Consider the following 56,693-nt stretch of genomic DNA (forward strand, 5'->3'; position numbering starts at 1 on the left):
CCCGGCCCCCCCCCCCCCCCGCGGGGCGGGGGGGGGGCCCCTCGCCCGTTGTACTTACGCGCCGATCAATTGGCTGCGTTGAACGCGGCGATCACGTCCTGGCTGATGCGGCCGCGATCGTTCACCTTGTGGCCGGTCTTGCGCGCCCATTCCCGAATCGCCGCGCTCTGCGAGCGATCCATCGCGGCACGACCACGCCCGCCGCCCGGTGCGGTACGCGCGCGCTTGCGACCGCCGCTACGCCGCGCGGCACCGGTCCAGGACTGCAGCGAATCACGCAGCTTCTGTGCATTCTTGGCCGACAGATCGATCTCGTAGGTCACGCCGTCCAGGGCGAATTCCACAGTCTCGTCGGCTGTCTGGGTGTCATCGATGTCATCGACGAGCGTGACGGTCACCTTGCGTGCCATTGGTTTGGATCCCTTCGATTCTGTCAAGTCCGCGAGCGGCGATATCTCTCGCATCACAGGATAACCACGTATCACCGGGATGATCCAATAAGCGCGCAATTATTTCATGCAAGCGGCTTCACCAGAGGGAACAGAATCGTCTCACGGATCCCGAGACCTGTGAATGCCATGAGCAGTCGATCGATGCCCATACCAGTTCCTGTGGTCGGCGGCATACCCTGCTCCATCGCGGCAAGGAAGTCCTCATCAAGCACCATGGCCTCGTCGTCACCGGCGGCCGCCAGGCGCGCCTGGTCCATGAACCGATCGCGCTGCACGACCGGATCCACCAGCTCGGAATATCCCGTTGCGAGCTCGAATCCGCGGACATATAGATCCCACTTCTCGGTTACGCCGGCGCGGGTTCGGTGCTGACGCGTCAACGGCGTGGTCTCGACCGGGAAGTCCCGCACGAAGAACGGCCGATCGCCCATCTTCGGCGCCGCAGTGTGCTCCCACAACTCCTCGACCAGCTTCCCGTGGCCGTATCCCTTGCCCTCGGGCACTTCGAGGCCGACACGGGACGCCAGGGCCCGCAGAGCGTCCACCGTCGTATCCGGGGTGACCTCCTCGCCCACTGCCTCGGACAAGGAACCGTACATATCGATCTGCGGCCACTCCCCGCCCAGGTCGAACTCCTCCCCGTCGGCGAGCGTCACCGTGGTAGACCCGAACACGGCCTCCGCGATCTCCTGCACACACTCGCGCGTGGTACGGGCCGAATCGTCGTAGGTGCCGTAGGCCTGGTAGGTCTCCAGCATCGCGAACTCGGGCGAATGTGTGGAGTCGACGCCCTCATTGCGGAAATTCCGGTTGATCTCGAATACTCGCTCCAGGCCGCCCACCACGCACCGCTTGAGATACAACTCCGGCGCGATACGCAAGTACAGGTCGATATCGAGGGCATTCGAGTGCGTGACGAACGGACGCGCGGCAGCGCCACCGTGCAACGTCTGGAGCATCGGCGTCTCGACCTCGAGGAAATCGCGCCGCTCCAGCGCCGCACGCAGTTCCCGCACCACTGCAACCCGCTTGCGCGCGTTGTCCCGCGCCGCGGGACGAACGATCAGATCCGCGGAACGATTCCGCACGCGCGACTCCTCCGACAGCTCGGAGTGCAGCACCGGAAGCGGACGCAGAGCCTTAGCCGCGATCTGCCACGAATCGGCCATCACAGACAACTCGCCGCGCCGCGAGGAGATCACCTGTCCGTGTACGAAAAGGAAGTCACCCAGATCGGAATCCGCCTTGTACTGCGCGAGCGATTCCACGCCCACCTCGGCCGCCGACAGCATCACCTGGAGCGTTACACCGTTGCCCTCCTGCAGTGTCGCGAAACACAGCTTTCCCGTGTTGCGCTGGAAGATCACCCGGCCGACGACACCGACGAACTCACCGGTCTCGTTATCCGGCTCCAGGTCCGGGTACTTCGCGCGGATCTCAGCGAGGGAATGTGTGCGCGGCACGGACACCGGATATGCCTCGCCGCCCTCAGCGAGGATGCGTGCGCGCTTGTCCAGGCGCTGCTGCTGCTGTTCGGACACGTCAGAGCGGGCGGCGGACGGGTCCGCGGAATTCACCTGGTCGGTCACAACTGACAAGGGTAACGGTGTGGTGGCCGCCTCAGCGCCCGTGGGCTCGGTCTCGATCAGCCCTCATGCGCAACGATGCTCGCGGCGGCGCGGCGATACGCGGGCGCGGCGGAACCGGCACCGTCGGCGCCGGACGCGGTGAGGGCGCGAAACCCGCCCTCCACGGAACTCGCCGCGACACCGCGGTCACGCAGGCGGCTGGCGATTGCGGCGGCGGTGGCGCCGTTGGTGGACACGAGTAGCCACTCGGCACCGTCGACGGCGCCCGAGAGGCTGGTGGACAGGCCCGGTACGAGCCGCGCGACCACTGCGGCGGCGTCGAGCGCGACGGCACCGGGCAGGATGCCGTCTCGGCTGCGGTCGGCCTGGTCGCGGACGTCGACAAGGACGGCGCCGGGTGCGGCGGAAGAGGTGAGGGGGTACACGTGAGGACTCCGATGTGCTGTGAGGGAGGTGACAGGCTCGATCGCGGCCGAAGCGGACAGAGCCGACGGCTCTGCGGGTCCGCTAGCGGATCCGGCAACACTCCTGACAACACAGCGTCATACGCACGGGCAGCAGTCTAACCGGGGCGGAAGCACCCCGACAAGAATTCGACGCCGCCTCGAGCGCAAACCACCGCGGCGCTCGGTCACCGCCTGCGTCGCGCGCTCTCCCTGCCGTACACCACGCGCAGCCCCTGCAGGGTGAGGTCGGGTCGGTGCAGTTCGACGGTGCGCGTGTGCGCGAGGGCCGCGGTGTCCCCTCCCGTGGCGACGACGGTGGCGTCCGCCAGCTCCGGCACCTCGTCCCGCGCACGCTCGACGAGACCGTCGATCAGCGCGGCGAAGCCCAGCAGCACGCCCGCCTGCAGGGCCTCGACGGTGTTCTTTCCCACCACCGAACGCGGCGGGGACATCTCCACGCGCCGCAGCGCGACGGTGCGATCGGCTAGCGCGTCGAGGGCGATGTCCATGCCCGGCGCGATCGCCCCGCCCAGGAATTCACCCTTGGCCGACACAGCGTCGACGCGGAACGACGTACCGAGATCGACGATGATGCAGGGACCGCCGTAGATCTCGTGTGCTGCAGCAGCATTCGCGACGCGATCGGTCCCGACCTCACGCGGATTGTCTACATGCAGCGGCACACCGGTCTTGACCCCCGGCGCCAACAGCACGGGAGCGGCGTCGGGCAGATACCGGGGCAACATCGCACGGATCGAGCGCAGCAGCTCCGGCACCGTCGACAGCGCGCACACACCGGTGACGGCGGCGGTCGGCACGGACAGCATGCCTCGCACCTGAAGGGCCAGCTCGTCGGCGGTCATCCGGGCATCGCTACGGATCCGCCACTGCCCCAAAGGCTCCGACCCCATCGGCTCGGACTCCGGGAACAGTCCCAGGCTCACGGACGTGTTGCCCGCATCGATGGCCAGTAGCACCGCGGTACTACACCCTGCCGGTCACGAGATCGTGACCCTCGGGCACGAATGCCGGGTCACCGCCCAGGTCGACGACCCGGTTGTCGGCGTCGACGAATACGACCCGCGGATCGTACGCCGCGAGCTCGGCGGGATCCATGATCCCGTAGGCGATGATGATGACGATATCGCCGGGCTCGACGAGATGCGCTGCGGCTCCGTTGATCCCGATCACGCCCGTACCCCGTGCCCCGGCGATGACATAGGTCTCCAGGCGAGCACCGTTGGTCACGTCGACGATGGCGACCTGCTCACCCTCGAGCAGGTCGCTCGCGTCGAGGAGATCCTGGTCGATGGTGACCGACCCGACGTAGTGCAGATCCGCCTGGGTCACCCTGGCGCGGTGGATCTTGGATTTCATCATGGTGCGCAACATGGTTCAGCTCTCCTTGCGGGCGAGGAAGCCGGTGCCGATGGCGACGCCGACGTTGTCGATGAGGCGGGTGCGGCCGAGGCGGGCCGCGACCAGTAGGCGGCCGTCGCCGTGCTCCGGCGCCGGTCCCAGGTCGGGAGCGCGTAGCTCCAGGTACTCGATATGCAGACCGTCGGCGGCAGCGAGCACCTCGCGCGCGGCGGCGAGTATCGCATCGGCCCCGCCTTGTGCGGCGTAGGCACCGGCGAGGAGTGCCGCAGACAGGGCCACCGCGACCTCACGCTCCTCCGCCCCGAGGTATGTGTTGCGCGAACTCATCGCCAGCCCGTCGGGCTCGCGCACCGTCGGGACACCGACGATGTCGACGTCCATATTCAGGTCCGTGACCATCTGACGCACCAGCACCAGCTGCTGGTAGTCCTTCTCGCCGAAATACGCGGCATCGGGACGGACGATTCCAAGCAGCTTGCCCACCACGGTGAGCATGCCCGCGAAGTGCGTCGGGCGCGACTCGCCCTCGAGCTGGGCCCCGGCGGGGCCCGGGTGCACCGTGGTGCGCGGCCCGTTGGGGTACATGGCGGCGGCGGTGGGCGCGAACACCAGCTCGACACCCGCAGCCGTGAGCTTCTCGATATCCGCCTCGAGCGTGCGCGGGTAGGCGTCGAGGTCCTCGCCGGGGCCGAACTGCAAGGGATTCACGAAGATCGACACCACGACCACCGCGCCGGTGAGGCGCGCGGCATGCACCAGCTCGAGGTGGCCGGCGTGCAGCGCCCCCATAGTCGGGACGAGCGCGACGCGGCGGCCCGTCTTACGCAGGGCCGCGGTGATCCGGGACATCTGTGCCGGATCGTTCTGGACGGTCAGTCGACCGGGGGTGTACGGGCGTGCGGGCGCACTCATGTCAGTCTTCTTTCAGGACGGTGTCCAGGGCGGACAGGTTTCCGGATGTGCTTGCGGCGCGGCGGGATTGGGCTCGGTATGCCGCGGCGATATCGGTGTCGACCGCGGCGAGCGCAGCCAGGTGGCGGGCAACGGTGTCGGCGTCGCCGCGCGCGGCCGGCCCGGTGAGCGCGGCGGGGCCGGAACGCAGGGCGTTCTCCAGAGCCGCACGTGCCAGCGGACCGAGCACTCGCTCGGACAGTCCCTCCGCGGGCCCGCCGACCGAATCCTGATGCGCACCGTCGTCGAGAGCCACCGTGAGGGCGGCGAGTGCGTCTGCGACCACCGTCTGCAGATGATTCGCGCCGTGTGCGAGCGCGGCGTGGTACAGCGGGCGGCGCGTCTCGGCCACTCGGACCGGCTCGGCCCCGAGCTCGATCGCGAGCGCCTGCCCGACCGCGAAACCCACCTCGTCGGCGGCGGTCACACCGACGCAAGCGGCCGCGATCCGGTCGGTGTCCTCGGGCGAGTCCGCGAAGGTCATGGCGGGGTGGAAAGCGACGGTGGTGCAGCCACGCTCGGCGAACGGCGCGAGGACGCCCGCGCCGCCCGCGCCCGACGTGTGCAGGACGATCGCCGACGGATTGGTGCGCGGGGCGAGCTGGACCACCAGGCGGTCGAGTTCTGTGTCGGGCACGGCCAACACCAGCAGTTCGGCGCGTGCGGCGATGTCCGAGGGGGCGGCGATCCGAGCCTCGGGCAGCCGGCCGGCAGCGCGTTCTGCGGAGCGGGACGACGGCGCCGAGACGGCCGACACGACGTGCCCGACACGCTCGAGGGCCTCGCCGAGAGCGGTACCCACACGGCCGGCGGAGACCACGCCGACGCTGAGCCGGGCGGGCGCGGGGTTGGGGATGCCGCCGAATTCAGCCTCGGCAGACACGGCTATCCGACATCACTGTCAGCCTCCAGTCAGGTCCGTTCCAGTCCCGCCGCGCGGGTACCAGACGTTCACCGAAAGGCTAGGCGCCGCACGGTGCCGACGGCAATCGGTTGTGACACATGGAACAGGCCGAGCCCTTCGGCTCGGCCTGTTCACGCTGGGCCGGTCTCAATCCTCTTTGCGGCGTCGCCCGCCTGCCGGACGCTGGCTTCCCGCGTTCATGCGTGCGATCAGCTCTGCGACCGTGCTCCCGGAAGAGTGCTGCCCCTCGCCGCCGTCGCCTTCGGAGCCCGAGTCCGCGGTGTCCGCGTCGACGATCGGCTGCTCCTCCTCGGCCCATGGGCCGCCCTGCTGGTGCGAGTGTCCGGACCGGGCCTGCGCGCCGCCCGGCCCCGAACGGCTCTCATCGCCGTAGGACCGTTCCGGGTACGACGGTGTTTGATGCCCCTGCCCGTAACCCGAACCGTACGACGCCTGCCCTGGCCACTGCTGCTCGTGGCCGTACTGCTGCTCGTGGCCGTACTGTCCCGGCGCATACGGCTGGTCGGGCGGGTACTGCTGGTACTGCGGGTACCCGGTGGACTGCGGCGACTGCTGGTGCGGCGGGTACGCCCCCTGCGGGTAGTCCTGCGCATAGTCGCGGTTCTGGGAGTAGGCCGGGGGGTACCCGCCCTGTTCGTATCCGGTCTGGCCGCCGTACGCGGCCGGGTCGTAGCCGCCCTGCTGTCCGGGTTGTTCCGGCTGCTCGGCCGCGGCGCTGTCGTCCTCCCGGTCGGACTGGCGGCGACCGAAGCCGAACCACGTGCGCTTCTGCTCCGGCTCATCCCCCGAATCGTCTACCTGGTCCATCACTCGGGTCGAGTCGGCTCCCGGCGTCGGCACGGACGCCCCGGTGGGTCCACCGGGGGTCGGCACGGAGCTCGGTGTCGGCGCGGAGTCGGACACGGAAGAGAACACGGTGGTCGGGGCATCGGTGTCGGCCGGCGATCCGGTGTCGGCGCCCGTGACATCGGCGGGCTGTGAGCCGGAGCCGTAGTAGCTGTCCAGGTCGACGTCGTTCGCAGCCGATGCCGCGAGGTCGTCGCCGTGCATCGAGTTGAAGTCCTGCTGGGCACGCACGCGGTCGTCGTCGTCGAACACGGCGGTGCGCGGTGCCGCGGACTCGGCCGCCTCCGCAAGGGCGCGACGCTGCGCGGCGGCGTACAACTCGGAGTAGCTCGGGCCGAGATCGTGACCCAGCAGTTCCTCGAGGTTGGCGCGCAGCGCGAGGACCTCGGCCTTGAGTTCGGACAGCTCGGAGTTGGACTCCGCGCGCAGCTCGGCGCGCATGTCCTTCTCGAGCTTGAGCTCGTATTCGCGACGGGCGGCGATCTCCCGCTCGAGCTGCAGCTCGTAGACCAGCTTGAGGTCGCGCTCCTTCGACTCGGCAGCGCGCAGGTCGCGCAGGTAGCGCGCGACCAGGAACGCGGCGATCACCAGACCCCAGATGAGCAGGACGAGCGATACCGCGCCCCACTTCCGGCTGTCACTGAACACCGAGAGAACGGTGCCGAGCACCGCCAGGACGATGATCGCGGCCAGCATCCACTGTGCGGTGCCGCCGGAGCTCCGACGGTTCGGGCGCCTCCTGCCGGGAGAAGTCATGCCGTGACCATACCGTCATCTACACACGCTGGGCGGCACCCGGCCGCATGTCGCACTCGTCGACTTCCGTCTCACCTGCATCACGCGACCTGGCATCGGGCCCGAGAACCCGCCGAGTACCCGTTCGAAACCTAGGCGGGTGAGGTGTCGGAGAGCTGATCCTCGGGGTCGTCCGGGGTGCGGCAGCAACGTTCGAGCCAGAGCGCGGCGGCCACCAATGCACCGGCACCGACCAGCCCGATCGCCGCGCCGGGCAGGTCGCGCTGGGCCGCGATGAGCGCGTCGTGTTCCGGGATCAGGTACGCGAGCACGCCCGCCCACACGCCCACGGCGAACGCCCCGAGCAGCGCCGACGCCTTCGCGAGCACCAGCGAGCGGGCCACCACGATGGGGTGCAGCCGGCCGCCTCCGATGCCCACGCGGCCGTCCGCGACGCGGGCCCGCACCAGGAATGCGAGCCATATCTCGACCCCGGCGACCACATACAGCGATACACCCGCGAGCAGCGGAATCGACGGCAGACTGCCGTAGTTGATGCGCACCAGGCCCCATACGATGACGCCGACGACGACCGCCGTCACCACGAGCGGACGCCACCCCGTGGGGCGCAGCGAACGCTCGTCGTCGTCGGGCTGCGGGCTGCGAGGCCCTCCGGGCGCGGTCACGATGCGCCCTCCGGAAGGCACCTGACTCCGTCGACGTCGCCGCGCGGTAGCCCAGCGAGCAGGCCGTCCACTCGCCCATGGCCCGGGAGCTCGGCGTCGGGATCGGCGTCGAGCCACGGAACGAGCACGAAAGCCCGCACATGCGCGCGCGGATGCGGCAGAGTCAGCTCGGGGTCCTGGGAAAGCACGGATTCGCCGTCCGACCAGACCGCGACCACGTCGACGTCCAGGGTGCGCGGGCCCCAGCGCACGTCCCGCACGCGGTCGGCGGCCGCCTCGCGCTCGCGTGCGAACTCGAGCCAGCCCGCGGCATCGCGCGCCGGGTCGTCGGCGATAGCGGTCACGTTCACGAAGTCCGCCTGTTCGACCCCGCCCCACGGCGGCGTCACGTACGCGCGGGAGGCTGCGACCAGGGCAGGTCCCAACGCGCCGACAGCCGCGCGCACCGTCGCCGCGGCGTCGCCGATGTTCCCGCCGAAGGACAGCACGGCTCTGGTCATCGGTCGCCCCTCCGCGAGCGGCGGGCCACCACCGCGACGTCGGCGAAGGTCAGTGGGATGGGCGCCGCCGGCTTGTGCACCGTTACCTCGACGGCGTGGACGCGCGGATCGCCCGCCAGGTCGTCGGCGATCTCGCCGGCGACCGTCTCGATCAGATTGCGCGGAGTCCCCGCCACGACGTCGTGCGCGCGCTGCGCGATGGCCCCGTAGTCGACGGTGTCCGCGAGGTCGTCCGTCCGCGCTGCGCGGCGCGAGTCCGTCCACACCACGACGTCGACGAGGAAGTCCTGGCCATCGCGTCGCTCGTGCTCGAAGACGCCGTGGTGGCCACGAATCCGCAGGCCACGCAGTTCGATCCGGTCAGCCATGCAGGCCCCCCGCCCGCCACGCCGCGACGACCGTCAGCGCGTCCACCGACGAGCGGACGTCGTGCACGCGCACGCCCCACACTCCCGCGGCGCCGCAGAGTGTCGAGACGGCCGCGGTCGCCGCCTCGCGCCCGGCCGGCTCGCGCCCGCCCAGTAGCTCACCGAGGAAGCGCTTGCGCGACGCGCCGACCAGCACGCGGAAACCCGTATCCGTGAACATGTCCAGCGAGTGCAGCAGCCGCCAGTTGTGGTCGGCGTTCTTCGCGAAGCCGAGGCCCGGATCGAGGATCAGCCGGTCGGCCGACACCCCGGCGGCGACGGCGGCGTCCACCTGTGCGAGCAGCTCGGCCCGGACGCGCGCTACCACGTCGTCGTAGCTGTCGAACTCGTGGTCGAGGTGCTCCGGCGATCGCCAGTGCATCAGGATCCAGGGCGCCTGCTGATGGTCAGCCAGCACCCTGGCCATGTCGCGATCCGCGCGGCCGCCCGACACGTCGTTGACTATCGCCGCACCCGCTTCGAGCGCCGCGGCGGCGACGGACGCCCTCATCGTGTCCACCGACACCGTCACGCCCTCGGCCGCGAGCCGGGCGATCACGGGCACCACTCGATCGCGCTCGACGTCCGCGGCGACGCGGTGAGCACCCGGCCGCGTCGACTCCCCGCCGACATCGACGATCGCAGCACCGTCGGCCACCAGCGACAGACCGTGCGCGACGGCCGTGTCGACGTCCAGGTAGCGCCCCCCGTCCGAGAACGAGTCCGCGGTCACGTTGACGACGCCCATCACGCGGGTGCGCGACGGCGCGGTCACCGGCGCAGGATGAGGTCGAGCGCCTCCGCCCGGGACGACGCGCTCTCCTTGAAGAGGCCGCGCACCGCCGACGTGGTGGTGGTCGCGCCGGGCTTGCGGATGCCGCGCATCGCCATGCACAGATGCTCGGCCTCGATCACGACGATGACGCCGCGAGGCTCGAGCTTGCGCAGCACCGCGTCCGCTATCTGGGAGGTGAGACGCTCCTGCACCTGCGGGCGTTTCGCGTACAGGTCGACGAGGCGTGCCAGCTTGCTCAGCCCCGTCACCCGGCCCTCGCGGCCGGGGATGTAGCCGACGTGCGCAACGCCGTGGAACGCGACGAGATGGTGTTCGCATGTCGAGTACATCGGGATGTCCTTGACCATCACCAGCTCGTCGTGGTTCTCCTCGAACGTGGTGTTCAGCACCGAGTCCGGGTTCGTGTGCAGACCCGCGAAGGTCTCCGCGAACGCGCGCGCCACGCGCTGGGGCGTGTCCGCGAGCCCGGACCGGTTGGGGTCCTCCCCCACTGCGATGAGGAGCTCACGGACCGCGGCGACTGCACGGTCGTGATCGAACGGCGCCACGGCGCCGCCCGTCTGGAGCTCGGTCATGCGCGGCCCTCGCCGTCGGCACGGTCCTCGCCGGGCCGGCCGTCCTCGGGCTCGTCTGCCGGCGGCCACCCCGGGGCGGACCAGCCCGCGGGCGCGCCGTAGTCCGGCCGGCTACCCGACGGCGCCGCGCCGCCCGAGTACGACGGGCCGCTGCCGTGCGGTTGGCCGTACGCCGGCCCGTTCCCGTGCGACGGATCGCCGTAGGTCGGCCCGGCCGGGTACTGCCCACTGGGGTACTGACCAGTGGGATGCTGGCCGCTCGGGTACTGGGGCCCCGGGTATTGGTAGCCCTGCCGACCATGCTCACCGGACTCCTGGCCCGACTGCTGCTGCCCGCCCCCGTACCGCTCTCCGGTGTACTGACCACCCGAGTACTGGCCACCCGAGTACTGGCCGGACGGGACCTGCCCCGTCGGGTACTGGCCCTGGTAGTCGCCACCCTGATACGGACCCGTGCCGCCCGACGTCGGCTGCGGGTACGCGGGCTGCCCGTTCTGGCCGCTCACGTGGCTGCCGTTCGGCTGACCGTAGGTGAGCTGGCCGTTCGCGGCGGCCAGGGCGCGGTCGTCGTCGGCGCCCTCGGGCGGCCAAGGCTCGCCCTTCTCGAGTGCGAGTTCCTTCGGCGTCTTGATCGGCGGCTTGTCCGACGGGATCCGGTCACCGAAGACGTCGAACTGCGTGAGCCGCGGACGCTTCTCGACCGGGGCGAATATCCGCTCGAGATCCTTGCGGACCAGCGTCTCCTTCTCCAGCAGCTCGCCCGCCAGCGCGTCGAGTACGTCCCGGTACTCGTTGAGGATGGCCCACGCCTCGGTGTGCGCGGCCTCGATCAGGCTGCGCACCTCCTCGTCGATGTCCTTCGCGACGTCCTGCGAGTACTGGACGCCCCCGCCGACGCCGCGGCCGAGGAACGGATCACCCTCGTCCTGGCCGTATTTCACGGCACCGAGGCGGGCACTCATGCCGTATTCGGTGACCATCGCGCGTGCGATCTTGGTGGCCTGGTCGATGTCGCTGGACGCGCCCGTGGTGGGCTCGGCGAACACGAGTTCCTCGGCGGCGCGGCCGCCCATCGCGAACACGAGCCGCGCGATCATCTCGTTACGCGTGTACATGCCCTTGTCGTTCTCCGGCACGGCGAGCGCGTGCCCGCCTGTTCGGCCGCGGGCCAGGATCGTCACCTTGTAGACCGGGTCGAGGTCGCGCGATGCCCACGCGGCGAGCGTGTGGCCGCCCTCGTGATATGCCGTGACCTTCTTCTCGTGCTCACTGATGATGCGACTCTTGCGGCGGGGGCCGCCCACAACGCGGTCTACCGCTTCCTCCAGTGTGGCGGCGGTGATCACATGCCCGTTCTCGCGGGCGGTGAGCAGTGCGGCCTCGTTGACGACGTTGGCGAGGTCGGCGCCCGACATGCCGGGCGTGCGCTTGGCGAGGCCGTCGAGGTCGGCGTCCTCCGCGAGCGGCTTGCCCTTGGAGTGCACCGCGAGGATCTGGCGGCGGCCGGCCATGTCCGGGTTGGAGACCGGAATCTGCCGGTCGAAACGGCCCGGACGCAACAGCGCCGGATCGAGGATGTCGGGACGGTTGGTCGCGGCGATCAGGATGATGCCCTGCCGGTCGCCGAAGCCGTCCATCTCGACGAGCAGCTGGTTGAGGGTCTGCTCGCGCTCGTCGTGACCGCCGCCCAGGCCGGCGCCGCGCTGGCGGCCGACCGCGTCGATCTCGTCGACGAAGATGATGCAGGGACTGTTCTCCTTGGCCTGCTCGAACAGGTCGCGGACACGGGACGCGCCCACACCGACGAACATCTCGACGAAGTCCGATCCGGAGATGGTGAAGAACGGCACGCCGGCCTCGCCCGCGACGGCGCGCGCCAGCAGCGTCTTACCGGTGCCGGGCGGGCCGTACAGGAGTACGCCCTTGGGGATCTTGGCTCCAAGGGCCTGGTACCGGGCCGGATTCTGCAGGAAGTCCTTGATCTCGTACAGCTCCTCGACCGCCTCGTCGGCGCCCGCCACGTCGGCGAACGTGGTCTTCGGCATGTCCTTGGTGAGCTGCTTGGCCTTGCTCTTCCCGAAGCCCATGACGCCGCCGCGCCCCCCGCCTTGCAGGCGGTTCATCAGGAAGAAGAAGACGACCACGATGAGCACGACCGGCAGGAGCATGATCAGGATGCTCTGCCAGATGCCGTCCGATGTGACGTTGGTCGTGTAGGAGGCCTTGGAATCCTGCACGTCGGCGAGTACGTCGCGCACCGTGCCGGCGGGGTACTTGGTATAGATCTTGGTGGCACCGTCCGTGCCGTCGACCGACTTCTTGAGGGTGATCCGGAGCGTCTGCTCCTTGTCGTCGATCTGCACATCCGAGACGTTGTCCGCCTTCAGCTGCGCGACGGCCAGCGATGTGGCGACGGGCTTGTACTCGCGGTTCCCACCACTGCCCAGCATCGTGAAGGCCCACACCAGTAGCAGAACACCCGCGATCACCACGAGGTTCCGGATCAGAGTCTTGCGTTTCATAGCGTTACGGCCTAGCGGCTCGTCGGTCCTTCCACGGGGAGGCTCGCGCGCGGGTCCGCGCGGGGTCGATGTCCCAGGCTACCGCGCCCGCCCGACAGGCTCCGATGCGCGAGGCTCAGGCGACCGAGAGGGACGCGATCGTGCCACCCGCGGCGGCCGGCGCGATGACCTCGTCGAGCAGCGCGCGCAACGCCGTGTAGTACTCCCGGACACTCGCGCGCGCGGTGTCGTTCGCCGGGTGCATCGCGTAGAACTCCATACCCTCCGCGTTGCGGTTGATCCACATGAACACCTCGGCCGAAGGACTGGGGTTCGCGAAGACGCTGAAGTCGTGCCTGTCGGCGACGCTCGCACCCGGCAGGCGCGTGAGGTCGATGTAGGAGAGCATCGGCGCCGTGAAGCCGTGATCCACCCGGAAGTCGGGGTCGTCTGCGAGCAGATCGATGACGGGGAAGATCGGCACGCCGTCGAGGAGCCGGACCTCGTTGGTGGCGGCCTTGGCGCCCTGGATGATCTCGCCGAAAGTCGCGTCCTCGGGGCACTCGAACTGCACCGGGACGAGCGTCACATACCAGCCCACGGCCAGGGCGTCGCCCGGATCGGGGCGGTCGTTGCGGGGCACCATCATGGTGAACACGCTGTCGCCCGTGAAGCGGCGGTGCAGGACGCCCATCATCGCGAGCAGGGTCGCGTTCATCGTGCCGCCGTGCGCTCGCGTGACCGCCTGCAGCCGCTGGACGGCGGCATCGTCGGCGAAGTCCGGTACGACGTACATCTCGCCGTTCGACGCGTGCCCCTCATCGTCGACGGAATCCCCGAGCGGCAGCGGGAACGCGGGCGTCGTTCCGCCGCAGCGCGAGATGGTCTTGCGCCACAGCGCGACCTCGGGCGAATCGGGGCGCAGGCCCGCGATGCGCTCGCGCTGCGCTCGGGCGTAGTCGCCGTAGGGCCGCGCGGGTGGGGCCCCGAACGGCAGACCGCCCATCGCCGCGCTGTATCGCGACAGCACTTCGAAGAACGAGATCGCCTGGGATACACCATCACTGAACATGTGGTCGGTAGCCAGAACCACGGTGAACCGGGGCTCATCGCCTGCCACTATTCCGGTCACGCCGTAGCCGAATGCGCACCAGTCGTCGAGGGACGGCAGGCTACCCATGATGTAGTCCTTGATCGTGCCGGCACCGGGTGTCGAGCGCGCGACGATCTCGAGTTCGAGCCGCTCGGGCGAGAGGGTCCGCGAGACCCAGCCCCCGTCACCGTCGAGGGTGGTCCACGTGTGAAAAGCCGTGTGCGCACGCAGGTAGTCGGCGAACACCCGCCCCATCACATCGGCGTCGAACTCCTCGAACACGGTGAACGTCTCGCACGTCATACGGTTGACCGGGCCCGACGTCGCGGCCGCGCTGCGCAGGTGGTCCACCTGGATGTACGACGGTGAGACGTCACACGGCGCGGCGGCCGCCATCTCTGCACGGCATTTCGCAGTGGGTGCCCAGACGATCCAGTCGTCGTGGTCGCACTCCCACAGTTCCGCGAACCCAGCAATCACAAGAAGAGATCCTCACCGCAGTACAGCCTTCAAGGAAGGGAGGTTACCTCACAGTGCGGCGTATCTCATGCACCCGCGACGGCCGCTCCAGGCAAATTCGACTAATCCGCCGGGGACATACTCGCTGGTAACAACGCCGCGGCTTCGAGGACCGCGGCCACGGCCAGCAGATCCGCCTCGCCGCCCGGGCGGGAGACCAACTGCACGCCTGTTCCGCGGAACGGAACAGTCGCCGCCGGCCATCCGAGCAGGTTCCATAGACCCGGATACGGCGCGCACGCGACGTTGGGAAGCACATTCGCCAGCCACGGCCGGGCCGAATAGCGATGGTCGGGCAGCGGCCCGCGCGCCAGCGTGGGGGTCACCAGCACGTCGATGCGGGCGTCGGCGAAGAAGCGCTCGGCCCGCGACCTCAGGTCCGCCACGGGCCCCGGGCGCACCCAGCCGCGCCGCGCCGCGACCCGGCCGAGCGCGATGTGCCGGCGCGAACGCGGCTGCAGCAGTGCGGGATCGGCACCGCGGGCGATCAGGTCGTCGGCGTCGCCCGCCGCCGCCGCAACCCAGCGCGCCAGCAGCGGCACCGGGTTCGCCGGATACGGAACGCGGACGTCGGCGACCGGGAGGCCGTGCGCGGACAGCTGGGCCGCCGCCGCACGCACTGCGCCGACCACTGATGCGGCAGCCACCGTCGTAGGGATCGGACGGTTCAGGCCGAGCCCGATGCGCAGGCCCGCCGGATCGCCGAGCTCCGCCAACTCGGGGCGGTCGGCCATGACCGAAAGGCCGAGGGCCGCGTCTGCGACGGTCGTGGCGAGGGGGCCGTTCTCGGCCATGCCCAGCCAATTGGTGGGTCCGAGCTGCGCAGGGACCACACCCGTCCCCGGCTTGATCGCGACGAGCGAGCACGCGGCCGCCGGGATGCGCAGCGAGCCGAGCCCGTCGTTGCCGTGCGCGAGGGGGACGTGCCCCGCGGCCACCGCGGCCCCGGATCCGCCCGAGCTACCGCCTGGGGTACGACCCGGGCGCGCGGGATTGCGCGTGATCGCGTCGGGGCCGTCGGTCGCACCCCACAGGCACAGTTCGGGCACCCGGGTCAGGCCGACGACGATCGCGCCCGCCGCACGCAGCCGCCGCACCACGGGATGATCCTGCTCGGACAGGCCGATGCCCGCCCCGGCCGCGTCGGACAGCCCGTCTGAGATCCTCTCGCCCGCGACGTCGACGTTGTCCTTCACGGCGATCGGGACGCCGGCCAGCGGCAGCGCGTACCGGTCCGGACGCGCGTCGACAGCTGCGGCCTCGTCGAGCGCGGCGGCGCGGCGCACCACCCGGAACGCGCCGACATCAGGGTCGGTCGAAGCGATCCTCTCGAGCGCGTCGAGTGTCGTCGAGGTGGCCGTGCGGTCACCCGCACGGACTGCCGCGGCGATCGACGTGGCGGTCATCAGTCGCTGTAGACGCGGGGTTCGAGCACCCCGATGTACGGGAGGTCGCGGTAGCGCTCGGCGTAGTCGAGACCGTAGCCGACCACGAACTCGTTCTCGATATCGAAACCGACCCACTGGACGTCCACGTCCACGCGAACGGCGTCCGGCTTGCGCAGCAGCGTCACCACGTTGAGCGAGCGCGGATTGCGGCTCGCGAGGTTGCGCATCAGCCAGCTCAGGGTGAGGCCCGAGTCGATGATGTCCTCGACGATCAGCACGTCGCGCCCCGCGATATCGCGATCCAGGTCCTTGAGGATGCGTACGACGCCCGAGCTCGACGTCGACGAGCCGTAGCTGGAGACCGCCATGAACTCGAGCTGGGTGGGGACAGGGAGAGCGCGCGCCAGGTCGGTCACGAACATGACCGCACCCTTGAGGACGGTGATGAGGAGCAGGTCGGACTCGTCGGCACGCTGCGGATAGACCCGTGCGATCTCAGCGGCGAGTTCCCTCGTCCGGTCCCGGATCTGCTCCTCGCTCAGAACGACGGACGAGATGTCCCCCGCATAGACCTCCGCCTCGGCCACTGCCGCACCTTTCGTCGCCCTAGAACCGCACGTGCAGGGCACCATTGTGGCGCACGACCTCCATCGGCCGTCCGGCGGCACCTCCCGGGACGGCGACGGGGCCCTGCCCGTGCCAGTCCACCAGCAGGCGCTCGACGGCGGTCAGGTGCGCATACGTGCATGCGCGCGCGCCGTGCACGGCCAGCCAGTCCCGCAGCACGCGGCGGCGGACCGCCTCGTCGAGCGTGGCCGCCGATACCGGCAGGGGGCCACCCCCCGGAGCGAGGTCCGCCAGCGCGGCACGGGCGGCGGCGTCGAGGGTGTCGCCGTCCGCGCGCAGGACGTCCGCGGTGCGCGCGAGGGCCTCTGCGACACCACCGCCGAGGACGTCCTCGAGCAGGGGCAGGGCCTCCGTACGCAGGCGCACGCGAGTGAATCGCGGGTCGGCGTTGTGCGGGTCCGAGTACGGCTCCTCCCCAAGCTCCGCGCAGGCGGCGACGGTGACCGCCCTGCGTACACCGAGGAGCGGCCTGCCGTAGGGCGCGGTCCAGGCGCGCATCCCCGCGAGCGAACGCGCGCCGGAGCCACGGCCGAGCCCCAGCAGGACGGTCTCCGCCTGGTCGTCGAGGGTGTGCGCGAGCAGCACGGGCGCGCCGCCGCGCTGAGCGTCGAGCGCCGCATATCGGGCGTCGCGCGCCGCAGCCTCGGGGCCGCCCCGCGTCCCGACGTCGACGGTGACGACTCGCGCGTCCGGGCAGCCCACGCGCGCCGCCGCGGCCGCCGCGGCGGCGGCGACCTCGTTCGACCCGGGCTGCAGGCCGTGGTCGATCACGAGCGCCGTAGTCGGGATCCGGGCCTGCGCGAGCGCGGCTACCAGCGTGAGCGAGTCGGCGCCGCCGGACAGGCCGGCGCACACGCGCTCCGGCTCGCCGTGCGCGCGGTGCCACGCGAGGACCGCACGGCGCGCCTCACCCAGCGCGGGTCCCGGCTCGGGGAGGGAACCGGTCACGCCGTGCGGGCGATCCAGGCCGAGGGGTCGTCGAGATCGGCGGGCCGCGGCAGGGTCTCGGGCGAGGTCCACACCCTGTTGAACCGCTCCATGCCCACCTCGGATACGACGGCGTCGACGAACGCCTTGCCGCGCACGTACTGCGCGATCTTGGCGTCCATGCCGAGTAGTGCACGCAGCACGCGGCGGACCGGATTCTGCGGGCGCTCGCGGCGGCGGTCGAACGCAGTCCGGATCTCGGCGACCGTCGGGACGACAGACGGGCCGACCGCGTCCATCACGTGGTCGGCGTGGCCCTCCAGCAGGGTGCCCAGCATGAGCAGGTTCGAGGTGGCGGCGAACTGCTCCGGGCCCTGCAGCAGTTGCAGCGCGCCGAGCATGCCGGGCTGGCGACGGGCGGCATCGTCGTCGGGGTCGTGGCGCAGGCCCGCGACTATCCGCTCGAGCACCTCGGCGGTGGACTCCGGGGCGGACGCGGTGAGCGCGTCCACGTTCTCCTTCATATAGCCGGCCAGCCATCCGGTCGCGGCGAACTGGACGCGGTGCGTGACCTCGTGCAGGCACACCCACATACGGAAATCGGACGGCACCAGGTCGAGCGCGCGTTCCACCCCGATCACGTTGGGCGCCACCAGCAGCAGCTCGCCCTCCTGCTCGTCGGCGGCGCGAGCGAACGGGTCGAACTGGCCCAGGATCGCGCCCGACAGAAACGCGAGCAGGAGCCCGGCCTGGACGCCCGCGGCGCCCTCACCGACCTTGGTGCCGAGCGCGGACACCCGGTCCAGGACGCCCGACGGGCGCTTGGCCGGAGCCGGATCGGCGCTGCCCAGCATCGTCTCCATCGACGCCGCGGCTGCGCTGATCCATTCCGGCCGGTCGACGACACGGGCGGGCCTGGTCGGCGCGCCGAAAGCGAGTCCCGTGACGTCCCGGACGTGGGTCTCGGCCGCCGCCGCGAACTCGAGCAGTTGCTCGGCGGCCCGGTCCCGGGTGTAGGCGGTGGTCGGCGGTCCGGGGCGGCTGAGCCGGCGCCCGGTCGCGGCCGCGAGCCCCCAGTCGACGCGGTCGCCCACGCGTGTGGCTTCCATGCGGGCCTCCATTCCTCGTCTGTGTGCGACACGACCCGGTGGTCAGCGGCAGCCGCAACCCTTGAGCGCGGTCGTGATCGCGTCCATCGCGGGCCGCGCGACATCGACGGGGGTTCCCGACGACATCAGCGTGAAGGTGAGGATCCGGCCGTCGTCGTCGCTGACGTATCCGGCTAGCGTGCTCACCCCGGACAGGCTGCCCGTCTTCGCCCGAACATACCCCGCACCCGCGCGGTTGGCCGTCGTGTAGCGGTCGGACAGGGTCCCGGTGGCGCCCGCGATGGGCAGGTAGTCGAGCAGGGGGCGCAGCTGTGGGTGGTCGGGACCGGCGGCCGCTGTGATCACCTCGTCCAGGACGGCAGCCGGGATGCGGTCGTCCACCGACAGGCCGTTGGTGTCGTGCAGCGTCACGCCCGTCACGTCGAAGCCCTTGCCCTGCAATACCTTGAGAACTGCCCGCGCTGCACCGGTGATCGACCGCTCCTCGCCGGTGGCCGCCGCGACCTCCATGCCGACCTGCTGCGCCGCGACGTTGTCGGACAGGACCATCAGCTGGCGCAGCCGGTCCGTCAGCGGCGCCGACGTCACCTTGGCGAGCACCTGCGCCCCGGCCGGCGCGGTGCCGTCGGTGACGGACGAGGCCGGTAGCCCCAGCCCGGCCGCGAGTGCCTTCCCGACGGCGAGCGCGGGTTGCGGCGACCGCGGGCTCTCGTCCTTCGCGGGGTCGACGCGGCCGCTGTCGGCGGTGAGCGCCTGGATGGGCGCGATATCGCCGCCCGCGATGTCGGCGCGATCCCAGCCCTGCGCCATCTGGTCGCCGGTGAAGAGGGAGGTGTCCACCTGGATGCGCTCGATGCCCTTGCCCCGGAGCTGCTGAGCGAGGTCGCTGATCCGTGCGGCGCCGGGGAACAGGCCGTCCTTGCCCGCAGGAAGGGTCGTCAGGGTCGGGTCGCCTGCCCCGACGATCACAGCCGTGCCCGGATCCGCCCCGGCGACGACGGTGGTCGTGATGCGCTGGTCGGGCGGCAGGGTGAGGAGCGCTGCCGTGCTGGTGAGCAGCTTGGTCGTCGAGGCCGGTGTACGCGGCTGCGCCTGACCGCGCTGCCACAGCACGGAACCCGTCGCGGCGTCGGTAATGATGCCGGTGAACTGCCCCAGGTCCCGGTTGCGCAGGGGTGCGGCGATCTCCGCGGCTACGCCACGCGCGGTCGGGGCGCCTTGCGGGCCCGTCGGGTCGATGGCTGCGAGCTGCGGAGCGTAGGTGACCGCAGCCGGCTGCGGCGGTACGAGGGCCTCGAGATCGTCGGCGTGCTTCTTGGCGCGGTAGACGACACCACCGCCCACGACTCCGGCGGCGACGACTGCGACGACCAGGAGCCCGATCAGGGCCCGGCGCACCGTCTTGCGGGCGCGGGAGCGCTCGAGGTTGCCGCGCCCCGTGCCGCTGCCGTGTCTTCCCACGCGTCTCCTCCGCCGTGATCCTCTACCGATGTGGTGCCGCCGTGCTGCTGGTGCCGATGCGCCGACCACAGTAGCCCGCCCCGCACAGTATTGTCGTTGTGCGTATCGCCTTTTCTCACCGCCATACGAAGGGAACAGCAGCGTGGAGTTCGAGGTCACCGTCGAGATCGCCAAGGGCTCGAGGAACAAGTACGAGGTCGATCACAAGACGGGGCGGCTCAAGCTCGACCGCTATCTGTACACGGCGTTCGGCTACCCCACGGACTACGGGTACATCGAGGACACGCTCGGTGAGGACGGCGACCCGCTGGACGCGATGGTCCTGCTGCCCGAGTCCGTGATCCCCGGGTCCATCGTGGAATGCCGCGCCATCGGCATGTTCAAGATGGAGGACGAGAAGGGCGGGGACGACAAGGTCCTCGTCGTCCCGGCCGGAGACCCCCGCTGGGACCGCTTCCAGGACATCGGGGATGTCGACAAGTTCGAGCTCGACGCCATCGAGCACTTCTTCGTCCACTACAAGGACTTGGAGCCGGGCAAGTTCGTGAAGGGCTCCGAGTGGGTCGGCAAGGACGCTGCGGAGAAGGAGATCGCCACCTCGTTCGCCCGAGCGGAGTCGACACACCACTGAGTCCGCCACGCTGACAGCGCTCCCGACCGAACAACCCCACCCGTAAGAGCAAGCGGGACGGGCGCAGCCGCTCGGGACCGGCGCGAAATCAGTGCGCGGCGGCCTTCTCCGCAGTGGCCCGGACGAGAGCGTCGAAGGCGGCGCGGTCGGGCTGCGCCCCTGCGGGGGCGGCGGCGGTGACGATCGCGGTCGTGGCGTTCACCGTGAAGTAGGCGGCGACGGTGCTGGCCTCCGTTCCCGGCGAGCCGCCCACGAGCGGGGTCCCCGTCGTCGTGAGCACCGTGCCCTGCGCTCCGGCGCCCGCGGGCAGGGGCTCCTCCCGTGACTGCTTGCGCAGCCCGTTCTGCCCCTGGGTGACGGTGACCGCAGAGCACTTCCCCGTGGCCGCGGCGGTGAACGACGCGACCTTCACATCGCCGGGTAGCAGGGTCACCGTGTACACGGCGCCGCCCTCGCCGGACGCCGCGAAGCCCTGACCCGCCAACCTGGTCTGCTGCAACTCGGACTGGGCGTGCACCGCGGGATCCTTGCACTCGGCGGGATCGTACGTCGCCTGACCTGCGGCTTCCACGTACTGGATCGCCTGCTGTTCGGCCGCCGTCGGGTCCACAGGGTGATACTGCAGGCCTGCGGGGATCTCGGACGCTGCCAGCAGCCGGGCAGCGGGCACCGGCGGAGCCTCCGACGACGAAGCCCCCGACGACGAAGCCTCCGCCCCCGCCCCCGACGGCGACGGCGACGACCCGCACGCCGCGGCAGCGAACGCGATCGCGCCTATGGAGGCGACACTGACGAAGGCATTGCGGCGCACAGACTCTCCCTCACTCGAGCACAAAACGCGCCCAGAATAGCGGAACCCCCGTCCGGCGGCAGTGCCGCGAGACGGGGGTCACGCCGGATGTCGACCGGGCTACAGCGCCGCCGGCTCGCGCGTCGGGCCACCGCTGAACCGCCGCAGGAAGTCCTCCTTGAAGCGGAGGTAGTCGCCGTCGACGATCGCCTGCCGGATCCGCGCCATGAGGGACACCAGGAACTGCTCGTTGTGGATGGTGACCAGCGTGATCGCCAGCCCCTCCTGTGCCTCGAAGAGGTGGTGTACGTAGGCCCTCGTGTACTGCGACGTGTAGTTGATCGTCTCCGGATCCAGCGACCGGAAGTCCGAGCGGTACGCCGGATCGGTGACCGAGTACGTGCCGTCGACGGTGTACACGGTGCCGACCTTCGCCGCCCGCGAGGGTGCAGCGGAGTCGACCGTGTCGACGCCGGCCTCGACCGCGGCGAACAGATCCACCGGCTCGCAGGCACCGAGCAGGTGACGCGGGCGTACATCGTCGAGCTCCGCCGTGGCCCATCGGGCGATGTCGCCCGCCACGCCGGACGGGACGCCGGTCAGGACGTACCCGCCGAATCCGAGGCCGCCACCGACGCGGTCCTCGTCGCCGAGGTCTCGGAGGTCGCGCGCGGCACGTCGGCGCAAGTCCTCGAACTCGCCGCCGCCGACCACGGCCCACAGCGACCGTGCCGAGCGCCGCTGCGCCGTCTGCCAGTTGTGTTCGGCCAGGCCGCGCCGCGCCCACAGCAGGTTGCGCTCCACGGCCTCCCGCTGCGCCGTGCGGTCGCCGGACTGCAGCGGCGAGTCCAGCGCGAACAGCACGTCGGCGCCGATGCGGTGCTGGAGTTGCATCGACGTCTCCGGGGTGAACCGGTGATCCGAGCCGTCGACGTGGCTGCGGAAGGAGACGCCGTCCTCGTCCACGCGCGTCTTGCGCGCCGCGCCGTTGGCCTGAGCATCCGGGTCACCGCCGGACAGCGCGAACGCGCCGGACTCGGTGAACGTCGCACCCGGCCAGTTCATGAACCGCCCGAGGCCCCCCGCCTCCTCGATCACGCCCGCGCCGGGCATGAGCTCGAGGTGGTACGCGCTGGCCAGCAGAGCCTGCGCGCCGAGATCCCGCAGCGACTCGGGCAACACCGCGCGGACGGTGCCGCGGGTGGAAGCCGGGACGAAAGCGGGCGTTGCGACCTCGCCGTGCGGCGTGAACAGCCGTCCCGCGCGGCCGCCCGCCGCGAGGCGGGCCTCCACCGTGAAGCGCGTCGGGTCCGCCAGCCCCTCCTGCGCGAGCCGTGTGCGGCTCGCCATGGAGCGGTAGTCGGTGCGCAGCGCGGCCAGTTCCGCTGCCATCGCGCGGTTGCTGGCACGCAACTCGTCGAGCTCCTTCGGCGAACTCGCCGCCGACGGTGCCTGTGCGGGTTTCGCGAGCCCCACCTGCTCGGTTCGTTCGGGCGCGACCGCGGGCCGGACAGCCCCGTCGGACGCGGCCCCGTCGGACGCGGCCCCGGCGGTTACCGCCCCCGCCACGGCAGGCACGGCACCGACGGCCGCGTCGGCGGCCAAGGCACGCTCGGTGACGAGACGCGCCTGCGCGTCACCGGCGGCTGCGCCGCCTGCGGCCTGCTCCCGGTGGGCCTCGGCCGCACCGCTGCTCGCGCGGAGCGGGACCGACTTCCAGAACAGGACCAGCACCAGTGCGACCAGGGAGAGTCCCGCAGCCCACAGGAACACGACGTCCATCGAATCGGCGAAGGCGGCCTTCATGGGGTGCGCAAGGATCGACGGCAGCTTCTCCAGTGTGGACGTGTCGGACATGACCCCGCTGACCGTGCCCCCGGGGTCGTGTGCCATCCCGGTGGCGAAGGTCTTCGCTGCGTCACCGTCGGCGCCGGTCGCGGCACTCCGCATCGCGGTCGCGTAGCCGGGATCGGACGTAGCGGTGCTCAGCTGACCGTTCAGCTTGTCGGGCAGCTTGGAGAACAGCACCGACAGGAAGATCGCGACACCGGCGGTGCCACCGATCTGTCGGAAGAACGTGGCCGCGGCGGTCGAGACGCCCATATCCTTGGGCGGCAGGATGTTCTGCATCGCCAACGTCAGCGGCTGCATCAGGTTGCCGAGGCCGAAGCCGAGCACGAAGGATACGGCCATGACCACGGCCTGGTTGGTGTCGGCGTGCGTGTAGTGCAGCGCGAAGATGCCGCCGGTCAGCAGCACCGCGCCGATGACCGGGAAGGCCCGGTACTTACCCGTCCGCGAGATCATCTGGCCGGAAACTATGGAACCGGCCATGAGGCCGATGACCATCGGCAGCATCTTGATGCCGGCCATCGTCGGCGACGTGCCCTGCACGACCTGGTAGTACTGCGGCAGCAGGGTGATAGCGCCGAACATCGCGGCACCGACCACCACGGAGATCACGACGCCCTGGGCGAAGATGGGGTTCTTGAAGATCCGCAGGGGGATGATCGCGTCGTTCTTCATCAACGCCTCGACGGTGATGAAGAGCATGATTCCGACGCCACCGATCACGTAGCAGACGATGGACTTGACGTCGCCCCAGCCCCAGATGCGGCCCTGCTCCGCGACGATGAGCAGGGGGACCACACCGATAGCCAGGGTGATCGCACCCCACCAGTCGATGCGTACCCCGTGCTTTCGCGTGTGCGGCAGGTTGAGGACTCGCATGACCACGCCGAGGGCGAGGACGCCGATCGGCACGTTGACCAGGAACACCCAGCGCCAGCCGGTGATCCACAGGATCGAGTCGGCACCCGAGAGGAGGCCGCCGAGCACGGGGCCCAGCACCGAGCTGGTGCCGAACACGGCCAGGAAGTAGCCCTGGTACTTGGCCCGCTCGCGAGGCGGGACGATGTCACCGATGATGGTGAGCGCCAACGACATCAGGCCGCCGGCGCCGAGCCCCTGGAACGCGCGGAACGCGGCCAGCTCGTACATCGAGGTGGCGAAGCTGCACATCGCCGACCCGATGACGAACACCGTGATGGCGAACAGGAAGAACGGCTTGCGTCCGTAGATGTCGGAGAGCTTGCCGTAGAGCGGTGTCACGATGGTCGACGTGATCAGGTAGGCCGTGGTGACCCACGCCTGCTCCTGGTAGCCGTGCAGATCATCGGCGATGGTGCGGATCGCGGTGGACACGATCGTCTGGTCCAGCGCGGCGAGGAACATGCCGAGCATCAGGCCCGACAGGATGTACAGGATCTGCCGGTGGGTGAATACCCCGGGCGCAGACCCCGTGTCGTCGCCGGCGACGGTGGCTGAGGTCATCGGGCCGATCCTTTCGATTTCTGTGGTGCCGCTGCCGGGGCGGATTCGGCGCAGCGGGCACGGCGGTCGGTGTGCTCGACGAGGGAGTCCTCGAAGATCCGCAGCACTCGGGAGCCGAGTTCGGCGAACCTGTCGAGATCCTCATCCGTCCAATCGGCGATGAGCGGCGTCAGCCGCTCGTTGCGCCAGCGCCGGATGTCGTCGGTCTTATCGACACCGGCCTGCGTGGCGGATACCAGGGAGGCGCGTCGGTCGCGCGGATCGGGTGAGCGCTCGGCGAACCCGAGATCGACCAGAGTGGATACGTGGCGGCTGGTCGTCGACGGGTCGGCATGCGTCCGGTCGGCGAGCTCCGACGAGCGCATCGGCCCGCCGGAGACGAGCTCGAACAGCGCCGCGTACGCGGCGATCTCGATACCGTCGGCGTCGACCGTGTGGCGCACGACGGCGGCGTGGCGCTCCTTCATGCGCGTCAGGTCGACGATGACGCGAATCATCTTCTCGAGCTGCTCCGCGCGATCGGGTTGCGGTTCTGTCATTGGCGATACTTTCGGCGTGATGTGGGAACACGGATCGCGTGCACCCTGCAAACAACTGCATGCAGAGTACAACTATTCCGGCCTGCTAAACAAATCGCCCCGGTTCACCAAGTCCCGGTAAACCCTCACTCGGCGGTCTGCATCGCGCGTGCGCCCGTGAGCGCGAGCAGCCGGTCGAAGGTGGTGGCGAAGATCGTGTCGTGCTCGCCCGCCGCGGCGTACAGCGCGGGGAAGCGGCGCAGCGACTCGTCGATCACCGTCTCGATCGGCGCGGGGTGGCCGACCGGCGACACTCCCCCGATCACCTGACCGGACGCCGACGCCACCTGCTCGGGATTCGCACGCTTGATCCTCTGCTTCCCGAGCCGCGCGGCGAGTCCGGCGGTATCCACGCGGTGCTCGCCCGACGACAGCACGAGCAGCGGCTCGCCGTCCGCCATGAAGACCAGGCTGTTGGTGATCGCACCCACATCGCATCCCAGCTCCGCGGCAGCCGCGGCCGCTGTCGGCGCGGATCCCGTTCGACGCACCGTGTTCGGGTGACCGGCCGCCTCCAACGCGGCGATCACCGCGAGGGTGCGTTCGGAGTGTTCGTGGGACGTAGGCGCGGGGTCGGACACACACCGAGTATGTCCGACCCCCAGACGATTTCCTCAGGCGGCCAGCAGCCCCTCGATCAGCGCGGCCGTGCGTGCGCCGCCGAGCGGGCGCAACACCACGGCGTCGGCCACCTCGGCCGCGTAGACGTCGTCGATGAGCGAGCCCAGCCCCGCCGGGGTGCCCACATACGTCACCGTGTCCCCCGCGGACTCGAGCCGCGCGTACGCCGCACGCGCATCGGCCGCCCGCTCGTCGAGCACCACGTCGACCTCGAGCGCGGCCACCACCTCGGACGGATCCCGGCCGTCCCGCACCGCGTCGGCACGAAGGTAGCGCCGCTCCCGTTGCGCCGCACCGAGATCCGCCGCCCGCACACGGGTCAGGGAGTCCGCGGCCGGATCCCCGTCGATGACGGTGAGGCGCGCTCGGCGGATGGACAGGGGTGCGGTCATGGTGCTACTTCCTTGTCGATACCAGCTGTGTCAGTGCGTCCACCAGGCGGCGGACGTCGGATTCGGATGTGCCCAGCCCGAGGCTGGCGCGGACAGCGCCCTCGGGTACTCCCAGGCGGGACACGATGGGGTGTGCGCAGAACCGGCCGTCCCGCACGCCGATGCCGTGGTGGTCGGAGAGGTACTCGGCGACCTCACGGGGCGGCACACCGTCGACGGCGAACGCCACGATGCCCACACGCTCGGTCGAGTCGACCCAGATGCGCAGCTCGCGAACGCCGTCGAGCGCCGAGATGCCCTGCGAGAGCAGCTCCGTGAGGAACCGCTCGTGCTCGGCGGCCTCGTCTGCGAGGCGGGTGAGCTCGGCGCATGCGGCGGCGATCGACACGGCGCCGAGAACGTTCGGCGACCCGGCCTCGTGGCGCGCCGGACCGGTGTGCCACGCGACTCCGACCGACCGCGCGACCGGCTTACCGATCACCTCGTACGTCGCACCACCGCCGTAGCGGTACGGGTCCGCCTCGTCTAGCCAGTCCGCGCGCCCGACGAGTACGCCCGCACCGTACGGCGCATACAACTTGTGTCCCGAGAAGGCGAGGTAGTCGATGCCGCTCTCGCGCAGGGAGATGCGACGGTGCGGGGCGAGCTGCGCGGCATCGACACAGATGCGGGCGCCGTGCCGGTGCGCGATCGCGGCGAGCCGCCGGATCGGCAGGATCTCGCCCGTGACGTTCGATGCGCCGGTCACCGACAGCAGGGCGGCGGGGCGGCGGGCCAGCTCGGCCTCGACCGCGGCGAGGGTGCCCTCGATGGACAGCGGCGCGCACACCACCCGGGCGCCGCTGGACGCGCCGCGCAGCTCGCCGGAGCGAGTCCACGGCAGCAGGTTTGCGTGATGCTCGGCATCGAGCACCACGACGTCACCCGGGACGCACCGGGCCAGCAGGTTCAGGGAGTCGGTGGTGTTGCCGGTGAAGACCACGTGATCGTCGTCCCGGGCCCCGACGAACTCGGCGACCGACGCGCGGGCGCCCTCGTACCGGGCGGTGGAGCGCTGCGACAGATAGCCGGCGCCGCGGTGGACGCTGGCGTACTCGTCGAGGGCCGTCGCGACGGCGCGCTGCACGGCCTCGAGGGCGGGCGCGCTGGCGGCGTAGTCCAGGTTGGCGTAGCGCACGGTGGCCCCGTCGGCGAGCGGTGCGTACTCGTCGGCGCCGGATACGCGCGCGAGGGGCCCGACGCTCAGCGGGGCGCGGGTGCAGGTGGTGCGAGCGGAGAGTACAGCGGTCATCGTTCGTTCCTTACGGTCGTAAGGATCCCCCGAGCGACGACACTCGAGTGGATCCGCGCTTGCCGCAGGCGGTTTCGCCGTGCAGCCAGGTCGTCACCCGGAGCACCCCACCGCGGAGGAGGGTTGCCGACCAGCGAGCCGGGGCTTTGCGCTGGCACTCATGACCTGACAGAAGGATGCACCGCCGGACGCTGCCACGCAACAATTGAAATCACGGTGCTGTCGAATCGCTCGGGGCGGTTGGGTAGCGTCGGGGAGTGCGATTCGCCCTCTCCCGGCCGGGCCGCTCGGTGTCGGCCGAGGGCGCCGAGGCCACGTTCTCGGATCCGCGAGCCGCATCCGCCGCGCTGAAAGCCGGGCGGGCGGGCCTCGTGGTCGGGGCCCTGCCGTTCGACCACGACGATCCCGCAGCCCTCATCATCCCCGCGGACGCGACGTTCCGGTCCGGGCCGCTGCAGCTGCCCCCGGGTCGCCGGCTTCCCACGTTCACCCGCCGCGACGTCACCACCCGGGAGCAGCACCGCGCCGCTGTCGCCGCCGCCGTCGAGCGGATCGACTCGGGCGAACTGGAGAAGGTGGTGCTGGCGCGCGCGATCGAGCTGCGGGCCGACGGCGACATCGATCCGGCCGAGGTCGCACGTCGCCTGCTCGCGGGTTCGCAGGACGGGGACGCGTACCTCGCCGACCTCTCACCCGCCGGACCCGCTTACGAAGGCGCCGTGCTCGCCGGGTCGATGCCCGAGTCGCTCGTGCGCGTGGACGGCGCCCACCTCTCGTGCGCGCCGTTCGCCGGGACCGCGCCGCGCGGCGCCACTCCCGGCGCGGACCGCGCCGCCGCCGACGACCTGTTCTCGTCGGCGAAGGACCGGGCAGAGCACGCGTACGTGGTGGACTGGATCGCGGAGCGCCTGGCTCCGCTGTGCCGGGATCTGCAGGTGCCCGCCGAACCGTCGCTGCACTCGACGCCGCAGGTCTGGCATCTGTCGACGCCGATCCGGGGCACGCTGGCGAACGCCGCGACAGCCCTCGACGTGGCACTGGCCCTGTACCCGACGCCGGCCGTGTGCGGCACGCCGTCGGACACGGCGCGATCGGTGATATCCGAACTCGAGGGGCCGCGCGGCTTCTACGGCGGCGCAGTGGGGTGGGCCGATTCCGACGGCAACGGCGAGTGGATGGTGGCGCTCCGCTGCGCCGAGCTACGCCCGGAGTGGGGGACCGTGCGCGCGTGGGCGGGCGGCGGGATCGTAGGCGCGAGCGATCCGGATGCCGAATACGACGAGACGACCGCGAAATTCGGCACCGTGCTGCATGCACTGGGCCTGTAGCCGGGCACCGAGCCGCCGGCGCTGTCTGGATCTACACCGCAGCGGATCGGCGAGCTCGTAGGCGCGGTGCCGCGCCGCTGCGGCCGTGATCTGCACACCGACCTGCCGGTAGGTTGCGGCGCCGATAGTGTGCGCAATATGGCATGGCACTACCTGATGGACATGGACGGCGTTCTGGTGCACGAGGAGCACATGATCCCAGGGGCGGACACGTTCATCGCCGAGCTCACCGACATCGGTACGCCGTACATGGTGTTGACCAACAACTCGATCCGCACCCCGCGCGACCTACGTGCCCGACTGTTGTCGAGTGGGCTCGACATCCCCGAGGACAGGATCTGGACGTCGGCCCTGGCGACGGCGAAGTTCCTCGCTGACCAGCGGCCCGGCGGGTCCGCCTACGTGGTCGGCGAGTCGGGACTGACCACGGCGCTGCACGACGCCGGCTACGTCATGACCGAGAGCGACCCCGACTACGTCGTGCTCGGCGAGACCCGCACGTACTCGTTCGAAGCGATCACCACCGCGATCCGCCTGATCGAGCGCGGCTCGCGGTTCATCGCGACCAACCCGGATGCCACCGGCCCGTCCAAGGAGGGCTCGCTGCCGGCCACCGGCGCCGTGGCCGCCCTGATCCGGGAGGCCACCGGGCGCAACCCCTACTACGTCGGCAAGCCGAACTCGCTCATGATGCGGTCCGCGTTGCGCGCGTTGGGCGCCCACTCCGAGTCGACGCTGATGATCGGCGACCGGATGGACACCGATATCGTCTGCGGACTCGAGGCCGGTCTCAAGACGATCCTCGTGCTCACCGGCATCAGCACGCCCGCCACGGTGGACCATTTCCCGTATCGGCCCACCGCGATCCTCGACTCCGTCGCCGACCTGGTCGGCAGGACGGACGACCCGTTCGCGTGACGGGTCGCGGCCGGCTGGTCTAGAGCGCGCGGTCCAGGTCGGCGATGAGGTCGTCGACGTTCTCGAGGCCGACGGACAGGCGGACCGTGCCGTCCGTGAGACCGATCGCAGCGCGCCCCTCGGGCCCCATCGCGCGATGTGTGGTCGTGGCGGGATGCGTGATGAGCGACTTGGCATCGCCGAAGTTGTTGGAGATGTCCACGACCTGCATCGCGTCGAGCAGCCTGAACGCGCGCTCCTTGGCCGATGCACCGTCGGCGGCGGCGAGCGAGAAGGTGATGACCGTTCCGCCGCCCGTCATCTGACGCTTCGCCAACTCGTGCTGCGGATGCGACTCCAGGTAGGGGTAGAGGGTCCACTCGACCCTGGGATCGGCGTCGAGGAACTGCGCGATCTTCAGCGCCGACGCCACCGAGCGCTCGGCGCGCAGCGACAGCGTCTCGAGTCCCTTGATGAGCACCCACGCATTGAACGGTGCGAGCGCGGGCCCGGTGTGCCGCATGAGCGTCTTGACCGGCCCGTCGATGTACTCCGTCGAACCGAGGATCGCGCCGCCCATCACGCGCCCCTGGCCGTCCATGGTCTTGGTGCCGGAGTGGACTATCACGTCCGCGCCGAGCGCCATCGAATCCTGTAGGCCGACCGGGGTGAAGCCGCCGTCCACGACCACCTGCGCGCCGGCGGCGTGCGCGAGCTCGGAGACCCGTTCGATGTCGACCATCGTCTGCATCGGATTGGCCGGGGTCTCGAAGAACACGGCGGTGGTGGGCTGCGACAGTGCCTGCTCCCACTGCCCGAGGTCCTCGCCGTCCACGAACACCGTCTCGATGCCCCAGCGCGGCAGGATCTCCCCCGCCACCACGAAGCACGATCCGAACAGGGAGCGGGCGGCGACGAGCCGGTCGCCGGCCTTCAGCAACGCACCCAGCGACGTGAACACCGCGGCCATGCCGGTCGCTGTCGCGAAGCACGCCTCGGCGCCCTCCATGAGCCGCAGCCGCTCCTGGAACACCGCCGTCGTCGGGTTGCCGTAGCGCGAGTACACGAACCGGTCGATGTCTCCGTTGAACGCGGCCTCGGCCGCGGCCGCGGACTCATAGGTGTAGCCCGAGTTGAGGTACAGCGCCTCCGAGGTCTCCTCGAAGTTCGAGCGCAGCAGGCCGCCGCGGACCGCAACGGTCTCGGGCGAGACGCCGTCGGGCAGGGAGTCGAAGCTGGTCACGAATTCTCCTCGTAGGAACTAGAACTGGCGCCAGGGCAGGCCGTCGGCGCGCCACCCGGCAGCGCCGCGGTGCCCCGTCTCGTCGAGGGCGCCTTCGAATCCGTCGAGCACGTTGTACGACGGGCCGATACCGGCGCGCGTCGCCGCCTCGGCCGCGCCGATGGAGCGTTGCCCGGAACGGCAGATGAATGCCACCGGAGCGCCGTCCGGCACGCCCGAGCGACGGAGGTCCGCGACGAAGCGGGGGTTGAGCGCACCGTCGGGGAAGGTCTGCCACTGCGCGAGCACGAGCTTCTTGCCGAGCTCCGTCAGGTCGGGCACGCCGACGTAGTTCCACTCCGCGTCGGTACGACAGTCCACGAGTACCGCCGACGGATCGTCTGCGAGCAGCTTCCACGCCTCGGTGGGGGTGAGGTCACCGGCGTAGGTCATGAGCACTTCTTCCATTTCCCGCCCTCGCGGACGAACGACGCCTTCTCAGTCTTGTCCCCCGCTTTGGCATAGCGCAAAGTCAGGGTGGCCTTGGCGGTATCACCCGAGACCGTGAGGTCTGTCACATCGTCCTGACCCAGCGTGACCTCCCCCTCGCGCTCGACGGCGGCCTTCCGAGCGCCTGAGAATCCCGCCTCAGCGGGTAGCTTCGCCCGGTCCTTGGTGCAGGTGTTGGCCACGAGGTCCGCGTACCGGCCCTTGTTCAGGGCGCCGTAGTACTGCCCGATTGTGCGCTGGACCTGCGCGGAATCGGTGAGCCGATCGTTTGATGGGCGGATGAGGTTCCACGCCAGCACCGCGCCGATCGCGACCACCGCCAACACCAGCGCGATCAGGAACGGGGTGGGCGACACCCCCGATTCACCCGATCCTCTGCGCTCCGCCTCCACGTCGGCCACCACCCTCGAACAGGTCACGTACGGTGCGATGACGCCGCCCCGAACTAGGTTCCGGGCTAAGCCCGCACTAACCTGGTGTGGACTACAACCCTTCAGATGCTGACAAAGGTAACCGAAGCTATATGACCTCTCCGAACCGCCCGCTGCGCGTCGCCATCGTCGGCGCCGGTCCCGCCGGGATCTACGCGGCCGACGCCCTGATGAAGTCCGACGAAGCCGCGGACCCGGGCGTCAGCATCGACCTGTTCGAGAAGATGCCCGCGCCGTTCGGGCTCATCCGCTACGGCGTCGCACCCGATCACCCGCGCATCAAGGGCATCATCAACGCGCTGCACAAGGTCCTCGACAAGCCGCAGGTCCGCCTGCTCGGCAACCTCGACTTCGGCAAGGACTTCACTCTCGAGGACGTCCGTCGCCACTACGACGCCGTCATCTTCTCGACCGGTGCCGTCGCGGACCGCAACCTCGACATCCCGGGGATCGACCTGGACGGGAGCTACGGCGCCGCCGAGTTCGTGGCCTGGTACGACGGGCATCCGGACTTCCCGCGCGAATGGCCCCTGAAGGCGGAGAAGGTCGCCGTGCTCGGCGTGGGCAACGTCGGCCTCGATGTGGCGCGAGTCCTCGCGAAGACCGCCGACGAGCTACTCCCGACGGAGATCCCGCCGAACGTCTATGAGGGTCTGAAGGAGAACAAGGCGGTCGAGGTCCACGTCTTCGGTCGCCGCGGCCCGGCGCAGGTCAAGTTCACGCCCCTCGAGCTCAAGGAGCTCGACCATTCGAAGACCATCGAGGTCGTCGTGAATCCCGAGGACATCGAGTACGACGAGGGCTCCGCCAAGGCGCGCCGCGAGTCGAAGATCACCGATCAGGTCGCCGTGATCCTCGAGAACTACGCGATCCGCGAGAGCACCGACCGGCCGCACAAGCTCTACATCCACCTCTTCGAGTCGCCCGTCGAGATCCTCGGTGAGAACGGCGAGGTGGTCGGGCTGCGCACCGAGCGCACCGAGCTGACGGGCGACGGCAACGTCCGCGGCACCGGCCGCACGACCGACTGGGAGGTCGGCGCGGTGTACCGGGCCGTCGGCTACCTCTCCAACGACCTTCCGGACATCCCCTGGGACGACCAGGCCGGAGTCATCCCCAACGAGGCGGGGCGGGTCATGGACCGCACCGAACACCTCCAGGGCGTCTACACGACCGGTTGGATCAAGCGCGGCCCCGTCGGCCTCATCGGCCACACCAAGGGCGACGCCAACGAGACCGTGGCCTGCCTGCTCGAGGACTACCATGCCGGCCGGCTCGCCCCGCCCGCGCAGCCCGAGCCCGACTCGGTCACTCAGTGGCTCGACGACCACGAGACCCCGTACACGACATGGGACGGCTGGTACCGGCTCGACGAGCACGAGCGCAGCCTCGGCGAGGCGGAAGGCCGCGAGCGCGTGAAGGTAGTGGAGCGGCACGACATGATCGCCGCATCCGAGCCCGCCAAGGTGCAGAAGGCCTGAGTAGCGCCGAACGACGTGGAAAGGGGCGCGACCTCCTCGGCCGCGCCCCTTTCACATGTCCCCGAGGTCAGCTACCGGCGGCGGCCTTCGCGATCGCCTTGGCCACGGCGGAGTCGAACGCCGCGCGGTCCGGGCCGCCGGTCAAGGCGGTCAGCTTCACCGCGACGGCGTAGCCGTTGACGTCGGCCCACGCCTCGAACGCGCTCTGAGTGGTGGTCGAACCCCGCACCACCGACTTGGTGATCTCCTGCACGGCGAACACATCGCTGGCCGCGCCCTTCGGGACGTCGATCTTCGAGAAGGACGTGGTGGTCTCGACCGCGACGCCCATCGTGGTGCCCTTCGCCGACATCGTGGAACACGACCCGGTGAGGTTGCCACGGATCTTCGCGACAGCGGGTGGCGTGGCGACGACCGCGTCCGACAGGAGACCCGTGCCGCCCCGCGCCGCGAGCATCGCCATGTCACTCGCTCTCATCTTCTTGATCGCGCTGCTGACCTGGGTCGCATCGCCGCATCCCGCGGGCGTGATCGCTAAGTCGCCCGAGGCGCCGCCGAGCGCATCGAGCGCCTTCTGCAGCTGATCGGACGACAACGGGATCTCGGTGAACCCGGGCGGCAGATCCGCCGCACTCAGCACCAGGCTGGAGACGGGGACGTTCTTCCGCGGTCCCGCCGGCGCGGCGGTCTCGCTGCTTTCGACGGCACCTCCGGCAGCAGAGGAGGCGGCCTCCGCCGAGCCGCCCGCCGCCGTGTGGGCATCCCCCGAATTCCCGCCGCACGCAGCGAGTCCCAGCGTTGCAGCCGCGACCACCGCGACCATCCCGATCGTCGTGCGCCCCATCATCTCTCCTTGTCCTGCGACCGGAGTGGCCGCGCACGCAGCACGGTAGACGACCCCGGTTGTCCGCGGGTTGTTTAGAGCTTGGTCGGTCCCGGGTCACCGCCGTCGGCTCAGGCCCGCGACCACTCCCAGACGGGTTCGAGAGCGCGCCCCAGAGCGGCGCCTCGGGTGCTGAGCTCGTACTGCCGATCCGGGAGCTTGTCGACGATCCCCTCCTCCACGAGCATCGCAAGCCGCGACGCCAGCACCGACGAGCTGCAGTTGCCCATTCGGCGCCGCAGTTCCAGGAAGCCGAGGGCGCCCGGCTCGAGCTCCCACACGATGCGCAGGACCCAGCGCTGCCCGAGCAGTTCCATGCAGGCCAGGGCCTCGGGATCGTCGTCATCCCGCCGCCTGGTCACCACGTCGCTCACAGCCACGGCTCGAGCGTACTTGCACTTCTGAAATCGAAGTGCGACGCTGTGGCCACTTCTCTTTTAGAAGCATAGGAGGCGGCAGATGAGGGTGGCAGTGGTGACGGGCGCGTCCCGCGGGATCGGGGCCGAGACGGCGGTCGCACTGGCCGCGACGGGCGATGCCGTCGTGGTCAACTATCGGGAGAAGGCCAGGCGCGCGGAGGCGGTCTGCGCGCGGATCCGCGACGCCGGCGGAACGGCGATCGCCGCGCGGGCCGACCTCACCGACGATCCGGCCGGGCTCCTGGACGTCGCGATCGCCGAGTTCGGCCGTCTCGATGTGTTGGTGCTCAACGCCTCCGGCGGCCTGGAACTCGGTGCGCCGCAGGACTATCCGATGCGCATCAACCGTGACGCACAGGTGACGCTGGCTCGTGCGGCAGCCGAGCGGATGACCGGGTGCGGCCGGATCGTGTTCGTGACCAGCCACCAGGCGCACTTCTCCGAGAGCCGCGCGGTCCCGTCGGGATACGAACCCATCGCGGCGAGCAAGCTGGCCGGCGAGCGCGCCCTCCGCGAGCTGATCCCCGAGTTCGAGGCCCGCGGCACCAGGCTCACGGTCGTCTCCGGCGACATGATCGACGGCACGATCATCGTGAAGCTGCTCGAGCGGCGCGACGTCGCGGCCGTCGACGCCCGCCGGAGACACGGACCGCTCCCCACGGTCGAGGAGTTCGCCGCGGCCGTCGCCGACGCGACGCGAGCCGAAGAGCCCAGCGGCCACACCGCCTACATCGGAGGGAGCGACTACACCGGCGCCGAGAATTCAGGCTAGCCTAAGCACATGGGACGCGGAGTACAGGGATTGATCCTCAAGGCGCTACGCGCCGACGACTACGTCTTCACTGTCCGGGACACAGAGAAGGTGAACGAGCACTTCCACCGGGTGCGATTCACGGGCGGCGGCTTCCTGGCCGCGCACCCCTGGTATCCCACGATGTGGGTGCGCCTGTGGATCCCGAAGAGTGGCGAGGCCACGCCGGGCGACGACGACGGCACGCTGGTCCAGCGCGGCTACACCATCGTCGACCCGGACGGCGACGCGTTCACGATCGAATTCGCGATGCACGACGGCCCTGCACCCCGGTGGGCCGCCGACGCGCAGCCGGGCGACACCATCGGCGCGACCCTGATGGGATCGAAGTTCGCTTTCCCCGAGTCCCCACCGTCGGAGTACGTCCTGGTCGGAGACGCCGCCTCGTTGCCCGCGATGAACTCGCTGCTGGATCACGCGAACGCACCGGCGCGCATCTTCCTCGAATACCAGCACGACGACGAGCGGACCCTGCCGGTCCGGGGCGACGACGTCACGTGGGTCGCCCGCACCGACCGCGGCGCCGGACTGGTCGCCGCCGTCGAGGCCGCGAAGGTCCCCGCCGACGCGTTCGTCTGGGTCGCCGCCGAGGCCCGCGCGACACGCGAGTCGGTAAAAGCGGCGAAACGGCAGGCCGTCCTGCCCAAGACCCATGTGAAGTCGCAGGCCTACTGGATGGAGCGCGGCTGACTCACTGCTCGCGGGTCGGGCGCCGCGGCGCCATGCCCAGAGTTGTCGGCGGGTTGTTCTCCGCCGGAATCTCCGGCTCCGCAGGCGGGTTCATCGGCGGGCGGGGCGCCGGCTGCAGCTGGACCGGGCGCGCGGGATGAGTCGATGACGTGTCCACCGCGATGCCCGCCAGCCCCTGCCCGGGTGTGCGCGGAGACCGCTCGCCGCCCGGTTGCTCCGACCCCTGCGGTCCCTCCCCGCCGCGAGGCCCACGCCCGCCCTGGGGCACGGGCCCGGCCGGCCGGCCGGAGCCCTGCGGTCCGGAGCCCTGCGGCCCCGGCCCCTGCGGTCCGGCACCCGACGGAGGCCGCCCGGGGCGCCCCGGGCCGCGCGGCGGTACCGGCGGGCGGCCCTGCGCCGGCCCAGGAGGGGGTCCCTGCGGCGGGACGGACGGGATCGGACGGCCCGGTGCCGTCGGGCCGTGTGCGTGCTCCGGCGCACCACCCGGCTGCCCGACGGGCCCCGGCAGACCCCCGCGCGTGACCGGGCGCTGCGGAGGCAGCGGCATGGCGCGCGTAGCGGGGTCCTCGTCGCGGGTCTGGACCGGAACCGCGGTGGTCTCGGCCTCCTCGGGTGCAGCGACGGGCGCGGACGAGTCGACGACGCGCACGCGGGACGCGGCCTCCACGGCGTTACGCCGTGCGACCTCGATCGTGTCGGCTGTCGCGACGGCCACTCCCAACCTGCGGCGCGCGTAGCCCTCGGGCTTCCCGAACAGACGGAGTTCGCTCTCGGGCACCGCCATCGCATCGGCGACGCCGTCGAACGCCACGGACGAGCTGTTCCCCGTTCCGTAGACGACAGCGGATGCGGCCGGCGACATGAGCGACGTGTCGACGGGCAGACCGAGGACGGCGCGGGCATGAAGCTCGAACTCGGAGAGGCGCTGCGAGCCGAGGGTCACCAGACCCGTGTCGTGCGGCCGCGGCGAGACCTCGGAGAAGTAGACGTCGTCGCCCTTCACGAACAACTCGACGCCGAACACTCCGCGCCCACCGGTACCACCGTCGCCCAGCGCGGTCACGATGCGGCCCGCCACGGACGTGGCAGCGTCATAGGCGTTCTGGCTCATGGGCTGCGGCTGCCAGGACTCCACGTAGTCGCCGCCCTCCTGGCGGTGGCCGATGGGCTCGCAGAACTTGGTCACGACGCGGCCGACCTGTGCGTCGTACACACGGACGGTGAGCAGAGTGATCTCGTAGTCGAAGTCGACGAAGCCCTCGACGATCACGCGGTCGCCCGGCACGCGCGCGCCGTTCACCGCGGTATCCCACGCGGCCGCCAGATCGGCAGGGCCGCGCACCACCGTCTGGCCCTTGCCGGAGCTGGAGACGACGGGCTTGACCACACACGGGAAACCGACCTCCCGGGCACCGGCGGCGAGCTCCTGGGCGTCGGACGCGAACCGGTAAGGCGAGCACGGCAGACCGAGTTCCTCGGACGCGAGCTTGCGGATGCCCTCGCGGTCCATCGTCAGCCGCACGGCCCGGGCGGTGGGGATCACCTCGGCGACGCCGTCGGCCTCGACGCCTGCCAGCGCATCGGTGGCGATCGCCTCGATCTCGGGGATGACGAGGTCGGGCTTCTCCTCATCGATGACCGCGCGGATCGCGGCGGGATCGGTCAGGTCGATCACGTGGCTGCGGTGGGCGACCTGCATCGCGGGGGCGTTCTCGTAGCGGTCGACGGCGATCGTCTCCACGCCGAGGCGCTGGAACGCGATCACCACCTCCTTGCCGAGTTCCCCCGCCCCGAGCAGCAGCACCCGCGTCGCGCCCGGCGTCAGCGCCGTCCCGATCCGAGGCCGCCCGATACCGCTCGCGAGGTTCGTCATGCACACCATCATCGCAAACTTCACGCCGATACCCGGCCGAGCCTCACTCCGGGCGTGGGATGCGATGCCCGATCGCTTGGGGTTGCGATCGTTCCACCGGAAACCCTGAGCGGGCACCCGGGGCCGGAATACCGTTGCCGCATGAAGGCTCTCGTGATCCGTAGCGCCGTCGTCGCGTCCGTCGGCGGGCTCGTGTTCGGCTTCGATACGGCGGTCATCTCCGGTGCCGAGAAACAGATCCAGGAGCAGTTCGGGCTCAGCGATGCGGCCCTCGGCTTCGTCGTGACCACGGCGCTGATCGGCACCATCGTCGGGGCGCTGTCCGCCGGCACACCCGCGGACAGGTACGGCCGCAAGAAGGTGCTGTACGTGGTCGGAGCGCTGTACGTGATCGGAGCGCTGGGTTCGGCGTTCGCGCCGAACCCGGCGCTACTCATGCTGTTCCGGTTCCTCGGCGGCCTCGGCGTGGGCGCGTCCAGCGTGTGCGCGCCGATCTACACCGCCGAGGTCGCGCCGCCTGCACAGCGCGGCAAGCTGGTGGGGCTCGTACAGTTCAACATCGTTCTCGGCATCCTCGTGGCGTACGCGTCGAACGCGATCATCCGGGCTGTCGCCGACGGTGACCATGCCTGGCGCTGGATGCTGGGCGTGATGGTCGTACCGTCGGCGATCTTCCTTCTCCTGCTCACGACGGTCCCCGAGACGCCGCGCTGGCTCGCCGCGAACGGCCGCTGGGAGAAGGCCGCGCGGACCTCCGAGCGCCTGTGCGCCACGCGCCCGGAATCGGATGCGCAGCTCGCGGAGATCCGTGACTCGCTCGCGGCGGCCGCGAACGCGCCCAGCGTGCCCTTCTTCACGCGACGCCACATGCGGGTGATCCTGCTTGCGGTCGCGATAGCGTTCTTCAACCAGATGTCCGGGATCAACGCGATCCTCTACTACGCGCCGCGGGTGATGCAGGACGCCGGCGCGTCCGATAACGCGGCGTATCTGATGTCGATAGCGGTGGGCGCCATGAACCTGATCGCGACGATGGCCGCGCTGAGCGTCATCGACCGCCTGGGGCGGCGGCGCCTCATGCTCGTCGGATCGATCGGCTATCTCGTCTCGCTCGGCTTCCTCACGGCCGTCATGTTCTACTACGAGAATGCGGCGGGCGGCTTCACGTCGACGTCGTCCGTGCTGGTCCTCGCCGGGCTGATGGTGTTCATCGCGGCGCACGCGTTCGGACAGGGCGCCGTGATCTGGGTGTTCATCTCCGAGATCTTCCCCAACCGCATCCGCGGGCGCGGGCAATCGCTCGGTAGCCTGACACACTGGGTATTCGCGGCGATCACGACGTTCGCGTTCCCGCCGATCATCGGCGCGCTCGGCGGGGGCGTCGCGTTCCTCATCTTCTTCGTCGCGATGATCGGCCAGCTGTTCTGGGTGCTGCGGGTCATGCCGGAGACCAAGGGCGTGCCGCTCGAGGAGATGGAGGAGAAGTTGGGTCTCGTGGAATCGGGTACGACGCGACTGGCGAAGGGGGCCTGATGCCGGGCCGCACGCTGTGCCTCGGGGAGGCTCTGATCGACGCCGTGATGCGGCCCGGGAGGCCCGTGGAAGAGCACGTCGGAGGCAGCCTGTTCAACGTCGCGTGTGGGCTCGCCGCGCTGGGCGACCCGGCGTCGATCCTGTCCTGGTGGGGCCGCGACCAGCGGGGCGCGCGGATCGCGGCGAGCGCGGAGCGGGCGGGACTCGAGGTCGTGCCGGGCACCGACGGTGCCCCGCGTACCCCGCTCGCACGCGCGCACGTCGACGAGGAGGGCCGCGCCGTATACGACTTCGATCTCACGTGGGAGGTGCCGCCCGCCGGCGGGCTGGAGCGGTACAACCACCTGCACACGGGCAGCTTCGCGGCGACCCTCGCGCCCGGCGCCGACGGTGTGCTCGACATCGTCCAGCGCATCCGAGACCACGCGACGGTGTCCTACGACCCCAACATCCGGCCCGCCCTGATGGGGACGCCCGAGACCGTGCGGTCGCGGATCGAGCAGATCGTCGGGCTCGCGGACCTGGTGAAGGCCAGTGACGAGGACCTGACCTGGCTGTATCCCGACGAGCCGGTCGAGAACGTGATGCGGCGTTGGCTCGCATCCGGGCCGGCGATGGTCGTGGTCACCCGCGGGCCGTGGGGCGCCTATGCGCTGTTGTCCGGGAATCGGGACATGCTGCACGTGGACCAGCTGACCGTCGAGGTGGGCGATACCGTCGGGGCGGGGGACTCGTTCATGGCAGGGCTAGTGTCCGGGCTGCTGGACACCGGCTACCTGGGATCGCGACACGCGGGGCGCCGGCTGAGCGCCACGACGTGGACCGACGTGCAGCCGGCCCTGCACCGGGCCGTGATCACGTCGGCACTCACCGTGAGCCGCGACGGCGCCTACGCGCCCACGATGGCCGAGGTCCGCGACGTCCGCGCGAAAGACCCCACCTTCCGCTGACGACAAGCACACTCGAGGCGTGGAGCTCACGTCGATCACCCCGAACGGGCCCGGCTGGACCCGGCTCACGCCCCCGACGTCGACGACGCCCTGCGCTTCTACCCGGAGGTGTTCGGCTGGTCGGTCCGGCGCGGTGCTGGGGCTGTACCGAGACGCCTAGCCGGTCGGCCGGCGCTCTGCACGGCCGCCCGACCGAGCGGGGGTTCGGCGTGTATCGCGCGTGTATGCGGAATCGCATACACGCCGACAACAGCGTTCGGCCTTGACTGTGGCCATGACCGAGAACGAATCATTGCGCACCGCGACGTCATCTGCTCCGGCGCCGACCGCGGTCGAATCACGCTCACGTGCGTCGACCGGTGTCACGATCTTCGGCTGCGGCGACGACGAGGCGGCGGTGCTGCGCAGAGTGGCGCACCACCACGGGCTCCGGCTCACCGTCACCGACGAGGTGCTGTCCGAAAGGAATGCGTTGCTGGCCTTCGGAAATCGATGCGTCAGCGTAGGCCACAAGGCGCCGGTCCCGAACCCCGCTCTGCTCGCCCTGAGCCGCATCGGTGTGCGGTACGTCTCGACGCGCAGCGTGGGACTCGATCACATCGACGTGGAGTACGCGGCGAGTGTGGGCGTGACCGTCGGCAACGTCGTCTACTCCCCCGGCAGCGTCGCGGACTACACGCTGATGCTCGTACTGATGTCGCTGCGGGACGCGAAATCCGTTGTCCGCCGGACGGATGCCCACGACTACCGGCTGGGCGACGTGCACGGACGCGAACTGCGCGACCTCACGGTCGGCGTCATCGGGACGGGTCGTACCGGATCGGCGGTCGTCGACAGGCTCGCCGGATTCGGCTGCCGGGTGATGACCTTCGACGCCCGAGGCGCGACAGCGCGGCCGACGGACGGGCTCGACGGGCTGCTCCGACAGGCCGACGTCGTCACGCTTCACATTCCGCTCAGCACGAAGACCCGTCATCTGCTCGATCGTCACCGCATCTCCCGGATGAAGAGGGGCTCGATCATCGTCAATACCGCTCGAGGTGGGCTCGTCGACACGGAGGCGATGGTCGCGGCCCTCGACAGCGGCCACCTGGGCGGGGTCGCCCTCGACGTGATCGAAGGGGAGGACGGGATCTTCTACGCGGATTGCAGCGGACGCCCGGTGCGCAACCCCGCGCTGCTACGGCTGCAGGAGGCACCCAACGCGATCATCAGCCCGCACAGGGCCTACTTCACCGATCGCGCGCTCCACGACATCGCCGAGAAGAGCCTCCTCGATTGCCTGGAGTTCGAGGGACGGAGGCCCGCATGACACGCCTACGGGTGGGCATCCTCTTCGGCGGGTCGTCCGAGGAACATCCGGTGTCGGTGAAATCCGCGCGCGAGGTCGCGCGGAACCTCGATGCCGAGAGGTACGAGCCCGTCTGGATCGGCATCACGCGGTCGGGCGAATGGCGCCTCTGCGCAGGCCCGGACGGCGACTGGGACGACGACGCGAGCTCCCCCGCTGTGCTGTCGCCCGACCGGCGCACACGGGGCCTGCTCGTGCAGGCGGGCGACCGATCCCACGTGATCGAGCTCGACGTCGTACTGCCGGTCCTGCACGGTCGGCTCGGCGAGGACGGCGCCGTGCAGGGGCTGTTGGAACTGGCGGGAATCCCCTACGCCGGGTGCGATATCCAGAGCTCGGCGGTGTGCATGGACAAGTCCCTCGCATACGCCGTCGCGCGCGGCGCCGGCATCTCGACGCCCCGATTCCGCACGCTGTTCCGGGACGAGCGCCCCGAAACCGCGGGGCTCACGTTCCCCGTCTTCGTCAAGCCCGCCCGCTCGGGCTCGTCCTTCGGAGTCACCAAGGTGACCTGCGAGGGGGATATGGCCGAGGCCGTCGAGGCGGCGCGGCGATACGACCCGAAGGTGCTGATCGAGGAGGCCGTCATCGGAAGCGAGGTCGGCTGCGCGATACTGGGCGACCACCGCGGTCTGATCACCGGCGAGGTGGATCGTATCGCTTTGTCGCACGGGTTCTTTCGAATCCATCAGGAGGACCACCCCGAGACGGGCTCGGAGAACTCGACGCCCGTCGTACCCGCCGATATCCCGGCCCGGTCTCGCGCACTCGTCCAGGAGACGGCACGTGCGGTGTTCGCCGCCATGGGCTGCAGGGGGCTGGCGCGCGTGGACATGTTCCTCACGACGGACGGGTGCGTCGTGCTGAACGAGGTCAACACCCTTCCGGGGCTCACCTCGTACAGTCGCTATCCGCGCATGATGGCCGCGGCCGGCCTGCCCCTCGCCGACGTGCTGGATCGGGTCATCCTCCTGGCGGTATCGGGAGGGGCGCGGTGAACACGGAGTTCATATTCGTCGACGAGCACCTCCCGGGAGTCCGTTGGGACTCCAAGTACGCCACGTGGGACAACTTCACCGGCACTCCGGTCGACGGATACCTGGTGAATCGCATAGTCGGGACGCGGGCTCTGTGCCGCGGTCTGCGGTCGGCTCGGCACCGCGCCGCCGCAAGCGGATTCGGCCTGCTGCTGTGGGACGGCTACCGGCCCCAGTGCGCCGTCGACCGGTTCATGAGCTGGTCTCGCGAACCGGAGGATGGACGCACGAAAAGCCGGCACTACCCCAACATCGACCGGTCCGAGATGTTCGATCGCGGCTACGTAGCGGCCAGATCGGGCCATAGCCGCGGCAGCACAGTGGATCTCACTCTGTATCACCTCGATACGGGCGAACTCGCCGATATGGGCGGCGGCCACGACCTGATGGATCCGATCTCACATCACGGTGCCGACGGGATCACGCCGCTCGCGGCCGAGAATCGCGCCCACCTGCGCTCCATCATGGACGAGACCGGATTCGACTGCTACACAACCGAATGGTGGCACTACACGCTGCGCGACGAGCCCTTCCCGGACGTGTATTTCGACTTCCCCATCGCCGTCGGCGCCGTCTGCCGGGCAGCATGACCGGCACCGCCCCGCGCGGATCCGCACCCCGCATCGTGGTCGCCGGCGGGCACTCGGCCGGGCACATCGAACCCGCGATGAACCTTGCCGACGCAGTGCGGCGCGTGGTTCCGTCGGCCCGGATCACCGCGCTCGGAACGGTGCGCGGGCTGGATACCCGGCTGATCCCCGAGCGCGGCTACCCGCTGGAGCTCATCCCACCGGCCCCGATGCCGCGGACCCTCGGGCCCGGTCTGTGGACCGCGCCTGCCAGGCTGTGCGCCGCAGTGCGGGCGGCGGGCGCCGTGCTCGATCGGGTCGGGGCGGAGATCGTCGTGGGATTCGGCGGATACGTCGCGCTGCCGGCGTATCTCGCCGCCAGGCCTCGGCGCCTGCCGATCGTCGTCCACGAGGCGAACGCTCGCGCGGGCTGGGCGAACCGGATCGGCGCCGGGCTCACGGACAACGTATTCACGGCGGGGCCGGATGTGCGGCTGATCCATGCCAGAGCCGTCGGCATCCCCCTCCGCGCGACGGTCGCCGCGCTCGACCGCACGGCGCTTCGGCGCGACGCCAGACGGCACTTCGGCCTGAGCCCCGACGCCCCGGTGCTCCTGGCGACCGGCGGCTCCCAGGGCGCCGAGACCATCAACGCCGCCGTATCCGGAGCGGCTGCTGCGCTGCGCTCCGCCGGCATCCAGGTCCTGCATGTGACCGGCCCCGGTCGAACGGTCCGGCTGCCCGAGGGGGACTCCGCGTACGTATCGGTCCCGTATCTGGACGAGATGCGTTGGGGCTACGCGGCAGCCGACTTCGCGATATGCCGTTCCGGCGCCATGACGTGCGCCGAACTCGCAGCCGTCGGACTCCCGAGCGCGTACGTACCGCTACCGCTGCGTGGCGCCGAGCAACGCCTGAACGCTGCGCCGGTCGTCGCTGCCGGTGGCGGGATCCTCATCGACGACGCGGACCTGAGTCCCGAGAAGATCGTCACCGACCTGATCCCGCTGCTCACAGCCCCGGCACGGATCGCGATGATGTCGGCCCGCGCGGCCACGGCGGGCGCTGCCGATGCGGGTGAGGTGCTGGCCGAAGAGGTGCTCAGGACGGTCGCCGCCCGGCGGGCAGGCGCACCGAGACGTGCAGGCCGCCGCCGTCACCGGGCGTGAGCGACAGGGTCCCGTCGTGCGTGCGGACGATGCGGTCGACTATGGCGAGCCCGAGGCCTGCGCCGGCCTGGTCGCCGGCTATCCGGCCGGTGCCACGCTGGAACGGCTCGGTCAAGGTCACGACGAGCCGGGGGTCGAGAATCGGCCCCGTGTTCTCCACCGTGAGCACCGCATCCGTGCCGTCGGGCCGGACGTCGACGCGGACGCTGCCCGCCTCCGGTCGGTTGTGGACGATCGCGTTGTGTACGAGGTTGATCGTCAACTGCAGCACCAGGGTTGGGGATCCGACCGCAGGTGTGACGCCGCCGGAGGTGTCGATCGTCAGGCCGCGGTGCTCGGCGAGCGGAAGTAGCGTCTCGACGGCCTCCTCGACGATCAGGGACAGATCCAGCTCCTCCCGGGTGATCGACAACCGCTCGGCCCGCCCGAGCAGCAGCAGCGCCTCGGTCAGCTCGATCGCGCGGGTGTTCACAAGGAACAGACGCTCGATCAGTTCCCGGCTGTCGTGCGGTGGATCGCTGCGCGCGACGTCGAGGAGCGTCTTCGTGATCGCGAGTGGCGTGCGAAGTTCGTGGGATGCGTTGGCCGCGAACCTTTCCTGCTCGGCGACGTGGGCTTCCAAGCGCGCCAGCATGGCGTCGAAGGAGTCGGCGAGCTCGCGGAACTCGTCGTTACGTCCGTCCATCTCGATGCGGTGGGCGAGCGATCCGTCCATGACCAGCCTGGTCGCCCGCCTGATCCGCACCAGGGGTGCGAGCATCCTGCCTGCCAGGATCCATCCGCCGACGAGACCGAAGAGCAACAGAAGAACCAGCGCCCACAACGCCTTCGGAACGAATGCAGCCTGCAGGTCCGAACGTGTCGGGATGAACGGCGGAGGAGCGGCCGGCCAGGTACCTTGCTGCCGCGCGACGTTGGGGACTGCGATCACCTCCGGGACGTAACGCAGCAGGAAGACCCACACCACGGCCAGCAGGAGGGTGCCGGCGAGCATGAGGAAGCCCGCGTAACTCAGGGTGAGTCTGAGTCGGACGCTTAGTCCGGGCGCCCTAGCCACGACCCGCACCTGGAACGGCGTCGATGCGGTATCCGACGCCGGGCACCGTCGCGACCACCCACGGCTCGCCGAGGCGCTTGCGGAGCGCGGAGACCGTGATCCGCACGGCGTTCGTGAACGGGTCGGCGTTCGCGTCCCACGCACGCTCCAGCAGTTCCTCCGCGCTGATCACTCCCCCTTCCGCATCGACGAGGACCTCTAGCACCGCGAACTGCTTCCTGGTCAGCGGGATGTATCGGCCTTCCCGGTAGACCTCCCGGCGGAACGGATCAAGGCGTAGGCCGGCGATCTCGCGCACGGGTGGGCGGCTGTGCGCGCGCCTCCGGTCCAGCGCACGCAACCGCAGCACCAGTTCGCGGAGTTCGAAGGGTTTGGTCAGGTAGTCGTCCGCGCCCAGCTCGAACCCCGACGCCTTGTCGTCGAGCCGATCGGCGGCCGTCAGCATGAGGATCGGAGTGCCCGCCCCCGAGGCGACGATGCTCGCGGCGACCTCGTCCCCCGACGGGCCGGGTATGTCGCGATCCAGGATCGCGATGTCATAAGCGTTGACGCTCAACAGCTCGAGCGCTGCGTCCCCGTCGCCCGCGATGTCCGCAGCGATGGCCTCCAGCCGTAACCCGGCACGGACGGCATCCGCCAAGTACGGCTCGTCCTCGACGATCAAGACACGCATGTGTCCCATGCTATGAGCGCCCGCATATCGCCGGCGTATCGAAAGCGGCTAGACGATCTCGCGGCGCACGATCGTCTGCTCGCGGCCGGGCCCGACGCCGATGCAGGAGATGTGGGCGCCGGAGAGCTCCTCCAGCCGCAGCACGTAGTCCTGTGCGTTCTTCGGCAGATCGTCGAACGTGCGGCAGTGCGATATGTCCTCCCACCAGCCGGGCATGGTCTCGTAGACCGGGGTGGCGTGGTGCAGCTCGGACTGCGTCATCGGCATGTCGTCGTAGCGCACGCCGTCGATCTCGTAGGCGACGCAGATGGGAACGTTCTCCATCGAGCTCAGCACGTCGAGCTTGGTCAGGAAGTAGTCGGTGATGCCGTTGACGCGAGTCGCGTAGCGCGCGATCACGGCGTCGAACCAACCGCACCGGCGCGCGCGGCCGGTCGTGACACCCACCTCGCCGCCGGTCTTGGCGAGGTACTCGCCCCACTCGTCGTGCAGTTCCGTCGGGAACGGGCCGGAGCCGACCCGCGTGGTGTACGCCTTGAGGATGCCGAGCACCGTCGTGATCCGGGTGGGCCCGATGCCGGACCCGACCGCCGCGCCGCCAGACGTCGGATTCGACGATGTCACAAAGGGATACGTGCCGTGGTCCACGTCCAGCAGGGTGCCCTGCGAGCCCTCCAGCAGCACGGTCTCCCCGCGCTCCAGCGCCCTGTTCAGCTCGAGGCGGGTGTCTGCGATCCGGTGCTTGAAGCGGTCTGCGAGCTCCATGGTCTCGTCGACCACCTGCTGCGCGTCGAGCGCCTTGCGGTTGTAGATCTTGGACAGCACCTGGTTCTTGAACTCGAGCGCGGCCTCGACCTTCTGGGCCAACATCTTCTCGTCGAGAACGTCCGCGGCACGCACGCCGACGCGCGCGATCTTGTCCTGGTAGCACGGTCCGATGCCCCGCCCCGTGGTGCCGATCTTCTTGTTGCCGAGGAAGCGCTCGGTGACCTTGTCGATCGCCACGTGGTAGGGCATCAGCAGATGCGCGTCGGCCGAGATGAGCAAGCCGGATGTGTCGACGTCGCGCTCCTCCAAGCCGTCCAGTTCGTCGAGCAGCACCGACGGGTCGACGACGACGCCGTTACCGATGACGTTCTTCACGCCGGGAGTGAGGATTCCCGAGGGGATCAGATGGAGCGCGAACTTGTCGCCGTTGGGCAGGACCACGGTGTGACCAGCGTTGTTGCCGCCCTGATAGCGGACAACCCACTGAAGCTTCTCACCGAGCAGGTCGGTCGCCTTACCCTTACCTTCATCTCCCCATTGGGCACCGATCAGCACGATCGCAGGCACGAGACGATCTCCTTCCGGCCCGGTAGCCACCTCGGATACGCTCGGACCGTACCGCAACCTTACAGTAGGGCTGATGAGCGCCGTGACCGACAGCACCATCGTGGTGCGCGCCCCGGATATCCCGATACCCGGGCCGCTGAGTGAGCTGAAGACCATCACCGTCGACCTGGAGTCCGTCAAACCGGACCTCAAGTCCAAGCTCACCTACCCGAAGCGGGTCGTCGTCGCCGGTCCGGACGTGCTGCTGGCGGGCGTGCTCGCGCGCCTCATGGCCGCCGAGCGGCTCGACGTCGAGGTGGGCTTCGTCCCCGTCGACGGCTCGCGTGCCGCGGCCGTCTACGTCCCCGGGGACCCGCTGACGGGGACTCCGCGCTCCGTCCCGCTGATCCGCGACGACCGCGGCGCCGTGCTGGTCGGCCAGGCCAAGATCACCGGGCCCGACGGCGGCCCGATCACCGGTGAGACGTTCGTCGATTCCGAGAAGCTGTTCACCGGTAAGGCCAAAGCCGTGCTCGTACAGACCACGGGCGAGGAGCCGGGCGTGCGGGCGCGAGTGAAGGAGCCCCTGAAACGACGGTGGCTGTCCGGCCGTGCCGCGCAGACCGGCGGTCTCGAGCTCGTGGTCACGCGGGACGGCAGGACCGACCCCGCCGTCCTGACCCGGGCCACGTTCTACCGTCACACCGACGACTGGATTCTCATCTCCTGACGCCGCGTCGTCTCTGCCCCGCCCGCCGCGCGGGCGCGGATCGGTAACGATCCGCTGGGAGTACACGACGCACCACTAGTCACATCAGACGCATTGCTTTACTTTCGTAACATGCGCCCCGCTTCGCCCGTTTCTGTCCGCACCACGACGGTGCGTCGATTGGTCATCGCTTCGGCCGCCGGGCTGGCCCTCGCCGGCACCGTCGGCGGCGTCACGGAGGCGGCACCCGCCCGGCCCGCACCAGGCGCACTCGCGGCCGCGGTGGGTCGCGCCGAGGCGGTCGCGCGGAAGGAGGGCGTCGACGCATCGATCACGGTCCTGGACCGCACCACCGGCGCGAGCGCCCGCAGCGCCGATGCGGGCAGACAGTACATGACTGCCTCGCTGGTCAAGGTGATGATCGCCGACGACATCCTCACCCGTCGGGAACAGGGCAGGGTCTTCCTCGGCAGCTCGGACATGGCGTCGCTGAAGCTGATGGTCACGCGCTCCGACGATCTCGCCGCCGACCTGTTCTGGCAGCGCGGCGGCGGGGAGGCGATCGTCGAGCGCATCGCCGCGCGGTACGGCCTGCGCAACACACGACCGAACGGGCGCTGGGACCTCACGCTCACCACCACACCCGACCTGGTATCGCTGTACAACCAGATCGTCTCCGGCCGCCGCACGTCGCCCAAGGTGCGCGACTTCCTGGTCGGTGCGATGCGTGGCTTCCAGCCGACCGGGACCGACGGCGAGAATCAGACGTTCGGCCTGCCCCAGACACTGAGCCGCGAGAAGACGGCGGGGTTCAAACAGGGGTGGATGCCCATGGCCGACGGTACGTGGGTGCACAATACGACCGCCATCGTCGGGCCGGGGAACCGCTACATCGTGGCGGTCATGGCCGTGCAGCCCGCGCCGAAGGGCGAGGCGCCGACGGTCGCCTCCCTGAACCGTGTCACCGACGCGATGTTCCCCACCGGGCGCATCGGGGCGGCGCGGGTCGTGCCGAAACAGTGACCTCAGGCACCGTCACGGCCGCGGCGGCGGCCGAGGTCGCGGAACACCGCGAGTGCTGACGTGCGCTGGAGCCCGGCCACCTGCAGCAGATCGACGATGGCGGAGCGCAACTGCGCGTAGATCACGGTCTCCGAGAGCCCCGGTCCGGGTTCGACGGCGGCCACGCGGCGCGCGGCCGAACGCAGCGTGCGCGCGGCATCGGCCTGGTCCGGGTGCTCGCCGGGATCGGCGAGCACCATCTCCCGTAGTGTGCGGAACGAGCCGCCCAGCTCACGGATCTGTTCGATGACCTCCGGCGAGACCTGTTCGCCGTCCTGATGAGCGGCCGCCGCCCGACGCGCCATGACGCGCACGTTGCGGACCGCGTTGTCGAGCGGCTCGGCGATAGCGGCCAGGCGTTCCATCCGGGCTCGCGCGCTCCAGAACACCGGCGAGACCTTCGCGATCTCGACACCGCCGGCGAGGTCGGTGCGCAGCTGGTCCAGATCGGGCTGCGTTGCGCGGGCGGATTCGAGAGCCCAGTCCAGCCTGCTCCGGTCGTTGTTCTGCAGCCCGTCCGCGACCGCCTGGACCACTCGGCGCAGGGTGTCGAGCACTTTAGCCGCGTCGCGGCGCGGCCGCCGCACGGGATGGTTGGGGATCAGGGCCGCGACGGTCACGCCGACCAGCCCGCCGATCGCGGCGTCGATCATCCGGTACACCCCGCCCGTGCTCCCGGGCGGCAGCAGGGTCGCGACCAGCACCGCCGACGAGGCCGCCTGCATCGGCACCAGTGGCCCGCGGTCGACGAGCACCGCCGCCCCCATGGCCAACGCGACGACCAGCACGATCTGCCACACACCCGTGCCGATCAGCTGGATCAGCAGGTCTGCGATCCCGATGCCCAGCGTGACGCCGCCCACGAGTTCCAACGAGCGCCGCAGGCGCTGGTTCAGCGACAGGCCGAGCGAGATGACCGCGGCTATAGGCGCGAAGAACGGGGTGACGTGGCGGATCACGTCGTGAGCGATGTACCAGGCGAGCCCCGCCGCAAGGGAGCATTGGACTATCGGCAGCAACGACCCGTACAGGCGCCGAGTACGGCTCTGTACTGCCTGGGGCAGCGCGTTGTGGCGCGCCCGGATCCGGCTACTGGCCGAGTCCGAGTGCGCCCGCAGCCTCGGGATCACAATCGTTCAGAAGGTCCAGGCAGCGGAGGTACTCGTCCTCCTCGCCGATCGACTTGGCGGCGCGCGCCAGGGCGGCGACGGCCCGGAGGAAGCCTCGGTTGTTCTCGTGGCTGTAGGGCACCGGGCCGAAGCCCTTCCAGCCCTGTCGGCGCAGCTGATCCAGTCCCCGGTGATAGCCCGTGCGCGCGTACGCGTATGCGGCAACGCTCTCCCCGTCCTCCAACGCAGCCTCCGCCAGATAGGCCCAGGCCAGCGACGACGTCGGGAAGTCGGCGGCGACCTCCGCCGCCGGACGCCTGCTCAGCAACTGTTCTTCCGGCTCCTCGTCGATGTCGAGCAGAACCGGCGGTGGACCGAGCAGATCTCCGAACGACGTCATGACGCCAGTCTGTCATGGACGTCGCCCGCTACTCTGTCTTTGTCCGCTCCCGGCCGCGCGCCGGGACGATACGTCGACAACTACGACCGGAGAGGTGGGCGGGACTCGATGTCGCCAGATTCCGACGGGAACCCCTTGGTGCGAGGGCTACGCAGATTGCGCAAGCGATCGGCGAATGCCCCGGTCTGGAACTCGCTGGACGCAGAGGAACACGTCGAGCCCAAGCCGCCGGTGGGACCGGCCGCCGAGCCGCCCAGCGCGCCGGTCGCGGCGTCGCCGGAGGAACCGGAGACGGAGAGCGTCGAGGTCGCGGAGCCCGTGGAGGCCTCCGCCGAGCCCGCTGACGCACCCGAGAGCGCCGACGACGTCGCGTCCGAGGATGACGCCACCGCGTCGGAGGGCGACGGCACCGCCGGAGACACCGACGACGCGGATTCGCACGAGTCGAACTCCAGCCCGACGGCCGCAGTCGCGGCGGCGGGGGGTGCTACGGCGGTCGCGGGCACCGCAGCGGCAGAGGGGCGGTCCGAGGACACCGAGCCAGAGGGCGACGAGCCAGAGGACGACGACCCTCAGGCGAGCAGCGAGGACACCGAGTCCACCGAGGACGCCGCCGACGCCGAGAGCGACACCGACACCGCGGGCAAGGCCGACTCCGAGACCGACGTCGACTCCGACACCGACGGGGACGTCGGCTCCGGGCAGTCCGAGCCCGCGGCCCACGACGAGGAGACCGCGGACGAAGCCTCGTCGCCGAGCGAAGCGGAGACGAAGACGATCCCGGCATCCGCGGCTGCTACTGCGGCGGCAGACAACGAGCCGGACGAGACCGAAGGCGACGCCGCCGACGAGGAGTCCTCGGACGCGACACCCGAGGCCGAGGCGGGTGCCGGCGACCAGTCCGCCGAGCCCGTGAGCGACGGCGCCGCATCGCCCAGCGAGGCGGAGACCACGTCGATACCGGTTGCCGGCATCGCTGCCGCCGCGGGCGCCGCGGGCGCCGCCACCGCAGCGGGGATCGCAGCAGAGAAGAAGGGCGACTCGGACGGCGCCGACTCCGAAGGCACTGCCGAGCCGGAGACGGCCGCGGATGACGACGCCGTCGAGCCGACCGAAGTCGAGCCCAAGACACCCGCGGCCGAGCCCCCGCCGGCGGAAGCCACCGATACCGGACCCGAGAACACTTCGCCGAGCGAGGCAGAGACGAAGGCGATCCCGGTAGCCGAGGCGGCGAAGGACGGGGCCGCGGAGAAAGACGAGACCGCCGAGAAGCACACGGCCCCCGAGGCCGAGACCGAAGAGGTCCAGACCGAAGACGCTGAGACCGAGCAGGGGCAGGACCAGTCGAAGCCCAACCGGTTCTCGGCACCGTCTGAGGCGAAGACCGTCACGATCAGCAAGTCGGACCTCCCTGCGCAGGACGCGCCGGAGGAGCCCTCGCCCGATAAGGCCGCACCCGAGGGCGGCGAGGGAAGCACGGACGGCAAGAACGGTAGGGCGGGCACCGCAGCCGGGGCCGCAGGTGCGGCCGCACTCGCGGGGGTCGCGGCGGCCGGCGCGCTGGGCAAGGACTCGACGAAGAAGACGGACGAAGCCGACCGGGCCGACGAGACCGGCGCGGCCAAGGCCGACACCGAGGCACCCGAGGCTCCCGAGGCTCCCGAGGCTCCCGAAGCGCACGAAACAGCTGAGGCCGAGGCACCGTCGGCGGGCGGCGCCGGCACGGACGCGGAGCCCGCCACCGGCCCGCTGCGCACGGTGGGCCCGGTCGCCAAGGCACCGCCTGCACCGTCGGATGCGGGCACGCCTGCGACGGATACTCCCCCACCCGCACCGCAACGGGCGCCCGGACCGGTGCACTTCCCCCCGGCCGCACCGGCTCCGGAGAAGCGCGGTCCGTCGCAGCGGACACTGTGGATCATCGCGGCGGCGGCGATCGTGCTCGTGCTGGTCGTGATCGGTTTGATCTTCGTGAACCGGAGCAGCGGATCGAACGACCCACGCCAGGGCGTCGCGCAGGCGACCTCGTCGTTCGTGAATGCACTCGACCGCGGCGATCTCAAAGCGCTCCAGACCCAGACGTGCGGCGAGCTCGAGAGTTACTACCACAACATGTCGGACGACCAGTGGGACAAGGTGTTCGCCGACGCGAAGGGCCGTGGGCTCGTCCCGCAGATCGACGGCTTCCAGGCGATCCGTGTGGACGGGGACCGCGCCGAAGCCCAGGCGATGGTCCACTACCCGGGCCAGGAGCAGCAGAAGGTGCAGCGGACGTTCTCTCTGCAGAAGGGTGACGACGGCGGCTGGAAGGTGTGCTCACCCGGCCAGAAGCCGGCTGGCCCAGGCACGCGATGAGCGACCGCAGACCCGATCCCGGCCACGCCCGGATGCGCCGCGGAGCGGCCGCGCCGCATCCGGAAGTCGCTTCGCCGCAACGGGATCCGTCTGCATCCTCAACGATCGGGCCGGCACCCGCGGCCCAGCGGCGGCACACTCCCCCATCACCGCCCGCGCTGGCGTATTCCGCGGTCCCGCAGCCGCCGGTCCGGCCACTGTTCCCGAAACCGCCTGCCCCGCAGCCGCCGCAACCCGCCCGCCGACCACAGGCACAGCGGCCGCCGACCGTGCAGCCGCGCCCCGCGGGCGATCCTTACGGCCGGGAGCCGGGCCCTCGCAGCCAGCTTCCGCCTCGCGCCGTCGCGAGCGCGCCGCCGGCGGTGCACCACCAGAGACCGCACCTCACCACCATGGAGTGGGTGGCGGCCGCGGTCATCGCGGCACTCGTGCTCGCGGTGATCGTCGGGCTCGCGATGCGCTGACCGGCATCCGCCCCTCGGGGACCGCCGGAGTACGTGGGGACCGCTCCATCGGCATCTGCCCCACGTACTCCGGAGATGGATCTAGGCCGAGACCGACCGCCCCGCCGACTCGAGGTCGTTGCACGCCTCGACTACGCGCTCACTCATCGACTGCTCCGCCTTCTTCAGGTACGAGCGGGGGTCGTAGACCTTCTTGTTACCGACCTCGCCATCGATCTTCAGGACCCCGTCGTAGTCGGCGAACATGTGACCGGCGATGGGCCGGGTGAACGCGTACTGCGTGTCGGTATCGACGTTCATCTTGACGACGCCGTAGCTGAGGGATTCCTCGATCTCGCTCTTGAGCGAGCCCGAACCACCGTGGAACACGAAATCGAAGGGCTTGCTGCCCTCGGCCAGGCCCAGCTTCTCCGAGGCGACCACCTGGCCGTCGCGCAGCACGGACGGGCGCAGCTTGACGTTGCCCGGCTTGTACACGCCGTGGACGTTGCCGAACGTCGCCGCGAGCAGATAGCCCTCCGCGCCGAGCGCGTCGACGGTGCGAGCGAAGTCGTCGTCGGAGGTGAACAGCTTGTCGTTGATCTCGTTCTCGACGCCGTCCTCCTCACCGCCGACCACGCCGATCTCGATCTCGAGGATGATGTTCGCGGCCTTGGCCTTGGCGAGCAGTTCCTGCGCGATCTCCAGGTTCTCCGCCAGCGGCACCGCGCTGCCGTCCCACATGTGGGACTGGAACAGCGGGTCCCTGCCTGCCTCGACCCGCTCCTGCGAGATCGCGAGCAGCGGCCGGACGTAGGCGTCCAGCTTGTCCTTGGGGCAGTGGTCGGTGTGCAGGGCGACGGTCACGTCGTACTTCGCCGCGACCACGTGCGCGAACTCGGCGAGTGCGACCGCACCGGTGACCATGTCTTTCACGCCCAGGCCTGAGCCGAATTCCGCGCCGCCCGTGGAGAACTGGATGATGCCGTCGCTGCCCGCCTCCGCGAAGCCCTTGATCGCGGCGTTGATCGTCTCGCTCGACGTGCAGTTGATGGCGGGGAATGCGAAGCCGTGGGTCTTGGCGCGGCTCAGCATCTCCCGGTAGGCCTCGGGTGTTGCGATAGGCATTCGGTCCTCCTGGATCGGATTGCGGTTCCGCAGCAAAGTATGTCAATCCGCCGAGGTGCGCACCACGAACGGGGTTCCGCGACCCGATTCGCACACCGACCCGAACGAGGCGCCGATACCGGCCGACGCCCGACGTTTGCGACACTGATCCCTATGGAGGTCGCCGCCTGGATCGTGGTGCTGGTGTCGGTGGTGCTGGTGGTGAGCGCGCTGTCGGACCGGGTCGGTATCGCGGCGCCCCTACCGCTCACCGTCGTCGGCATCGTCGCCTCGTTCGTCCCGCACATCCCGGACGTCCCGCTCGATCCCGACGTGGTCCTATTGGGCCTGCTGCCGCCGCTGCTGTATGCGACCGCGTTCCGCGCATCGCTCGTCGACTTCAAGGCCAACCTGCGGCCGATCGGGCTGCTATCGGTGGGGCTGGTGCTGTTCTCGGCAGCCGCCGTGGGCGTCGTGACGAGCGCTCTGCTGCACATCCCGTTCGCCGCCGGTCTCGCACTCGGCGCCGTCGTCGGCCCACCCGACGCAGTCGCTGCGACCGCCGTGGGCCGCCGGATCGGTCTCCCCCGCCGTGTCACGACGCTGTTGGAGGGCGAGTCCCTGTTCAACGACGCCACGTCGATCGTGCTGCTGCGTACCGCGATCGCGGCGATCTCGGGGGCCGTCGGCGTGTGGCAGGTGGCGGGCTCGTTCGCGCTGAGCGCCCTGGGCGGTATCGCCATCGGCGTGCTCGCCGCCACGCTGCTGCGCTTCGTCAGCCGCCGGGTGACCGACCCCAGCGTCAGCACTGGGCTGTCGCTGGTCAGCCCTTGGATCGCATATCTGCCGGCGGAGCACATCCACGCCTCGGGCGTCGTCGCCGTCGTCATCACGGGCCTGCTCGTCGGCTTCAAGGCGCCGGTCGACCAGACCGCGCTGGGCCGCATGGCGTCGCGGATCAACTGGAACACCATCCAGTTCCTGTTGGAGAACGCGGTGTTCCTGCTGATCGGCTTGCAGATGCGGCGGCTCATCGAGGACGCCGGCCGCTCGTCGCTGGGATGGGGCACGATCCTGTTGACGTGCGGCGCGGTGTTGGCGACGACGATGATCGCGCGGATCGTATGGTGCGCACCGTCGGCGTTGGTGTCGATCCGCGTCGATGACACGACGGGGCGCCTGTCCGCCCGCGAATTCGCCGTGCTCGCGTGGGCCGGCATGCGCGGCGTCGTGACGCTCGCGATCGCGTTCATCCTCCCCGAGAGCGTGCCCCACCGGGAGGTGCTCGTGCTCGCGGCGATGACGGTGGTGGCGGGCAGCCTGCTGGTGCAGGGCTCGACACTGCCGGCGCTCGCCCGGCTGCTGAAGCTGCGCGGTCCGAATGCGCGCACCGATGCACTGCAGCAGGCCGTCGTCATGCGCTCGGCCGTCGCAGCGGGACTCGATGCGCTCGACCAGATGGAGAAGAGCCCGGAGTGCACCATCGATCCGACGGTGCTCGACGGCCTCCGGGAACGCGCGCAGGCACGCGAGAGGTGGAACTGGGAGCGGCTCGGGGCCGAGTCGAAGGACACCCCCGTGGCACAGCTCCGCCGTGCCCGGCTGCAGATGCTCCAGGCCGAACGCGCCGAGGTGCTACGCCTGCGCAACACCGGCCAGGGCGACCACGAGGTGCTGCAGCAGGTGCTGTTCAGTCTCGACGTCGAGGAGGCCACGTTGATGAACGCGCAGACGCGCAGCGAACGCGTGGCGGTCGCCGAG

54 protein-coding genes, 1 pseudogene and 1 riboswitch (1 of these 56 running past the window's edge) are annotated in these 56,693 nt (G+C 70.2%); of the genes and pseudogenes, 16 read left to right on the plus strand and 39 right to left on the minus strand.

Annotated elements, in window-relative coordinates; genetic code table 11:
* Positions 1-65 precede the first annotated feature (65 nt).
* The 20 genes from P0W64_RS15740 to dacB all read right to left on the minus strand — a co-directional run bounded on the left by P0W64_RS15740 (position 66) and on the right by dacB (position 19,913).
* Entirely contained in the window at positions 66-410 is a 345-nt protein-coding gene (locus tag P0W64_RS15740; RefSeq protein WP_275481100.1) for an Lsr2 family protein, read from the minus strand.
* 104 nt (positions 411-514) lie between these two features.
* The gene (gene lysS / locus P0W64_RS15745) at positions 515-2,041 is read right to left on the minus strand and encodes a lysine--tRNA ligase (RefSeq protein ID WP_275481101.1); all 1,527 of its coding nucleotides are present in this window, start codon (positions 2,039-2,041) and stop codon (positions 515-517) included.
* Positions 2,042-2,097: 56 nt separating this feature from the next.
* Positions 2,098-2,466, minus strand: coding sequence for a rhodanese-like domain-containing protein (locus P0W64_RS15750; protein WP_275481102.1), 369 nt, complete (start codon positions 2,464-2,466; stop codon positions 2,098-2,100).
* A gap of 206 nt (positions 2,467-2,672) precedes the next feature.
* Positions 2,673-3,464 carry a type III pantothenate kinase gene (locus P0W64_RS15755; protein ID WP_275481103.1) on the minus strand — a complete coding sequence of 264 codons (792 nt, stop codon included), beginning with the start codon at positions 3,462-3,464 and terminating at the stop codon, positions 2,673-2,675.
* A gap of 7 nt (positions 3,465-3,471) precedes the next feature.
* On the minus strand, positions 3,472-3,879 hold the full coding sequence (gene panD, locus P0W64_RS15760) for an aspartate 1-decarboxylase (protein WP_275481104.1): 408 nt from the start codon (positions 3,877-3,879) through the stop codon (positions 3,472-3,474).
* A 3-nt stretch (positions 3,880-3,882) separates the two neighbouring features.
* Positions 3,883-4,779, minus strand: a complete 897-nt coding sequence (panC, locus tag P0W64_RS15765; RefSeq protein WP_275481105.1) for a pantoate--beta-alanine ligase — start codon at positions 4,777-4,779, stop codon at positions 3,883-3,885.
* A 1-nt stretch (position 4,780) separates the two neighbouring features.
* Positions 4,781-5,701 carry a DUF2520 domain-containing protein gene (locus P0W64_RS15770; protein WP_275481106.1) on the minus strand — a complete coding sequence of 307 codons (921 nt, stop codon included), beginning with the start codon at positions 5,699-5,701 and terminating at the stop codon, positions 4,781-4,783.
* Positions 5,702-5,869: 168 nt separating this feature from the next.
* Positions 5,870-7,345 carry a DUF6779 domain-containing protein gene (locus P0W64_RS15775; protein ID WP_275481107.1) on the minus strand — a complete coding sequence of 492 codons (1,476 nt, stop codon included), beginning with the start codon at positions 7,343-7,345 and terminating at the stop codon, positions 5,870-5,872.
* Positions 7,346-7,476: 131 nt separating this feature from the next.
* Positions 7,477-8,010 carry a DUF3180 domain-containing protein gene (locus tag P0W64_RS15780; protein ID WP_275481108.1) on the minus strand — a complete coding sequence of 178 codons (534 nt, stop codon included), beginning with the start codon at positions 8,008-8,010 and terminating at the stop codon, positions 7,477-7,479.
* Positions 8,007-8,510 (minus strand): 2-amino-4-hydroxy-6-hydroxymethyldihydropteridine diphosphokinase, encoded by a 504-nt coding sequence (gene folK, locus P0W64_RS15785; protein ID WP_275481109.1) that lies wholly within the window; start codon positions 8,508-8,510, stop codon positions 8,007-8,009. The genes P0W64_RS15780 and folK overlap by 4 nt, the downstream gene beginning before the upstream one ends.
* Positions 8,507-8,878 carry a dihydroneopterin aldolase gene (folB, locus tag P0W64_RS15790; RefSeq protein WP_275481110.1) on the minus strand — a complete coding sequence of 124 codons (372 nt, stop codon included), beginning with the start codon at positions 8,876-8,878 and terminating at the stop codon, positions 8,507-8,509. Before folB ends, folK begins: the two co-directional genes overlap by 4 nt.
* A complete protein-coding gene (gene folP, locus P0W64_RS15795) occupies positions 8,871-9,665 on the minus strand; it encodes a dihydropteroate synthase (RefSeq protein WP_275481165.1) in 795 nt (264 codons plus the stop codon). The genes folB and folP overlap by 8 nt, the downstream gene beginning before the upstream one ends.
* Positions 9,666-9,688: 23 nt before the next feature.
* The gene (folE, locus tag P0W64_RS15800) at positions 9,689-10,288 is read right to left on the minus strand and encodes a GTP cyclohydrolase I FolE (RefSeq protein WP_275481111.1); all 600 of its coding nucleotides are present in this window, start codon (positions 10,286-10,288) and stop codon (positions 9,689-9,691) included.
* Complete coding sequence (ftsH, locus tag P0W64_RS15805) at positions 10,285-12,810, minus strand: ATP-dependent zinc metalloprotease FtsH (protein WP_275481112.1); 2,526 nt, start codon at positions 12,808-12,810, stop codon at positions 10,285-10,287. Before ftsH ends, folE begins: the two co-directional genes overlap by 4 nt.
* Before the next feature lie 115 nt (positions 12,811-12,925).
* A complete protein-coding gene (locus P0W64_RS15810; protein ID WP_275481113.1) occupies positions 12,926-14,362 on the minus strand; it encodes a condensation domain-containing protein in 1,437 nt (478 codons plus the stop codon).
* A 101-nt stretch (positions 14,363-14,463) separates the two neighbouring features.
* Entirely contained in the window at positions 14,464-15,807 is a 1,344-nt protein-coding gene (locus tag P0W64_RS15815; RefSeq protein ID WP_275481114.1) for an amidase family protein, read from the minus strand.
* Positions 15,807-16,421, minus strand: a complete 615-nt coding sequence (gene hpt / locus P0W64_RS15820; protein WP_275481115.1) for a hypoxanthine phosphoribosyltransferase — start codon at positions 16,419-16,421, stop codon at positions 15,807-15,809. The genes P0W64_RS15815 and hpt overlap by 1 nt, the downstream gene beginning before the upstream one ends.
* Positions 16,396-17,331, minus strand: coding sequence for a tRNA lysidine(34) synthetase TilS (gene tilS / locus P0W64_RS15825; RefSeq protein ID WP_275481166.1), 936 nt, complete (start codon positions 17,329-17,331; stop codon positions 16,396-16,398). Before tilS ends, hpt begins: the two co-directional genes overlap by 26 nt.
* A gap of 29 nt (positions 17,332-17,360) precedes the next feature.
* On the minus strand, positions 17,361-18,452 hold the full coding sequence (locus P0W64_RS15830; protein WP_343232872.1) for a zinc-dependent metalloprotease: 1,092 nt from the start codon (positions 18,450-18,452) through the stop codon (positions 17,361-17,363).
* A 42-nt stretch (positions 18,453-18,494) separates the two neighbouring features.
* Positions 18,495-19,913 carry a D-alanyl-D-alanine carboxypeptidase/D-alanyl-D-alanine-endopeptidase gene (gene dacB, locus P0W64_RS15835; RefSeq protein WP_275481117.1) on the minus strand — a complete coding sequence of 473 codons (1,419 nt, stop codon included), beginning with the start codon at positions 19,911-19,913 and terminating at the stop codon, positions 18,495-18,497.
* A gap of 142 nt (positions 19,914-20,055) precedes the next feature.
* Here dacB and P0W64_RS15840 point away from each other — a divergent pair, with 142 nt between their 5' ends.
* Positions 20,056-20,544 carry an inorganic diphosphatase gene (locus tag P0W64_RS15840; protein ID WP_275481118.1) on the plus strand — a complete coding sequence of 163 codons (489 nt, stop codon included), beginning with the start codon at positions 20,056-20,058 and terminating at the stop codon, positions 20,542-20,544.
* Positions 20,545-20,632: 88 nt separating this feature from the next.
* On the opposite strand, the gene P0W64_RS15845 is transcribed toward P0W64_RS15840, so the two are convergent.
* The 7 genes and pseudogenes from P0W64_RS15845 to P0W64_RS15875 form a co-directional block, all read right to left on the minus strand.
* Entirely contained in the window at positions 20,633-21,355 is a 723-nt protein-coding gene (locus P0W64_RS15845) for a hypothetical protein (protein ID WP_275481119.1), read from the minus strand.
* Positions 21,356-21,454: 99 nt separating this feature from the next.
* Positions 21,455-22,726: a tRNA guanosine(34) transglycosylase Tgt gene (locus P0W64_RS15850; RefSeq protein WP_343232875.1), complete on the minus strand. Its 1,272-nt coding sequence runs from the start codon at positions 22,724-22,726 to the stop codon at positions 21,455-21,457.
* 294 nt (positions 22,727-23,020) lie between these two features.
* Positions 23,021-24,667 (minus strand): annotated as a pseudogene (locus tag P0W64_RS15855) (MDR family MFS transporter); the annotation flags it as partial.
* A complete protein-coding gene (locus P0W64_RS15860; RefSeq protein ID WP_275481120.1) occupies positions 24,664-25,206 on the minus strand; it encodes a MarR family transcriptional regulator in 543 nt (180 codons plus the stop codon). The gene P0W64_RS15860 and the pseudogene P0W64_RS15855, both read right to left, overlap by 4 nt.
* A 125-nt stretch (positions 25,207-25,331) precedes the next feature.
* The gene (locus P0W64_RS15865; protein WP_275481121.1) at positions 25,332-25,826 is read right to left on the minus strand and encodes a YbaK/EbsC family protein; all 495 of its coding nucleotides are present in this window, start codon (positions 25,824-25,826) and stop codon (positions 25,332-25,334) included.
* Positions 25,827-25,859: 33 nt separating this feature from the next.
* A complete protein-coding gene (locus P0W64_RS15870) occupies positions 25,860-26,258 on the minus strand; it encodes a hypothetical protein (RefSeq protein ID WP_275481122.1) in 399 nt (132 codons plus the stop codon).
* Between the two features lie 4 nt (positions 26,259-26,262).
* Entirely contained in the window at positions 26,263-27,549 is a 1,287-nt protein-coding gene (locus tag P0W64_RS15875) for an aminotransferase class V-fold PLP-dependent enzyme (protein ID WP_275481123.1), read from the minus strand.
* Positions 27,550-27,599: 50 nt separating this feature from the next.
* Positions 27,600-27,715, minus strand: a riboswitch (SAM riboswitch).
* 91 nt (positions 27,716-27,806) lie between these two features.
* Between P0W64_RS15875 and P0W64_RS15880 the strand changes: the two genes are divergently transcribed.
* Together P0W64_RS15880 and P0W64_RS15885 are read left to right on the plus strand one after the other, a co-directional pair.
* Positions 27,807-28,877: an isochorismate synthase gene (locus P0W64_RS15880; protein ID WP_275481124.1), complete on the plus strand. Its 1,071-nt coding sequence runs from the start codon at positions 27,807-27,809 to the stop codon at positions 28,875-28,877.
* Positions 28,878-29,015: 138 nt separating this feature from the next.
* Entirely contained in the window at positions 29,016-29,795 is a 780-nt protein-coding gene (locus P0W64_RS15885) for an HAD-IIA family hydrolase (protein WP_275481125.1), read from the plus strand.
* Positions 29,796-29,814: 19 nt separating this feature from the next.
* Here P0W64_RS15885 and P0W64_RS15890 read toward each other — a convergent pair whose 3' ends face one another.
* Genes P0W64_RS15890 through P0W64_RS15900 form a run of 3 tightly spaced genes read right to left on the minus strand, consistent with a single transcriptional unit; the run spans position 29,815 to position 31,925 of the window.
* On the minus strand, positions 29,815-31,017 hold the full coding sequence (locus P0W64_RS15890) for an O-succinylhomoserine sulfhydrylase (protein ID WP_275481126.1): 1,203 nt from the start codon (positions 31,015-31,017) through the stop codon (positions 29,815-29,817).
* 18 nt (positions 31,018-31,035) lie between these two features.
* Positions 31,036-31,449: a rhodanese-like domain-containing protein gene (locus tag P0W64_RS15895; RefSeq protein ID WP_275481127.1), complete on the minus strand. Its 414-nt coding sequence runs from the start codon at positions 31,447-31,449 to the stop codon at positions 31,036-31,038.
* Positions 31,446-31,925, minus strand: coding sequence for a hypothetical protein (locus P0W64_RS15900; RefSeq protein WP_275481128.1), 480 nt, complete (start codon positions 31,923-31,925; stop codon positions 31,446-31,448). Before P0W64_RS15900 ends, P0W64_RS15895 begins: the two co-directional genes overlap by 4 nt.
* 104 nt (positions 31,926-32,029) lie before the next feature.
* Between P0W64_RS15900 and P0W64_RS15905 the strand changes: the two genes are divergently transcribed.
* Complete coding sequence (locus P0W64_RS15905; RefSeq protein WP_275481129.1) at positions 32,030-33,418, plus strand: FAD-dependent oxidoreductase; 1,389 nt, start codon at positions 32,030-32,032, stop codon at positions 33,416-33,418.
* Positions 33,419-33,485: 67 nt separating this feature from the next.
* Here the strand turns inward: P0W64_RS15905 and P0W64_RS15910 are convergent, their stop codons facing one another.
* Together P0W64_RS15910 and P0W64_RS15915 are read right to left on the minus strand one after the other, a co-directional pair.
* On the minus strand, positions 33,486-34,262 hold the full coding sequence (locus P0W64_RS15910) for a hypothetical protein (RefSeq protein ID WP_275481130.1): 777 nt from the start codon (positions 34,260-34,262) through the stop codon (positions 33,486-33,488).
* 110 nt (positions 34,263-34,372) lie between these two features.
* Complete coding sequence (locus P0W64_RS15915; protein ID WP_275481131.1) at positions 34,373-34,681, minus strand: helix-turn-helix domain-containing protein; 309 nt, start codon at positions 34,679-34,681, stop codon at positions 34,373-34,375.
* Between the two features lie 79 nt (positions 34,682-34,760).
* Between P0W64_RS15915 and P0W64_RS15920 the strand changes: the two genes are divergently transcribed.
* The gene (locus P0W64_RS15920; protein WP_275481132.1) at positions 34,761-35,492 is read left to right on the plus strand and encodes an SDR family oxidoreductase; all 732 of its coding nucleotides are present in this window, start codon (positions 34,761-34,763) and stop codon (positions 35,490-35,492) included.
* A gap of 9 nt (positions 35,493-35,501) precedes the next feature.
* Positions 35,502-36,221 carry a siderophore-interacting protein gene (locus tag P0W64_RS15925; RefSeq protein ID WP_275481133.1) on the plus strand — a complete coding sequence of 240 codons (720 nt, stop codon included), beginning with the start codon at positions 35,502-35,504 and terminating at the stop codon, positions 36,219-36,221.
* A 1-nt stretch (position 36,222) separates the two neighbouring features.
* Here the strand turns inward: P0W64_RS15925 and purT are convergent, their stop codons facing one another.
* The gene (gene purT, locus P0W64_RS15930; protein WP_275481134.1) at positions 36,223-38,094 is read right to left on the minus strand and encodes a formate-dependent phosphoribosylglycinamide formyltransferase; all 1,872 of its coding nucleotides are present in this window, start codon (positions 38,092-38,094) and stop codon (positions 36,223-36,225) included.
* Positions 38,095-38,235: 141 nt separating this feature from the next.
* On the opposite strand from purT, the gene P0W64_RS15935 reads away from it, so the two are divergent.
* The 6 genes from P0W64_RS15935 (at position 38,236) to P0W64_RS15960 (ending at position 44,703) form a co-directional block, all read left to right on the plus strand.
* Entirely contained in the window at positions 38,236-39,627 is a 1,392-nt protein-coding gene (locus P0W64_RS15935; protein ID WP_275481135.1) for a sugar porter family MFS transporter, read from the plus strand.
* A complete protein-coding gene (locus P0W64_RS15940) occupies positions 39,627-40,577 on the plus strand; it encodes a PfkB family carbohydrate kinase (protein ID WP_275481136.1) in 951 nt (316 codons plus the stop codon). Before P0W64_RS15935 ends, P0W64_RS15940 begins: the two co-directional genes overlap by 1 nt.
* Before the next feature lie 274 nt (positions 40,578-40,851).
* Positions 40,852-41,889, plus strand: coding sequence for an NAD(P)-dependent oxidoreductase (locus P0W64_RS15945; protein ID WP_275481137.1), 1,038 nt, complete (start codon positions 40,852-40,854; stop codon positions 41,887-41,889).
* Complete coding sequence (gene vanA, locus P0W64_RS15950; protein WP_275481138.1) at positions 41,886-42,926, plus strand: D-alanine--(R)-lactate ligase; 1,041 nt, start codon at positions 41,886-41,888, stop codon at positions 42,924-42,926. Before P0W64_RS15945 ends, vanA begins: the two co-directional genes overlap by 4 nt.
* On the plus strand, positions 42,923-43,555 hold the full coding sequence (vanX, locus tag P0W64_RS15955; RefSeq protein ID WP_275481139.1) for a D-Ala-D-Ala dipeptidase VanX: 633 nt from the start codon (positions 42,923-42,925) through the stop codon (positions 43,553-43,555). Before vanA ends, vanX begins: the two co-directional genes overlap by 4 nt.
* Entirely contained in the window at positions 43,552-44,703 is a 1,152-nt protein-coding gene (locus P0W64_RS15960; protein ID WP_275481140.1) for a UDP-N-acetylglucosamine--N-acetylmuramyl-(pentapeptide) pyrophosphoryl-undecaprenol N-acetylglucosamine transferase, read from the plus strand. Before vanX ends, P0W64_RS15960 begins: the two co-directional genes overlap by 4 nt.
* Here P0W64_RS15960 and P0W64_RS15965 read toward each other — a convergent pair.
* Genes P0W64_RS15965 through P0W64_RS15975 form a run of 3 tightly spaced genes read right to left on the minus strand, consistent with a single transcriptional unit; the run spans position 44,636 to position 47,768 of the window.
* On the minus strand, positions 44,636-45,760 hold the full coding sequence (locus tag P0W64_RS15965; RefSeq protein WP_275481141.1) for a HAMP domain-containing sensor histidine kinase: 1,125 nt from the start codon (positions 45,758-45,760) through the stop codon (positions 44,636-44,638). The two genes, P0W64_RS15960 and P0W64_RS15965, sit on opposite strands and share 68 nt — an antisense overlap.
* Positions 45,753-46,433 carry a response regulator transcription factor gene (locus P0W64_RS15970; RefSeq protein WP_275481142.1) on the minus strand — a complete coding sequence of 227 codons (681 nt, stop codon included), beginning with the start codon at positions 46,431-46,433 and terminating at the stop codon, positions 45,753-45,755. The genes P0W64_RS15965 and P0W64_RS15970 overlap by 8 nt, the downstream gene beginning before the upstream one ends.
* Before the next feature lie 48 nt (positions 46,434-46,481).
* Positions 46,482-47,768, minus strand: a complete 1,287-nt coding sequence (locus P0W64_RS15975) for an adenylosuccinate synthase (protein WP_275481143.1) — start codon at positions 47,766-47,768, stop codon at positions 46,482-46,484.
* Between the two features lie 73 nt (positions 47,769-47,841).
* Between P0W64_RS15975 and P0W64_RS15980 the strand changes: the two genes are divergently transcribed.
* Positions 47,842-48,477, plus strand: coding sequence for a hypothetical protein (locus P0W64_RS15980; protein WP_275481144.1), 636 nt, complete (start codon positions 47,842-47,844; stop codon positions 48,475-48,477).
* 111 nt (positions 48,478-48,588) lie between these two features.
* On the plus strand, positions 48,589-49,479 hold the full coding sequence (locus tag P0W64_RS15985) for a serine hydrolase (RefSeq protein ID WP_275481145.1): 891 nt from the start codon (positions 48,589-48,591) through the stop codon (positions 49,477-49,479).
* Positions 49,480-49,481: 2 nt separating this feature from the next.
* Here the strand turns inward: P0W64_RS15985 and P0W64_RS15990 are convergent, their stop codons facing one another.
* Together P0W64_RS15990 and P0W64_RS15995 are read right to left on the minus strand one after the other, a co-directional pair.
* A complete protein-coding gene (locus P0W64_RS15990; RefSeq protein ID WP_275481146.1) occupies positions 49,482-50,648 on the minus strand; it encodes an FUSC family protein in 1,167 nt (388 codons plus the stop codon).
* A complete protein-coding gene (locus tag P0W64_RS15995) occupies positions 50,608-51,027 on the minus strand; it encodes a DUF3151 domain-containing protein (RefSeq protein WP_275481147.1) in 420 nt (139 codons plus the stop codon). The genes P0W64_RS15990 and P0W64_RS15995 overlap by 41 nt, the downstream gene beginning before the upstream one ends.
* A gap of 156 nt (positions 51,028-51,183) precedes the next feature.
* On the opposite strand from P0W64_RS15995, the gene P0W64_RS16000 reads away from it, so the two are divergent.
* A complete protein-coding gene (locus tag P0W64_RS16000; RefSeq protein ID WP_275481148.1) occupies positions 51,184-53,382 on the plus strand; it encodes a hypothetical protein in 2,199 nt (732 codons plus the stop codon).
* 545 nt (positions 53,383-53,927) lie between these two features.
* Here P0W64_RS16000 and fbaA read toward each other — a convergent pair.
* Positions 53,928-54,953 (minus strand): class II fructose-bisphosphate aldolase, encoded by a 1,026-nt coding sequence (fbaA, locus tag P0W64_RS16005; protein ID WP_275481149.1) that lies wholly within the window; start codon positions 54,951-54,953, stop codon positions 53,928-53,930.
* A 153-nt stretch (positions 54,954-55,106) separates the two neighbouring features.
* On the opposite strand from fbaA, the gene P0W64_RS16010 reads away from it, so the two are divergent.
* Positions 55,107-56,693, plus strand: partial view of a Na+/H+ antiporter gene (locus P0W64_RS16010; protein ID WP_275481150.1) — the 5' portion only. The gene runs 285 nt beyond the window's last position; 1,587 of the gene's 1,872 nt are visible here — the first part of the coding sequence; it begins with the start codon at positions 55,107-55,109; its stop codon lies off the right edge, out of view.

It is taken from the genome of Tsukamurella sp. 8F, assembly GCF_029167375.1.
In the GTDB taxonomy this organism is placed as follows: domain Bacteria; phylum Actinomycetota; class Actinomycetes; order Mycobacteriales; family Mycobacteriaceae; genus Tsukamurella.

Excerpts from the sequence above, each read along its gene's own strand:
- P0W64_RS15740 (WP_275481100.1), bottom strand. The coding sequence starts at position 410 with ATGGCACGCAAGGTGACCGTCACGCTCGTCGATGACATCGATGACACC.
- panD (WP_275481104.1), bottom strand. The coding sequence starts at position 3,879 with ATGTTGCGCACCATGATGAAATCCAAGATCCACCGCGCCAGGGTGACC.
- panC (WP_275481105.1), bottom strand. The coding sequence starts at position 4,779 with ATGAGTGCGCCCGCACGCCCGTACACCCCCGGTCGACTGACCGTCCAG.
- P0W64_RS15775 (WP_275481107.1), bottom strand. The coding sequence starts at position 7,345 with ATGACTTCTCCCGGCAGGAGGCGCCCGAACCGTCGGAGCTCCGGCGGC.
- folK (WP_275481109.1), bottom strand. The coding sequence starts at position 8,510 with ATGACCAGAGCCGTGCTGTCCTTCGGCGGGAACATCGGCGACGCCGCG.
- folB (WP_275481110.1), bottom strand. The coding sequence starts at position 8,878 with ATGGCTGACCGGATCGAACTGCGTGGCCTGCGGATTCGTGGCCACCAC.
- folP (WP_275481165.1), bottom strand. The coding sequence starts at position 9,665 with ATGGGCGTCGTCAACGTGACCGCGGACTCGTTCTCGGACGGGGGGCGC.
- folE (WP_275481111.1), bottom strand. The coding sequence starts at position 10,288 with ATGACCGAGCTCCAGACGGGCGGCGCCGTGGCGCCGTTCGATCACGAC.
- ftsH (WP_275481112.1), bottom strand. The coding sequence starts at position 12,810 with ATGAAACGCAAGACTCTGATCCGGAACCTCGTGGTGATCGCGGGTGTT.
- P0W64_RS15815 (WP_275481114.1), bottom strand. The coding sequence starts at position 15,807 with ATGACCGCCACGTCGATCGCCGCGGCAGTCCGTGCGGGTGACCGCACG.
- hpt (WP_275481115.1), bottom strand. The coding sequence starts at position 16,421 with ATGGTGCCCTGCACGTGCGGTTCTAGGGCGACGAAAGGTGCGGCAGTG.
- P0W64_RS15830 (WP_343232872.1), bottom strand. The coding sequence starts at position 18,452 with ATGGAAGCCACACGCGTGGGCGACCGCGTCGACTGGGGGCTCGCGGCC.
- P0W64_RS15850 (WP_343232875.1), bottom strand. The coding sequence starts at position 22,726 with ATGGCAGCGGAACTGGCCGCGCTGCGCACCGACTACCGCTCCATGGCG.
- P0W64_RS15860 (WP_275481120.1), bottom strand. The coding sequence starts at position 25,206 with ATGACAGAACCGCAACCCGATCGCGCGGAGCAGCTCGAGAAGATGATT.
- P0W64_RS15870 (WP_275481122.1), bottom strand. The coding sequence starts at position 26,258 with ATGACCGCACCCCTGTCCATCCGCCGAGCGCGCCTCACCGTCATCGAC.
- P0W64_RS15875 (WP_275481123.1), bottom strand. The coding sequence starts at position 27,549 with ATGACCGCTGTACTCTCCGCTCGCACCACCTGCACCCGCGCCCCGCTG.
- P0W64_RS15885 (WP_275481125.1), top strand. The coding sequence starts at position 29,016 with ATGGCATGGCACTACCTGATGGACATGGACGGCGTTCTGGTGCACGAG.
- P0W64_RS15895 (WP_275481127.1), bottom strand. The coding sequence starts at position 31,449 with ATGACCTACGCCGGTGACCTCACCCCCACCGAGGCGTGGAAGCTGCTC.
- P0W64_RS15905 (WP_275481129.1), top strand. The coding sequence starts at position 32,030 with ATGACCTCTCCGAACCGCCCGCTGCGCGTCGCCATCGTCGGCGCCGGT.
- P0W64_RS15910 (WP_275481130.1), bottom strand. The coding sequence starts at position 34,262 with ATGGGGCGCACGACGATCGGGATGGTCGCGGTGGTCGCGGCTGCAACG.
- P0W64_RS15920 (WP_275481132.1), top strand. The coding sequence starts at position 34,761 with ATGAGGGTGGCAGTGGTGACGGGCGCGTCCCGCGGGATCGGGGCCGAG.
- P0W64_RS15925 (WP_275481133.1), top strand. The coding sequence starts at position 35,502 with ATGGGACGCGGAGTACAGGGATTGATCCTCAAGGCGCTACGCGCCGAC.
- purT (WP_275481134.1), bottom strand. The coding sequence starts at position 38,094 with ATGACGAACCTCGCGAGCGGTATCGGGCGGCCTCGGATCGGGACGGCG.
- P0W64_RS15935 (WP_275481135.1), top strand. The coding sequence starts at position 38,236 with ATGAAGGCTCTCGTGATCCGTAGCGCCGTCGTCGCGTCCGTCGGCGGG.
- P0W64_RS15940 (WP_275481136.1), top strand. The coding sequence starts at position 39,627 with ATGCCGGGCCGCACGCTGTGCCTCGGGGAGGCTCTGATCGACGCCGTG.
- P0W64_RS15945 (WP_275481137.1), top strand. The coding sequence starts at position 40,852 with ATGACCGAGAACGAATCATTGCGCACCGCGACGTCATCTGCTCCGGCG.
- vanA (WP_275481138.1), top strand. The coding sequence starts at position 41,886 with ATGACACGCCTACGGGTGGGCATCCTCTTCGGCGGGTCGTCCGAGGAA.
- P0W64_RS15960 (WP_275481140.1), top strand. The coding sequence starts at position 43,552 with ATGACCGGCACCGCCCCGCGCGGATCCGCACCCCGCATCGTGGTCGCC.
- P0W64_RS15970 (WP_275481142.1), bottom strand. The coding sequence starts at position 46,433 with ATGCGTGTCTTGATCGTCGAGGACGAGCCGTACTTGGCGGATGCCGTC.
- P0W64_RS15980 (WP_275481144.1), top strand. The coding sequence starts at position 47,842 with ATGAGCGCCGTGACCGACAGCACCATCGTGGTGCGCGCCCCGGATATC.
- P0W64_RS15985 (WP_275481145.1), top strand. The coding sequence starts at position 48,589 with ATGCGCCCCGCTTCGCCCGTTTCTGTCCGCACCACGACGGTGCGTCGA.
- P0W64_RS15995 (WP_275481147.1), bottom strand. The coding sequence starts at position 51,027 with ATGACGTCGTTCGGAGATCTGCTCGGTCCACCGCCGGTTCTGCTCGAC.
- fbaA (WP_275481149.1), bottom strand. The coding sequence starts at position 54,953 with ATGCCTATCGCAACACCCGAGGCCTACCGGGAGATGCTGAGCCGCGCC.